Annotated in this window: 46 protein-coding genes and 1 other RNA gene (1 of these 47 only partly in view); 11 read left to right on the top strand and 36 right to left on the bottom strand. The window is 33.8% G+C overall.

What is annotated here, in order from left to right; genetic code table 11:
* Positions 1–155: 155 nt before the first annotated feature.
* Both rnpB and truD read right to left on the bottom strand, forming a co-directional pair.
* Positions 156–483: RNase P RNA component class A (gene rnpB / locus Q0X52_RS02445), an RNA gene on the bottom strand.
* Positions 484–503: 20 nt separating this feature from the next.
* Positions 504–1,592, bottom strand: coding sequence for a tRNA pseudouridine(13) synthase TruD (gene truD / locus Q0X52_RS02440; RefSeq protein ID WP_297574414.1), 1,089 nt, complete (start codon positions 1,590–1,592; stop codon positions 504–506).
* A gap of 113 nt (positions 1,593–1,705) precedes the next feature.
* Here truD and Q0X52_RS02435 point away from each other — a divergent pair, with 113 nt between their 5' ends.
* Positions 1,706–2,743 (top strand): hypothetical protein, encoded by a 1,038-nt coding sequence (locus Q0X52_RS02435; RefSeq protein WP_297574412.1) that lies wholly within the window; start codon positions 1,706–1,708, stop codon positions 2,741–2,743.
* Here Q0X52_RS02435 and Q0X52_RS02430 read toward each other — a convergent pair whose 3' ends face one another.
* The 5 genes from Q0X52_RS02430 to Q0X52_RS02410 all read right to left on the bottom strand — a co-directional run bounded on the left by Q0X52_RS02430 (position 2,744) and on the right by Q0X52_RS02410 (position 8,414).
* Complete coding sequence (locus Q0X52_RS02430; protein WP_297574409.1) at positions 2,744–3,808, bottom strand: diguanylate cyclase; 1,065 nt, start codon at positions 3,806–3,808, stop codon at positions 2,744–2,746.
* A 10-nt stretch (positions 3,809–3,818) separates the two neighbouring features.
* Positions 3,819–5,558 (bottom strand): Na+/H+ antiporter NhaC family protein, encoded by a 1,740-nt coding sequence (locus Q0X52_RS02425; RefSeq protein ID WP_297574406.1) that lies wholly within the window; start codon positions 5,556–5,558, stop codon positions 3,819–3,821.
* Between the two features lie 92 nt (positions 5,559–5,650).
* On the bottom strand, positions 5,651–6,988 hold the full coding sequence (gene radA, locus Q0X52_RS02420; protein WP_297574404.1) for a DNA repair protein RadA: 1,338 nt from the start codon (positions 6,986–6,988) through the stop codon (positions 5,651–5,653).
* A 2-nt stretch (positions 6,989–6,990) separates the two neighbouring features.
* A complete protein-coding gene (ftsY, locus tag Q0X52_RS02415) occupies positions 6,991–7,857 on the bottom strand; it encodes a signal recognition particle-docking protein FtsY (RefSeq protein WP_297574401.1) in 867 nt (288 codons plus the stop codon).
* The gene (locus Q0X52_RS02410) at positions 7,857–8,414 is read right to left on the bottom strand and encodes a TlpA disulfide reductase family protein (RefSeq protein WP_297574398.1); all 558 of its coding nucleotides are present in this window, start codon (positions 8,412–8,414) and stop codon (positions 7,857–7,859) included. Before Q0X52_RS02410 ends, ftsY begins: the two co-directional genes overlap by 1 nt.
* 79 nt (positions 8,415–8,493) lie before the next feature.
* Here Q0X52_RS02410 and Q0X52_RS02405 point away from each other — a divergent pair, with 79 nt between their 5' ends.
* From Q0X52_RS02405 to Q0X52_RS02375, 7 genes are all read left to right on the top strand, one after another.
* On the top strand, positions 8,494–9,111 hold the full coding sequence (locus Q0X52_RS02405; protein WP_297574395.1) for a 5-formyltetrahydrofolate cyclo-ligase: 618 nt from the start codon (positions 8,494–8,496) through the stop codon (positions 9,109–9,111).
* On the top strand, positions 9,044–10,597 hold the full coding sequence (gene rny / locus Q0X52_RS02400) for a ribonuclease Y (protein ID WP_297574392.1): 1,554 nt from the start codon (positions 9,044–9,046) through the stop codon (positions 10,595–10,597). Before Q0X52_RS02405 ends, rny begins: the two co-directional genes overlap by 68 nt.
* Positions 10,598–10,605: 8 nt before the next feature.
* A complete protein-coding gene (locus Q0X52_RS02395) occupies positions 10,606–11,193 on the top strand; it encodes a lipid-binding SYLF domain-containing protein (RefSeq protein ID WP_297574389.1) in 588 nt (195 codons plus the stop codon).
* 1 nt (position 11,194) lies between these two features.
* Complete coding sequence (locus tag Q0X52_RS02390) at positions 11,195–11,767, top strand: DedA family protein (protein WP_297574386.1); 573 nt, start codon at positions 11,195–11,197, stop codon at positions 11,765–11,767.
* Complete coding sequence (locus Q0X52_RS02385; RefSeq protein ID WP_297574385.1) at positions 11,760–13,175, top strand: DUF945 family protein; 1,416 nt, start codon at positions 11,760–11,762, stop codon at positions 13,173–13,175. Before Q0X52_RS02390 ends, Q0X52_RS02385 begins: the two co-directional genes overlap by 8 nt.
* Positions 13,176–13,287: 112 nt before the next feature.
* A complete protein-coding gene (locus Q0X52_RS02380; RefSeq protein ID WP_297574383.1) occupies positions 13,288–14,904 on the top strand; it encodes a HAMP domain-containing sensor histidine kinase in 1,617 nt (538 codons plus the stop codon).
* Positions 14,897–15,583 carry a response regulator gene (locus tag Q0X52_RS02375; protein ID WP_297574381.1) on the top strand — a complete coding sequence of 229 codons (687 nt, stop codon included), beginning with the start codon at positions 14,897–14,899 and terminating at the stop codon, positions 15,581–15,583. The genes Q0X52_RS02380 and Q0X52_RS02375 overlap by 8 nt, the downstream gene beginning before the upstream one ends.
* Positions 15,584–15,620: 37 nt before the next feature.
* On the opposite strand, the gene msrB is transcribed toward Q0X52_RS02375, so the two are convergent.
* Positions 15,621–16,616, bottom strand: coding sequence for a peptide-methionine (R)-S-oxide reductase MsrB (msrB, locus tag Q0X52_RS02370; protein WP_297574379.1), 996 nt, complete (start codon positions 16,614–16,616; stop codon positions 15,621–15,623).
* A gap of 154 nt (positions 16,617–16,770) precedes the next feature.
* Between msrB and Q0X52_RS02365 the strand changes: the two genes are divergently transcribed.
* Entirely contained in the window at positions 16,771–17,181 is a 411-nt protein-coding gene (locus tag Q0X52_RS02365) for a tetratricopeptide repeat protein (RefSeq protein ID WP_297574377.1), read from the top strand.
* Between the two features lie 42 nt (positions 17,182–17,223).
* On the opposite strand, the gene Q0X52_RS02360 is transcribed toward Q0X52_RS02365, so the two are convergent.
* The 16 genes from Q0X52_RS02360 to Q0X52_RS02285 all read right to left on the bottom strand — a co-directional run bounded on the left by Q0X52_RS02360 (position 17,224) and on the right by Q0X52_RS02285 (position 33,707).
* Positions 17,224–19,071 carry an aryl-sulfate sulfotransferase gene (locus Q0X52_RS02360; protein ID WP_297574375.1) on the bottom strand — a complete coding sequence of 616 codons (1,848 nt, stop codon included), beginning with the start codon at positions 19,069–19,071 and terminating at the stop codon, positions 17,224–17,226.
* Between the two features lie 93 nt (positions 19,072–19,164).
* Positions 19,165–21,009 carry an aryl-sulfate sulfotransferase gene (locus Q0X52_RS02355; protein WP_269491943.1) on the bottom strand — a complete coding sequence of 615 codons (1,845 nt, stop codon included), beginning with the start codon at positions 21,007–21,009 and terminating at the stop codon, positions 19,165–19,167.
* 104 nt (positions 21,010–21,113) lie between these two features.
* Complete coding sequence (locus tag Q0X52_RS02350) at positions 21,114–22,961, bottom strand: aryl-sulfate sulfotransferase (protein WP_269487673.1); 1,848 nt, start codon at positions 22,959–22,961, stop codon at positions 21,114–21,116.
* Between the two features lie 20 nt (positions 22,962–22,981).
* The gene (gene dsbI / locus Q0X52_RS02345) at positions 22,982–23,638 is read right to left on the bottom strand and encodes a protein-disulfide oxidoreductase DsbI (protein WP_297574364.1); all 657 of its coding nucleotides are present in this window, start codon (positions 23,636–23,638) and stop codon (positions 22,982–22,984) included.
* 15 nt (positions 23,639–23,653) lie between these two features.
* The gene (locus Q0X52_RS02340) at positions 23,654–24,346 is read right to left on the bottom strand and encodes a thiol:disulfide interchange protein DsbA/DsbL (RefSeq protein ID WP_297574362.1); all 693 of its coding nucleotides are present in this window, start codon (positions 24,344–24,346) and stop codon (positions 23,654–23,656) included.
* Positions 24,347–24,730: 384 nt separating this feature from the next.
* A complete protein-coding gene (ppa, locus tag Q0X52_RS02335; protein ID WP_297574360.1) occupies positions 24,731–25,249 on the bottom strand; it encodes an inorganic diphosphatase in 519 nt (172 codons plus the stop codon).
* A 1-nt stretch (position 25,250) separates the two neighbouring features.
* Entirely contained in the window at positions 25,251–25,604 is a 354-nt protein-coding gene (locus Q0X52_RS02330; protein WP_297574358.1) for a YgiW/YdeI family stress tolerance OB fold protein, read from the bottom strand.
* A 106-nt stretch (positions 25,605–25,710) separates the two neighbouring features.
* Complete coding sequence (locus Q0X52_RS02325; RefSeq protein WP_297574355.1) at positions 25,711–26,214, bottom strand: flavodoxin family protein; 504 nt, start codon at positions 26,212–26,214, stop codon at positions 25,711–25,713.
* On the bottom strand, positions 26,211–27,464 hold the full coding sequence (locus Q0X52_RS02320) for a radical SAM protein (protein ID WP_297574352.1): 1,254 nt from the start codon (positions 27,462–27,464) through the stop codon (positions 26,211–26,213). Before Q0X52_RS02320 ends, Q0X52_RS02325 begins: the two co-directional genes overlap by 4 nt.
* Positions 27,465–27,467: 3 nt before the next feature.
* Complete coding sequence (locus Q0X52_RS02315) at positions 27,468–28,130, bottom strand: energy transducer TonB (RefSeq protein ID WP_297574349.1); 663 nt, start codon at positions 28,128–28,130, stop codon at positions 27,468–27,470.
* Positions 28,127–28,924 (bottom strand): ABC transporter substrate-binding protein, encoded by a 798-nt coding sequence (locus Q0X52_RS02310; RefSeq protein ID WP_297574346.1) that lies wholly within the window; start codon positions 28,922–28,924, stop codon positions 28,127–28,129. The genes Q0X52_RS02315 and Q0X52_RS02310 overlap by 4 nt, the downstream gene beginning before the upstream one ends.
* Positions 28,925–28,933: 9 nt before the next feature.
* Positions 28,934–29,695: an ABC transporter ATP-binding protein gene (locus Q0X52_RS02305; protein WP_297574343.1), complete on the bottom strand. Its 762-nt coding sequence runs from the start codon at positions 29,693–29,695 to the stop codon at positions 28,934–28,936.
* A complete protein-coding gene (locus tag Q0X52_RS02300) occupies positions 29,695–30,669 on the bottom strand; it encodes an iron ABC transporter permease (RefSeq protein ID WP_297574342.1) in 975 nt (324 codons plus the stop codon). The genes Q0X52_RS02305 and Q0X52_RS02300 overlap by 1 nt, the downstream gene beginning before the upstream one ends.
* Entirely contained in the window at positions 30,659–32,674 is a 2,016-nt protein-coding gene (locus Q0X52_RS02295) for a TonB-dependent receptor (RefSeq protein WP_297574340.1), read from the bottom strand. The genes Q0X52_RS02300 and Q0X52_RS02295 overlap by 11 nt, the downstream gene beginning before the upstream one ends.
* 11 nt (positions 32,675–32,685) lie before the next feature.
* Positions 32,686–33,096, bottom strand: coding sequence for a biopolymer transporter ExbD (locus Q0X52_RS02290; protein WP_156847521.1), 411 nt, complete (start codon positions 33,094–33,096; stop codon positions 32,686–32,688).
* A complete protein-coding gene (locus tag Q0X52_RS02285) occupies positions 33,093–33,707 on the bottom strand; it encodes a MotA/TolQ/ExbB proton channel family protein (protein ID WP_018712548.1) in 615 nt (204 codons plus the stop codon). Before Q0X52_RS02285 ends, Q0X52_RS02290 begins: the two co-directional genes overlap by 4 nt.
* A gap of 181 nt (positions 33,708–33,888) precedes the next feature.
* Between Q0X52_RS02285 and hutX the strand changes: the two genes are divergently transcribed.
* Complete coding sequence (hutX, locus tag Q0X52_RS02280) at positions 33,889–34,383, top strand: heme utilization cystosolic carrier protein HutX (protein ID WP_297574332.1); 495 nt, start codon at positions 33,889–33,891, stop codon at positions 34,381–34,383.
* Positions 34,384–34,404: 21 nt separating this feature from the next.
* Here hutX and Q0X52_RS02275 read toward each other — a convergent pair whose 3' ends face one another.
* From Q0X52_RS02275 to Q0X52_RS02240, 8 genes are all read right to left on the bottom strand, one after another.
* Positions 34,405–35,964 (bottom strand): ATP-binding cassette domain-containing protein, encoded by a 1,560-nt coding sequence (locus tag Q0X52_RS02275; RefSeq protein WP_297574329.1) that lies wholly within the window; start codon positions 35,962–35,964, stop codon positions 34,405–34,407.
* An 8-nt stretch (positions 35,965–35,972) separates the two neighbouring features.
* Positions 35,973–36,839 carry an energy transducer TonB gene (locus Q0X52_RS02270; RefSeq protein ID WP_297574327.1) on the bottom strand — a complete coding sequence of 289 codons (867 nt, stop codon included), beginning with the start codon at positions 36,837–36,839 and terminating at the stop codon, positions 35,973–35,975.
* A gap of 4 nt (positions 36,840–36,843) precedes the next feature.
* Positions 36,844–37,248, bottom strand: a complete 405-nt coding sequence (locus Q0X52_RS02265) for a biopolymer transporter ExbD (RefSeq protein WP_297574324.1) — start codon at positions 37,246–37,248, stop codon at positions 36,844–36,846.
* Positions 37,245–38,159 carry a MotA/TolQ/ExbB proton channel family protein gene (locus Q0X52_RS02260; RefSeq protein ID WP_297574317.1) on the bottom strand — a complete coding sequence of 305 codons (915 nt, stop codon included), beginning with the start codon at positions 38,157–38,159 and terminating at the stop codon, positions 37,245–37,247. Before Q0X52_RS02260 ends, Q0X52_RS02265 begins: the two co-directional genes overlap by 4 nt.
* A gap of 127 nt (positions 38,160–38,286) precedes the next feature.
* Positions 38,287–38,439 (bottom strand): hypothetical protein, encoded by a 153-nt coding sequence (locus tag Q0X52_RS02255; RefSeq protein ID WP_297574314.1) that lies wholly within the window; start codon positions 38,437–38,439, stop codon positions 38,287–38,289.
* Positions 38,436–39,287, bottom strand: a complete 852-nt coding sequence (locus tag Q0X52_RS02250) for a ChaN family lipoprotein (RefSeq protein WP_297574309.1) — start codon at positions 39,285–39,287, stop codon at positions 38,436–38,438. Before Q0X52_RS02250 ends, Q0X52_RS02255 begins: the two co-directional genes overlap by 4 nt.
* A 9-nt stretch (positions 39,288–39,296) precedes the next feature.
* Entirely contained in the window at positions 39,297–39,443 is a 147-nt protein-coding gene (locus Q0X52_RS02245) for a hypothetical protein (protein ID WP_297574307.1), read from the bottom strand.
* Between the two features lie 31 nt (positions 39,444–39,474).
* Positions 39,475–41,448, bottom strand: coding sequence for a TonB-dependent receptor plug domain-containing protein (locus Q0X52_RS02240; RefSeq protein WP_297574305.1), 1,974 nt, complete (start codon positions 41,446–41,448; stop codon positions 39,475–39,477).
* Between the two features lie 294 nt (positions 41,449–41,742).
* Here Q0X52_RS02240 and Q0X52_RS02235 point away from each other — a divergent pair, with 294 nt between their 5' ends.
* Complete coding sequence (locus tag Q0X52_RS02235; RefSeq protein WP_297574301.1) at positions 41,743–44,469, top strand: TonB-dependent receptor; 2,727 nt, start codon at positions 41,743–41,745, stop codon at positions 44,467–44,469.
* A gap of 252 nt (positions 44,470–44,721) precedes the next feature.
* Here the strand turns inward: Q0X52_RS02235 and Q0X52_RS02230 are convergent, their stop codons facing one another.
* The 4 genes from Q0X52_RS02230 to Q0X52_RS02215 form a co-directional block, all read right to left on the bottom strand.
* Positions 44,722–45,327 carry an ABC transporter ATP-binding protein gene (locus tag Q0X52_RS02230; protein WP_101637456.1) on the bottom strand — a complete coding sequence of 202 codons (606 nt, stop codon included), beginning with the start codon at positions 45,325–45,327 and terminating at the stop codon, positions 44,722–44,724.
* A complete protein-coding gene (locus Q0X52_RS02225) occupies positions 45,327–46,949 on the bottom strand; it encodes an iron ABC transporter permease (protein WP_297574296.1) in 1,623 nt (540 codons plus the stop codon). The genes Q0X52_RS02230 and Q0X52_RS02225 overlap by 1 nt, the downstream gene beginning before the upstream one ends.
* Positions 46,940–47,944 carry a Fe(3+) ABC transporter substrate-binding protein gene (locus Q0X52_RS02220; RefSeq protein ID WP_101637458.1) on the bottom strand — a complete coding sequence of 335 codons (1,005 nt, stop codon included), beginning with the start codon at positions 47,942–47,944 and terminating at the stop codon, positions 46,940–46,942. Before Q0X52_RS02220 ends, Q0X52_RS02225 begins: the two co-directional genes overlap by 10 nt.
* A 269-nt stretch (positions 47,945–48,213) precedes the next feature.
* A protein-coding gene (locus tag Q0X52_RS02215; RefSeq protein ID WP_297574291.1) for a substrate-binding domain-containing protein crosses the window boundary here: on the bottom strand, positions 48,214–48,473 show its final stretch. It continues 562 nt past the right edge of the window; 260 of the gene's 822 nt are visible here — the last part of the coding sequence; the start codon falls outside the window, past its right edge — the gene reads right to left on this strand; its stop codon occupies positions 48,214–48,216.

The following is a 48,473-nucleotide window of genomic DNA, read 5'->3' as shown; positions in this document are numbered from 1 at the left end:
TTTAAGTGCTTTTCAAATTTAAGTGCTTTTCAAATTTAAGTGCTTTTCAAATTTAAGTGCTTTTCAAATTTACTTTTATTTTTACTTTTACTGAAATTTAGACTCTATATTTTGTTGTATTGTTGAAATTTAACCATTTAAAGCATCTGAAATTTAAAAGCGGTGCAACTATAAGCCGAGTTCTGTTTTTCAAGCGATTATTTATCTAAGCTAAATTTCACAAAATAGCTCAAGCAAAGGGTTTATTATAAGACCTGACCATCCCTTTTTGCTGCAGATTGGGTTTACAAAGCTGTCTTTGTTCTTACCAAAAACACTGGTGCGCTCTTACCACACCGTTTCACCATCGCTAAATAGCAGTTTGCTTTCTGTTGTACTATCCCTTAGGTTACCCTAGCCATCTGTTAGATGGAATCTTGTCTTATTGCAGCTCGGACTTTCCTCAAAAACAAAATATGTTCTTGCAACCGCTCATTGCACCGTTTGTGATTGTAACATAAATTTTAAAATATCTCGCTGTGTAAAATCTCAGATAAAACAGTAGTAGCATAAGAGCCTTTTTGCAGGATAAAACTCATCATAAACCACGCCCTGTCTTCATCATAGCTATATTTTAACTCTTTTAAAAATGACCAAGCAACTCTTCTTGTGCCATCACTTCCAATTTCGCTACAGCTCTCATCAAAGCAGCTCTCTTCCAAAGTTTTTGCAAAGCCGCTACTTTCTTGCATCTTTTTGCCATAAATTGGTCCAAGACTTGAGATATCTCTTTGCCCAAACCTAACACACTCAGCTTCCAAATTTTCGCATAAAAAGCTCATTCCCCTTGGATAGTGACCAAGAACTTCACCTTTAAGTAGTCGATAAAAATTTGGTTGATTTTTGATCTCTTTTGCCTCATCTTTGCTAAGTTGATAAATTTTTGCAAGTTCATCTACACTAAACTCATCTGCAAACTTGCTAAGTTTTACTCTACTGCTTAACCATTTGTTAAAATAAAAGCTTTGAAGAGATGAGATAAGTAGCTTTTCTAACTGCCTGTTTTTGGGCTTAAACTCGCCTTTTAACATAAGTCTTGCCTTTTGGATGTTGTCAAATTTACCAAATCTTTGATAGCCAAAATAGTTAGCATAGCCCATCTTATCTATCCTATCTAACACTTCTTGAAGCTTTTTGGCATCAACTTTACTCACCTTTTTTAGCCGTATAAAAAAACTATTGCCACTCAAATGACCAACTTTTAGTTTATTTTTGTGTAAAAAAGTTTCATTTATCTTTATCTTTTCATGGCTAAATTTCACAAGCTCTTTTTCATAAATTTTAGGAAGCGAGAGATATTGCATCGTAAAGCCATCTTTGTCTTTGAGTCCCGCATAACCAATCTCTCTTTTATCAATATTTAGAAATTTTGCTATCTCTTTTATCGCCTCTATGGTGGTTGTATCTTTTTTTTGGATATGTATGATTAGATGTTCGCCACTACCGCTAAACTCATAAAGTGGCAACTCTCTTACAACAAAATCATCTGAATTTTTACTAAAATAGACATTTATCGCTGCGTGATCTAGCGCATAAAGTTTTTCTAACTCCATAATAATCCTTATTTGTTACTAAAAAAGCTCTATTTTATTAAATTTAGGTTTAAACAGCGCTTGAAAAATTTTCTAAGTAATTTTAATGTATAATCAAACAAAAAAGGATAAAAATGTTAGAGATAAGACTCTTTAGATTTGATATCAAAATCGATCTTCTAAGCTATCACAAACCATACTTCTACTCAAATTTAAACTTTTCTTCACTAAAAGAGCTGTTAGATGACATCAAAAAAAACGACCCCTATTTTGAATTTGAAGGTGTGGAGTTTGTCATGATAAATGGCTATCTAACTTCGCTAGAAGAGAGTTTAGAAGAGGTTGTTGGGCGCTTTGGCAAAGAGCTTGTTATCTCTTCGTTGCAAGATAAAAGAGCGATAAAAGATCTAAAGATAGATAGCGATGATTTTATGAGAGCCTTTTTGCCATTTGAGGAGTTTAGGGGCGAAATTGATGTTTATAAAAAACTTATGCCTCTTTTTTATAATAGTCCAATTTATAAATTCAAAGATGATTTTATAGGCAATAGTGCCTTTGTCTTTACAAAACATCTGCTTGATAAAGGTCTAAATTTGAGTGATGAGTTAAGAGAACTTATAAAAAATGAGCTTGGCTACTATGTGGCTGGACTGGAGTTTAGAGACTATTTTGGGCTAAGTAGAAGCGTGGAGTTTTTGCAGGGCTATTTTGGCAAAGAGGTTGCAAAAGATGAGCCTTTTGAGGATAGCAATTTATACATTGAGAGTTTTGATAAGAATAAATTTATAAATAATTTTGCCAAATTTAATATCGCAATTTATGACGATTTGGCTGTTGAAAAACTTGTTAGAAAGATAGACGCTAAGGTGGTTTGCTTTGAAAATCAAGCTCTTGAGATACCAAAAAGTATCCAAGAGTGCGACAAAACACTAGCTTTGCAGATGGCTGGAGCAGTTTTGTTTGACGCCTTTGATAGTGGGGCTGACTTTTTACTCATCAACAATAGACGGATATTTGATCTTTTAAACGACAACATGGCTCAAATTCTAAAGTTGGCAGGCAGGCAGATAGATGGCTTTTACCTACTAACGTTTAGTGAGTTTTTGTTATTAGCAGAAAACAAAACGCCAAAAAGCCTTAAAAATCACAGCTTAGAGATTTTGTTAGTCTAGCTAAATATAGATATTGCTGCTATTTTTATCAACTTCCATAGCTTTTGCACGCTCATCAAGAGCTATCATAATCTCCCTTGGCTCTGTTATGTTGGCACAATTTACAACTATAGTGTTGATAGTATTTTTATCTTTGCTAGTTAATAAGTTTAGCTCGCTATTTTCTTCAACTTTGGCAATTAGTCTATTGATAGCGTTGATAACTCCAGCCTGGCTTGGACTAACGCAGATAAGCAAAAACTCACCAGCATTTAGTGCAAAAATTCTATCATCGCTTCTTAAATTTAGCTGGAAAATATCGGCAATTTTTGCAAGAGAGTCTTTGGCAGTGCTTATGCCATGACTGCTTAAAAGCTCTTTATACTCATCAAATTTGATCATAACAGCATATAACATCTCTTTTTTTGTCTTCTCTAGCATAGTTTTTGCATATTTAAGTGCTTCGCCTCTATTTTTAAGCCCTGTTATTGGATCGATAGAGAAAGAGTCACGATACTTATCTTTAAGATAGTTAAGCTCCTCATCTCTTTTTATGAGAAGGCTCTCAAGATAGTCATTTTTTGACCTTAACTCTCTGCTTTTATCAAAAACAACATCAATCATTGAGTTGATAACTCTAACTAAAGAGAGCTCTTTAAAGTTATCTTTGGCTTTTATATAGGCATCTTTTGGCGAGAGTTGCTCGTTTTTGATGAGCTTTACCTGCTCAAACAAAAGTGTAGTTCTTTTGATGATGTGAGTATCTAGCCAGTAAATTAAAAAATTCAAAAGCTCCACAGAGTTAAAAAGCTCTTCACTACTCTCTTGACAAAGCCTACTTAACTCATTTAAAAAGCCATCTTGAGCCTTTTTAAACTCATCTTTAAACTCATCACAAATTTGAGAATTATCCAAAAAAATCTTCTCTTGTGAGAATTGATGAGCGCTATACTGAGCTATCTTTCTATAGAAAGTTTGTGTATCAAAAAAAGTAAGAGTATTGTTTGCTATCTTTTCTCCAAGTGCATTGACAATAGCTATAAACTTGTCATTGTTTAACTTTAAAATATCATAATCAACTACCATAATTCACCTTTTAATCAACTTTTTTACCAAAAACCCTAAGCATTAAGGCACTCATACCAACTCCAAATAGCAATGTAACCCAGATATTAAGCCCAAGAGTTACAGGAATATAGCCAAAAAATAGACTTATAACGCAAATACTAAGCGCATATGGTATCTGAGTTTGGACGTGAGAGATGTGATTGCAACCACTTCCCATAGATGAAAGTATCGTTGTATCTGAGATTGGGCTACAGTGATCTCCAAAAATCGCACCTGTCAAAACTCCTGAAATACAAATTACCATAAAACAATGAAGCTCATCTGGAGTTACAAATTTACCTGAATTTACTCCAACAGCAACAGCCAAAGGAATGACTAGTGGCATAAGTATTCCCATAGTTCCATAACTAGTGCCTGTTGAAAATGAGATGATAGAGGCAAGTATGAAGATGAGCGCTGGCAAAATGATATATGAGATTGTATTTGAAAAAACTTCTACTAGATAAACCGATGTGCCAAGCTCTTTTATGGTGCTTGAAAGTGTCCATGCAGAGACCAAAATAATAACAGTAACTATCATGATACGCCATCCATGAGTCCAGATAACTATCGCCTCTCTAACCTTAAATATCTTTTTATAAACTCCAAGGATAATGGCAACTATTGCAGAGGCAAGTGCTGCTTGAAATAACACTATAGAGGCATCTGCTGCTCCAAAAGTCTCTCTTAGAGCAAAAAACGAAAGTGGCTCTTTGTTGATTATCGCTACTATATCTGGATCAAGCTCTGCAAGACCACTATAATAAAAGCCTATAAATGAGCCAATTATCAAGACAAAAAGCGGAACTAAGGCATTTATTGCCTCTGGTTTTACTGACTCTTTTGGCTCTAAAAGCTTATCCTCCAAGTTGGCTATCTCGCTTTCGGCCTCTTGTGTGTAAAATCTCTTGCCCTCTCTTGCAAGTTTTTCGGCCTTATACATTGGCCCAAACTCACGCCCCATAAAAATAGTCATAATTACAAAAAGCAGCATAAAGATATTGTAAAATCTATATGGAATTGTCTCTAAAAATATCCCAAAAGCATTGACATTTTGAGGATCAAGTGATAAAAATTGATAGTAGTCATTAGGAATAAGTCCATAACCACTTTTGATAACTGAAATCTCTAGTCCTATCCATGTAGAGATGATAGCAATACCTGTAATTGGCGCTGCTGTTGAGTCCATGATAAAGGCAAGTTTTTCTCGGCTAACTCTAAATTTATCAATAACAGGTCTCATGATTGGACCAACTATAAGTGAGTTTGCATAGTCATCAAAAAAGATTATAAGTCCCATAATCCACGTTGAAAACTGAGAACTTTTGTATGATTTTGCCTTTTTACTAAGCCACTGAGCTATAGCTTTTGTGCCGCCAGATTTGGTTATGAGTGCGACAACGCCACCTATACAAAGCACTTGCAAAACTATTCCAGCATTTCCAGGATCGCCCAAAGAGTTGACCGCTTTTTTGATAAATCCTGCAAAACCAGATACAAAGGCGCTATACCAGTTGTTTGTAGTAAGTGCCAACATATAACTACCTGTAAATGCTCCTATGAAAAGTGACAAAATAACATCTTTAGTTAAAAAAGCAAGTCCGATTGCGACAACCGGCGGTAAAAGAGTCAATAACCCAAAGGTTTTTGCATTCATCTGAGCAACCGTTGGATCGCCAGCAGCAATTGCAAAAACGGGAAGAAAAAGTATAAATAGTAGTCTTTTCAATTGATTCCTTTTTATAAAATTGTTTAATTATTGCCTAATTTAGCTTAAATTTTCTATAGTTTTGATAAAAATGGCAAATAGAAATTTAAACACTACATCCACTCAATTATTTGTGAAATTTCACTTGCCAAAAAAAGCTTGATATCTGTCTTTATTGATGGTTTTGATGGAATGATGGCGTTTTTAAATTTCTGCATATTTGCCTCTTTTATGCGAGCGTCAATATTGAAAATATCGCGTATCTCTCCATTTAGACTAACTTCGCCTATAAAGACACTATCTTTGCTAACAGGACGATTTTTAAAACTTGAAATTATGGCAGCAACTACCGCCAAATCAGCCGCCGTCTCTGTAATCTTAACTCCACCAATAACATTTACAAAAACATCAAAACCGCTTAAATTTAGCCCAATTTTTCGCTCTAGCAAAGCCAAAATCATATCAAGTCTGTTTCTATCATAGCCAGTTGAGCTTCTCTTTGGATAGCTACTTTGCGAAACCAAAGCCTGTATCTCTATGCTAAGCGCCCTACTTCCCTCCATGATGACAGTTATAGCACTTCCGCTTACAGCAACACCTCTAGTAAAAAATTTATTCCCAATGTCATTTGCGCTAATGAGGCCCCTTTTTGTCATCTCAAAGATACCAACTTCGCTTGTAGAGCCGAAGCGATTTTTAAAACTTCTCAAAACTCTTAGCTCTTTGCTACTATCTCCCTCAAAATAGAGCACAACATCAACCATATGCTCCAAGATCCTAGGACCAGCGATGGAGCCCTCTTTTGTGATGTGACCTATGATAAAGATGGTAATATTTTGACTTTTTGCAAGACGCATAAGCTCAAATGTTATCTCTCTTACCTGCGTTACTGTGCCAGGACTTGAGTTTATCTCATCTGAGTAGATAGTTTGGATAGAGTCAATGACTACAAATTTATACTCACTCTTTGCAATCTCAGCTTGAATATTTTGAAATAAAATCTCAGTTAAAATAAATAAATTCTTCTCTTTTGCCTCTATCCTATCGGCTCTTAGCTTGATCTGGCTCTTGCTCTCTTCTCCACTTACATAAAGCACCTTTGCATCTTTGGATAGATTTGAAGCTATCTTTAAAAGTAGAGTTGATTTGCCAATACCAGGACTTCCACCAATAAGTATCAAAGAGCCCTCAACTACTCCGCCGCCAAGAACTATATCAAGCTCTTTATCTTGCGTTGTTGTGCGTCTTATCTCTTCTATTTTTATCTCATCAATGCTTTGTGCAAGGGCTGGTTTACTAACTTCACTTTTTACACTCTTTATAAACTCCATCTGCTCTTTATTTAGCTTTATGTAGCTATCCCAAGCTCCACAATCTGGGCATTTACCAAGCCATTTACTCTGTTGGTTGCCACAGTGCTGACACTCATAAACAACTTTTTCTTTTGCCATCTTTATCCAAATATCGCATCAACTATTGTGCTTACAAAGGCTTTTGCATCAAACTCTATCAAGTCATCCATTCCCTCGCCAACTCCAACATAAAGTATTGGAAGCTCCAGCTCTCTTGCCACTCCAAAAAGCACTCCACCTTTTGGTGTGCCATCTAACTTGGTGATTATTACTCCATCTAAATTTACCATCTTATGAAATGCTTTTGCTTGTGAAAATGCATTGTTGCCCTGTGTGCCATCAAGTATCAATATCTTTCTATGTGGTGCACCGCTCATCGCTTTGTCGCAGACTCTGATGATTTTTGATAGCTCATTTGCCAAATTTTGCTGATTTTGAAGTCTACCCGCTGTATCTATCAAAAGATTGTCTATCCCTCTTGCTCTTGCTGCACTTATCGCGTCATATGCAACTGCTGATGGATCGTGCCCTTGGTCTGTAGCGATTATGTCGATATCTAGCCTAAAAGCCCACTGCCTAAGCTGTTCTATAGCTCCTGCTCTAAAGGTATCACAAGCTCCAAGTAGCACCTTTTTAGACTGATCTTTATATAAATTTGCAAGTTTTGCAATGGTTGTAGTTTTGCCTGCACCATTTACGCCCAATATAAGCTCCACAAAGGGCTTTTTATCATCAATTTTTGCTCTATCATAGATAAAATAAGAGTTCATAACTCTAGTTAGATCCTCTCTATCTACAATATCTCGTGGTGGAAGATAGTAGATGATCTCCTCAACTATCTCATAATCCACATCCGCCTCCAAAAGCATCTCTTCTAAAAGCTCTTTTGTAACTGGCTCATGCTTTATGTTGGCACCTTTTATGACTTCAACTGTCCTATCTAGCCCTCTTTTAAAAAAACTCAACATCAAAAATACCTCAATAACTCTTTTTCTAACATCTCTTGCGGAATAACTCCAAGATAAGAAGCTCTTCTCTTGCCACTCTTATCGAAAAATACCATATATGGAATATTTTCTATCTCGCCCATAGTTCTTAGTAAAAATTTGTTTTGTTCGCCTCTACTTATAGGATAGGCAATACTATTTTTCTCAATAAATTTTGCACTTTTATTATCATCAATATCATCAAGCATTACACCTATTATTTGCAAATCATCTTGAAATTTAAAGCTTATATTATTTAAGATTGGAGTTTCAACCAAACAGGCTTTGCACTTAGTTGTAAAAAAGACAAAAAGTGTTGCAAAATCGCTCTCAATGCTGTAGTCATCTCTGTTTTTTTGAAGATTTAAAATAGTTCCGTCGCTCAATGTAAGAAAAAATGGTCTTTCCAAGTTCTCGCTAAGCATTGCCTCACTTTCTATCGTAGAGCTATTGTCTTCTTTGGTTTTTTTCTCTTTTTTATCACAAGCTGTCACAAAAAAAAGCAGTAGAAGTGTTATAATGATGTAGCTATATCTCATAGGCTTTGTAACGCTCTCCTTAAGTAAAATTCCAAAGATTATACAAAGATATAGTTAAAAATTAGCTAACAGGTGCAACGTGGATAAAGATAGTTTTAGAAAAATAGCAAAAAAAAGACTACTAAAAGAGAGTAAAATTTTTGCAAAATCAAAATCAAATAAAATTTTTGATGAGTTAAATTTCATTATCAAAAAAAGTGGTGCTAAAAATATCTTGATCTACCTGCCTCTTAAATTTGAGCCAAACAGCTACTATTTGATAAACAAACTAAAAAATAGAGCCAATTTTTATCTTCCATTTATGCAAGATGTTAATCTTAAGTTGGTAAAATTAAAAAGACCTTTTGAGAAAGCAAAATTTGGTGTGATGCAACCACCAGATCAAAATGAGCAAAAAAAGAGGATTGATATGGCTATTATTCCGGTTGTTGGAGTTGATGGAACTATGGCAAGAGTTGGACATGGAAAGGGGTATTATGACCGCTTTTTTAGCAAACTAAACTATAGACCTTTGATAGTTTTTGTCCAAACAACAGCATTAATTTCAAAGCAAATTATTGCACAAAAACATGATATTAAAGGCGACTTTTACATAACTCCTACTAAAAAATATATTATAAGAGGAAAAAATGATAGAAATTTTTATAGGACTTGGGGCGGCGGTTTTAGGCGCAGGAGTTGGTTATCTTATCAATAAAAAAATCAACGATGCAAACTACTCTGTCTTTTTGGAGCAGGCAAAGGCAAAGGCAAAGGCTATTGAATTTGAAGCTGAAGGTATCTTAAAAGACGCTAAGATTTCAGTGCAAGAGGCTGAGTTTGAAGCCAAAAAAAGATATGAAGACAAGGGCATAGTACTCCAAAGAGAGTATGACACCAAATTTGACAACATCACAAAAAAAGAGAAGGCTCTACTTTTGGATAGAGAGGATTTAAAAGCCAACCAGCTCTCTTTTGAAAAGGATAAAAAAAGAGTTGAGGGGCTCTATCAAGAGAGCTTAAATTTAAAAAAGTTATATGAAAAAAAGCTAGAAGAGTCACTTCAAATTTTAGAGCATGCAGCAGGACTAACACAGGCAGAAGCCAAACAAGAGGTCCTACAAAAGGTCGAAGAAAAGGCTCGTGGCGATATAGCTCATATTGTGCGTAAATACGAAGAAGAGGCAAAAAGAGAGGCTAAAAAAAGAGCAAATATGATTTTGGCAATTGCAACTTCAAGATATGCAGGTGAGTTTGCAGCTGAAAGACTTATAAATGTTGTAAATATCAAAAATGACGATCTTAAAGGGCGAATTATAGGCAAAGAGGGAAGAAACATAAAGACGCTTGAGATGGTGCTTGGAGTTGATATTATCATTGATGATACGCCAAATGCCATAATTTTAAGCTCTTTTAATCTCTACAGAAGAGCCATTGCAACTCGTGTTATAGAGCTTCTTATAGAAGATGGAAGAATCCAACCAGCAAGAATTGAAGAGATTTATAAAAAAGTTTATGATGAGTTTGAGGCAAGTATTTTAGAAGAGGGAGAGAACATTCTTATGGATCTTGGCATAAGAAATATGCATCCAGAGATAGTAAAACTCATAGGAAGACTTAAGTTTAGAGCTAGTTATGGACAAAATGCTCTTGCTCATAGCCTTGAAGTAACACATCTTGCAGGTATCATAGCAGCAGATCTTGGCGGAGATGAGACACTTGCCAAAAGAGCAGGTATTTTACACGATATAGGAAAGGCTTTAACTCACGAATATGAGGGAAGTCACGTAGATCTTGGAGCTGAAATTTGCAAAAGATACAAAGAACATCCAGTTGTCATCAACGCCATCTACGCACATCATGGTCAAGAGGAGATAAAAAGCATTGAGTGCGCTGCAGTTTGTGCAGCTGATGCTCTTAGTGCTGCAAGACCGGGCGCTAGACGAGAGGTGCTTGAAGCATTTTTAAGAAGAGTAAGCGATATCGAAGAGATTGCCATGAGTAAGCAAGGTATCAAATCAGCATATGCAATAAACTCCGGCAAAGAGATAAGAGTTATTGCAAATGCCAAACTAATAAACGATGATGAGGCAGTTTTGGTGGCAAAAGAGATAGCCGAAGAGATTCAAAACAAGGTTCAATATCCAGGCGAGATAAAGGTCAATGTCATCCGTGAAACTAGAGCTGTGGATTATGCAAAGTAGGAGAGATGATGAGCAGAGTTTTTAAATTTATAGTGATTTTGTCAGTTGGCTTTGGCACCATTTTTGCAAATGATGAACTCTTTTTATCAAGCGCAAAGGCCTATCTTGGCACTATGAAAGAGTATAACGGCGCTAGCAATCTAGCAAACAAAGCCAAAGCAGTTCTTATCTTTCCAAGTGTAAAAAAAGTAGGTTTTATAGTGGGCGGTATGAAAGGTAACGGTATCGCTCTTATCAACAATAACGGCAAATTTAGCCCATATGAAGCCTCCATAAGTAATGGAAGCATTGGACTTCAGATAGGATATGAAGATAATGCTATGGTGCTTTTTATCATGAGTGAGAAACTTCTAAGCGATATCAAAAAGTCAAAGCTAACTTTAGGTGGCGATGTAACAGCCTCAGCTGGCAAAGCAAGTGCAAATATCGGCGTGCTTGATGCCTTTAGCAAAGATGTCTATGTCTTTGTGGATAAGGGTGGGCTTTTTGCAGGAGTTAGCCTTGGTGGCGTCGTTTTAGAACTCAATCAAAACAAACCACTCTCTAGCCAAAATCCATTTTATAAAACATTGATAGATATCATAAATCAGAACTAATATGCACGATACCTTAACCAATCTCTCAACATACGGATATCTATTTTTGTTTTTTTACTCCTTTGGTGGCGGCTTTGTAGCGCTTGTTGCGGCTGGAGTTTTAAGCTATATGAATGAGATGAACATAGTCATAGTAATTACCATAGCAACCATATCAAACGCCATAGGAAGCAGCGTGCTTTTCTATCTAAGTCGTTATAACAAAGATCAGATAATGCCCTATTTAAGAAGACAGAGGAGAAATTTAGCTCTTGCAAATTTGCTTATCAAAAAGCATGGCAACAAGATGATTTTTATCCAAAAATATATCTATGGCATAAAAACACTCATACCAATGGCAATCGGCTTTACAAAATATCCATTTAAAAAGTTTCTCTTTTTAAATTTCATAGCGTCGTTTATTTGGGCGCTACTCTTTGGACTTGGAAGCTTTTTTGTAGGAGAGTTTTTTATAAATGCCTATGAAGTCTTTGCCAAAAAACCATATCTTGCGCCGCTTTTTATCGTCCTACTCATCGGCTCAATATATCTATATTTCAAAATAAATACCAAAAAAAGGAAAAAAGATGTTTAAAAAGATTTCGATATTTTTAGCAGTAGTTTTAATAGCACTCTTTGCCACTTACAAAGTGGTCGGCAACAGCATAGAAAAAGAGGTCACCGCCTATTTTGCGTCAAGTGCCATATTTGATGTAAAAAAACAGGACTTTCACAAAGGCTTTATGCACTCAAACGGAACAACAACTCTTCTTATAACAAAAGATAAGATGATGGATTTTGTAAAAGAGTTATATCTATATTTAGACTACGGAAACGACGAACTATATAAAGAATTAAGTGACAATAAGTTTTTAAACAATGATTTGGAAGTTGTTGTAAATTACAACTTAGAGCACTCTCCTTTAAATTTATCATCAGGAGTGAAATTTAAAGGCCACATTACCATCACATCACAGCCTCATCTTGAGATTGCAAAGAGTCTTTTTTCTACAAATGAGATAGTTACCTTTGAGGGAAGCGGGTTATTGGACGAGATAGATCAAAAAATAAAGCTAAAAGATCTCATCTTTCCTATGCAGCAAGGAGCACTTAGGTTAAGCACAAAAGGGCTTACATTTGAGTCACAAACAACTTCAAAAGCTACCAAATCACTCAAAATTAAGGCTGATGATATCTCGCTCATCTCGCCGCTAGTTATGGTTATAACTAAAAATTTCAACTATGATGTTGAGTGTGAGAATGGAGTGCCATTTGAAAGAACTAAACATTATTATGAATTTTTGCTAAATGATAATGTAGAAGAGAAGCTCTCTATCGACTCTTTTGGCATTGTTGGTTTTGACAACAATCCAGATGGCAACATTGACTACTTCAACATGATAGGTATCAAGACAAAAAGCAACTATTCATTTAAAAATGGCATTGGCAACCAAAATGCCTCTGCGACCATAGAGAGTATGCTTATCAATCTATTTGGCACCGACCCACTTATCTTAAAAGACTTTGATATAAAGTCAAATATGATTTTTACACCAGATAACTACATAAAATTTATGAAATTATTTATGGAAACAACTCCTGAGATGAGTGAGAATTTTGATGAGATGATGGACTATATCGCAGCAAATATACCGCAAATTTTCTCAAAAGATAGAGTTATATTTAACATAGATCAGTTTAAATTTAAGCTTGCAGATGACAAAGAGCTAAATATAGTTCTAAACTACTCATTTAATAAGGACAAAAAAGAATTTAGCACTTTTGATGAGAAAACACTTATCTCTTTGAGTGATTTTTACACAAAAATAGAGTTAAACTCAACTCTTGAAGAGCTTGCAAAAAAGCACAAATACGATAGTCTAGCCTATTTGTTTAATGACTTTTTTATCCAGACAAAGAACAAGTCAGTTTTAACTATCAAACTAGATAGCAATGCAAATGTGCTAGTAAACGATGAAGTGATTGGGAACTTGCTTAACTAACTGCTTAAACACGGGTCAAAAGATTTGCTCTTTGATTTTTAATAACACAGAGCCAACTTTTGGCTGCTGTGTGTAGATAAAAATTTAAGAGTTTTATAGCTAAGGTAAATTTGTGTTTTCTAGATCAAATTTGAAGTTTTATCTGCTTTTTACTGCAATGGGAGTTGTCTATTTTGCAATAACAATAGTAAGTTTTAACAAAATAAATGGTCAATTTAGCGATTTTAGTGAAAAATTTACCACTGCCATAGGAATGGAGGTCTCAAATTCCATCTTAACATGGATAAATTTTCAGCGGGAAAGAGTTTCAAAACAGGCAGAATTCTTAAAAAACAATCCCGAAATTTTGAAAAATGATGATGAACTTTTAAAATATCTTCAAAACTCATACTTTAATGACACCATTTTTGATATGTTTCAAATATACACAAAAAATGATGATTTTATCTACACAAGCGATGGCAAAAAACATAAGATAAATGATAAAGAGATAGCGAACAAACTTTGGTTTTGGGAATCATCTTCTAGCAAAAACTCTACCATAACCACAGTCTCAAAGCATGGGGTTTTGGGAGTAAAAGCTATAAATATCTGTGTTAGAGTAAAAGAAAATACCGTTTTTTGTGGAGTTATCAATGCAGAACTTATCTTAAAAAAGACAAAAACATATACTAACCCAAACATACAAACTCTCTTTTTGATAGATAAATTTGGCAACATCAACACAGATAGCATAGAGATAGACGAGAGTGTCATAAGCAACTTTTTGCGCCTAAAAGAGCAGCACAGAGATAATTTTAGAGTTAGGGATATTAGATTTTTTAAGATAGAAAATTTGAATTGGTATGTTGGCGTTGGGATAAATCAAAGCGATATCATAAAGGAAAACTTTGAAGTTTTGGTAAAAAATGCAAATTTGATTTTTATTAGTTTTGCCATTTTGGCGCTTGTTGGAAACTTGATCTATACCAACAAAATAAACAGACTCAAAGAAAAACAGAGAGATCTTGACATAATCATACAAAATCAAATCAAATCGACCGAAACTGGTCATCTAGTTGCAGATATCTCTCATCAGTTAAAAACTCCGCTAAATGCTATATCACTTGTGCTTAGTAGCACAATTTTGCTAAAAAACGAAAAGCGTTTAAGTAGCGATGAGCTGGATGAAAACTTAAATTTAGCCCTAAAATCAGTCACTTTGATGAGCGAAACTATCGATACTATCAAGGATTTTTATAGATATAGCGACGATATAAAAGAATTTGACATCAAAGAGTCCATCAACAACACTCTTACTATTTTAAGCACAAACTTAAAGAGTTCAAATGTCAATGTGGATTTTATCTGTGATGAGGAAATCCGTGTCAAAAATAGAAAAAACTACCTACAACAGGTCTTTTTAGTGCTTATTCAAAACTCCAAAGATGCCCTACTTAGCAGATATAAAAATGCTCCAAAAAGTAGAATCATAAAGATAGTTGTAAAAGAGCTTGATGAGTTTGTAAGTATCGTAGTAAGCGATATGGGCGGTGGAATAAGCAAGAAGTTGAGCCAAAAAATCTTTTCAAAGATAAAGGTCAGTTCAAAAAAAGATGGGAGCGGAATTGGACTTTATTTTGCTAAAAATATCGCGATAAATAAGCTAGGCGGGGATTTGAAACTTATAAATTTAAGAGCTCCTACAAGCTTTGAGCTGCTAATAAAAAAAGAGATGCAATATGAGTAGATTTAGTATTTTGAAAAAGATTGATATTTTGTTAGTTGAAGATGACGAGATAGCCCTACTTAGCCTTAAAAAGTCATTAAGAATTTATGTAAATAGCGTAAGAACGGCAAAAGATGGGCTTGAGGGGCTAAAGGAGTTTAAGAAAAATAAAACCGATGTCGTTGTGACAGATATACATATGCCAAATTTAAATGGTCTTGAGATGATGGAGGAGATCATCAAAATAAAGCCAAATCAGATGTTTTTCATCATCACTTCATACGATACAGATGAGAATTTATTTAAAAGCATAAAGAGCGGAGCGACATTTTTTCTTAAAAAACCGATAGTTGTCGAGGAGCTTTTAAATGCACTCATTATAAATTTACTAAAAATTCCAGACAAAAAGATAGTATTGAGCGAGCAGATCACAGCAGACTTAGCTAGTGAAACTATCTATTTGAATGGCAGTGCGTTTTATCTAAGCCTTAATGAACATAGACTTTTGTGGCTTTTTATTTACAATCTTGGGCAAATTGTGAGCTACGATATGATAAATGAGTATATTTATGATGGCAAATATATGCAAAACTCCTCCATTCACACCGCTATAATGCGACTCAAAAAGAGCCTACCAACTCTAGATATCATAAATGTCACTTCAGTTGGATATGTTTTAAAAGCATTAGATGAAGTTTAGTCTTGATAGAGCCAAAGGTTAAATTTAGGCTATAAAATTACTCCACAAATTTAATATAATCTTTATACCCTTTCTCCTCCATCTCTTTAAGTGGGATAAACTCCAAAGCAGCACCATTTATACAATATCTTAGCCCACCTTTGCTTTTTGGTCCGTCATTAAAAACGTGTCCCAAGTGAGAGTTTGCAAATTTTGATCTTACTTCAGTTCTTATCATGCCATGTGAAAAGTCTTTTTTTTCATTAATTTTGCCAATTGGTTTTGAGAAGCTTGGCCACCCACATCCTGCATTGAATTTATCAGATGAGCTAAAAAGTGGCTCTTTGCTTACGATATCAACATAAATTCCTTTTTCGTAAAAATCATCATATTTGCTTGAAAATGGCATTTCAGTGGCATTTTCTTGTGTTACTTGATATGAAATTTCACTTAAATTTTTTCTTATTTCATCATCATTTGGTTTATTGTAAATCTTTTCTAGTGGAGTTTTTGCCAAACTCAAATCAATATGACAATATCCGTTTGGGTTTTTCTCTAAATATTTTTGATGATAATTCTCAGCTAAAGTATAGTTTCTAAGTGGCTCTACTTCAACAACAATTGGTTTTTCATAAAATTTAGAAATTTCTTTTATAAATGAAATCGCTTCATTGCCACTTTCTACATCAACATAGTAAATTCCACTTCTATACTGTGTGCCAACATCGTTTCCTTGTCTGTTTAGTGAAGTCGGGTCTATCACTCTTATAAAATGTCTTAAAATTTCATTTAAACTAATTTTATTTTTATCATAAATCAGGTGAAGCGTCTCAGCATGCATTGTTTTATGAAGTTCTTTATAACTTGTGCTCGCACTTTTTCCATTTGCATAACCAACATCGGTTTTTATAACTCCATTAATTTTGTCAAAATACCCCTGCATTCCCCAAAAGCACCCACCGGCTAAATAAATTTCACTATTGTTAGTATTTTTATTCATATCCACACTCCATAAAAAATTTGTTAAAAAGATAAAGATTAAAACTTTTTTCATTTTGTTTCCTTTTATTTCTTGTGAAAATGGTATCAAATTTTTAATTAATATTTAAAAATATAAAATTAAAATTTTTATCTTTTATTTTTAAATTGTTTATAATTTGATTTAATATAAAAAGCTAAAATCATATAATTTTTTATTAGGAAAGTTTATGAGAAAAGTTATTTTATGTTTGATTTTGGTTTTTAGTGTGGGATTTGGCTTGGATTTTGACAAAGCACTTGATGGCTGCATTGTAAAAAGCGATGAAAAATCATGTCTAAACTTATCATCTTATTTGGAAAAAGAGTGCGAGAACGGAAGTGAGGCAAAATGTTTTTTATTTGCTGATATGCTCCAAAGAGGGCTTGGCGTGGAAAAGGATGTTGTAAGAGCATTTGAGATTTTTAATAAAGGTTGTGAAAATAATGTAAGTGAGAGTTGTTATGAGGCTTCGGTTCATTATTTGGAGGGAAAAGGCACTTCGCATAGTTTTGAAGGATCAACTGTAACGCTTTTAAAGGCTTGTGATCTGGGTAGTAAAAGAGCGTGCCAAATTTTAACTTATCTACCACAAGAGTAGTTTAAATTTGAGTGCAAATTTGCACTTGCACTCATTTAAATTTTAGTTTTCAAATGCTTTTTTAAGACTAATTGGCATTGCTTGATAGCCAGAAATTCCTTTTAGCTGTATTTCAAATGATGGCTCTTTTGCGCCCCACTTAAATTCCATCAAATAAGGATTTGGCAAGCTCTCAAAAGCACCTGTTTGTAGGTTGAAATTTGTTCCAGCAGTCGCACTATAAACAACAACACTATCTTTATCGGCGTGATATTCTGTTAGGCTAGTAACTGGGCTATACCAAGAGTTGCCACGATTTTTACCATATTCCCAAACTTGCTCAACAGTCATCTTCTTTTGGTTTATTTTGTAGATTACTGCGCGGCTATATTTCATCGATGGAAGTGCAGGTTGCTCCATACCACGGCTGTCTCCGTTGTCAAAAGCTGTTACATATAAGATATCACCTTTACTTTTTGCATCAATTTTAAATGCAGTGTGTTGCGTCCAAGTGTAGTCAAAGCCACCTTTATCACTCTCATATCCTGGGCATTTTGAGCCACTTTCTCCACAACTTATCTTGTTACCTTTGCTATCGATTGGTTGTAGTAAAAATGGTTTAAATTTATCGCTCCACCCTTCAGGTGAGCCTAAAATCCACTTAACCTTTTTATCTCTTCCTATCTTAATAATAGCGCTTTGATGGCGACTTGAAAGTATGATGCTATCATCCTCTGCATCATGATCTACTGAGTTTACATGCGCCCAGTTTCTACCAGGACCACTTCCTACGATATCGCCAAATTTATCACTTTCATCCATTTTTGCTAAATCTTCGCTGCTTAAAGTTTTTCCTGCCATACTTGCGTCGATATTTAGGCAAACTGCACCTTGATCAAGCACTTTCATATTTACATCTCTGTAAGGATCTAATATATTATATAGCTTCCACTCGTCCAAAACTACTCCATTTTCATCTACCTCTATGACAACATCTCGCACGGTGCGGACATTTTTGCCATCAAGTCGCTTTTGATTTGAGCTTGCAACTCTTAAAAAGTAGTTTCCATTTGGGCTATTGTCTAGTGAGTGTGAAAAGTCGTTATAGCCTATTGGTAGCTGTCTATTGAAAATCTTTCTACCCATTAGGTCATACTTAGCATATCTCTGTCCATATCCCCAAGTTAAGGCTCCATCATCATTTTGCTTAAAGCCCATCATAACACCTGCGTTATAGATGGATTTAAGATCATAAATCGGCTCAGCAAACATATACCATCTAATCTCGCCCTTTGTATCTATAACGAAATTTTGAGGATAGAAATTCCACTCTAGCGCTCCACCAACTGGGTTATTCCAAACAACTTGTGTGCCTTTGCCAGATTTTTGGATGTTTCCTGTTAAGAAGTAAAGTCTATCACTAAATTCTTTATCTGCTGCTTTATGTACTACTGCTTCTGTAAAAAATGCACCATCTTGTATTTTGATTCCGGCAGGTTCTGCATATATTGGCGCGGTATATATCTCATAAGTTTCTTTTAGTTTATCAGCCTTATCGCCCAAAATCCTTGTATATTCGACCTCGACTTTGTTTTTATAGTCAGGATAAAGACCAAATATAGGAATTCCGCCGTGAGTTAAAATTTGCTTATTGCTAACGCTATATTTTATCTCTTGACCACCTTTTTTAGGAACTATCCTGACTTTTACATCTTTTAGATCATAACCGCCATTTCTAATAATTGCAGTAAGAGGCGCAATATCATATGGATTTACAATAACTTCGCCGATTTGCCCTTGAATTAGATAATCAACCTTTGCCCCGCTTGGTCCGCCAATTGCAAATGAAGCCGTGGCTCCAACGCCTAAAAGCATACCAGCCACTAAGACTGAACTAAGAATTTTCTTCATATTCTCTCCTATTTTGAAATTTAGATAGAAATCTCACCATTTGAGACTTTTGTCTAAATTTAGAAAAAAGCCCTTAAATTTAAGGGCTAAAAACTACTTAAAAGCTTTTTGTAAATTTATAGGAATAGCTTGATATCCATTTGTATCAAAAATCTGGATTTCAACTGATGGTTCTTTTGCTAGATAATCAAATTCCAAAAGAGTTGGATTTGGAAGTGAGGCAAAAGCACCTGTGCTAAAATCAAACGCTCCACCAGCTGTTGCCGAATACATTAAAATAGAATCTTTATCAGCGTGATATTCTGTAATTGATGTAACCGGAGAGTAGAAGTCATGACCTCTATTTTTACCATACTCCCAAACTTGCTCAACAGTCATCTTCTTTTGATCTACTTTGTAAATTACTCCACGGCTATATTTCATTGATGGAAGTGCTGGTTGTTCCATGCCTCTACCATCGCCATTGTCAAAAGCTGTTACATATAAGATATCGCCTTTGCTTTTTGCATCTATTTTAAATGCAGTATGTTGTGTCCAAGTGTAGTCAAATCCACCTTTTTCGTTTAGATATCCTGGACATTTTGAACCGTTAGCTTCACAAACTATTTTATTTCCTTTATTATCTACTGGAGTTAAAAGCTTATCTTTAAATTTATCACTCCACCCCTCAGGTGAGCCTAAAATCCACTTTACCTGTTTATCTCTTCCTATCTTAATAATAGCGCTTTGATGGCGGCTTGAAAGGATAATACTATCATCTTCTGCGTCGTGATCTACTGAGTTTACATGCGCCCAGTTTCTACCAGCTCCACTTCCTATGATATCTCCAAATTTATCATTGTCATCAAGTTTTGCCAAATCCTCATCGCTTAGAGTTTGACCTGCTAAATTCGCATCTATGTTTAGGCAAACTGCACCTTGATCAAGAGTTTTAAAAACAACATCTCTATAAGGATCTAGTATCTCATACAATCTCCAATCATCAACAACATCACCAGTTGTTGGATCTACTTCGATAATAACATCTCTAACAGTGCGGACATTTTTGCCATCAAGTCTTTTTGTATTTGAGCTACCAACTCTTAAGAAGTAGTTTCCTTTTGGTGATACATCAAATGAGTGTGAAAAATCATTATATCCAAGTGGAAGTTGACGGTTAAAGCTCTCTTTTCCCATTAAATCATATTTAGCATATCTTTGTCCGTATCCAAAAGTAAGCTGACCATCAGGGTTTTGTTTAAAGCCCATCATAACGCCTGCTCCATAAACCTTATCAAAGTCATATATTGGATTTGCAAAGATATACCATCTTACATCTCCTGCTGTATCGATGATGAAATTTTGAGGATAAAAGTTCCACTCTATTGCTCCACCCATTGGGTTGTTCCATACAACTCTAGTGCCTTGTCCACTTTTGTTTGTTACGTGATTGATTAGATAAAGTCTATCTTTGTATTTATCGGCTACTTTTTTAACTTCGATTTTGCTAAACATTGAGCCTTTTTGATCTGGTGTGCCAGATACTTCTGTGTATATTGGTGCTGCATAAATGTGATAAGTCTCTTTTATCTTTTCTTGTTTAGAGCCGTGAATTTTAGTATATTCTACATTTATCGTGTTGTAATAATCAGGATAAAGTCCCCAAATAGGAATTCCACCATATCCCTTTGCTTTTGCATCACTTACTTGATAGCTAAGTGTTTGTCCATTTTCTTTTGGGGCTATGGTTACTTTGATATCTTTTAATTCATAACCACCATTTCTAATAATTGCTGTAAGTGGGGCGATTTTATAAGGATTTACTATAACTTCACCTATTTTTCCAGGATTTGGATAATCTGTTTTTGGACCACTTGGACCACCCATTGCCATAGAGGTCGTGACTCCAATGCCTAAAAGCATTCCAGCAACTAAGGCTGAACTAAGAATTTTTTTCATTTTCTCTCCTTTTTAAATTTAGATAGAAATCTCAAATTTGAAACTTTTATCTAGATTTATAAAGAGAGATAAATTTAGGGAGAAAAATTCCCCCTAAATTTTAATTATTTGCTTAATGCCTTTTCAATGCTAAATGGCCATGCTTGATAACCCATTGCATTTGTCATAATGATTTCAATACCAGGCTCTTTTGCACCCCATTCAAACTCGTTAATATGTGGGCTTGGAAGACCTGTTGGATTTCCTGTTGCGATGTCAAACTGCATTCCAGCAACTGCTGAATAAACCATAACTGAGTTTTTGTCAGCTTGGTACTCTGTTAAGCTTGTAACTGAGCTATACCAATCAAATCCTCTATCTTTTCCATATTCCCAAACTTGCTCAACTGTCTTTTTCTTTTGATCTATTTTATAAATTACTGAGCGTGAGTATTTCATAGTTGGAAGTGCAGGTTGTTCCATACCACGACTATCTCCGTTATCAAACGCACTTACATAAATGATATCGCCTTTGCTTTTCTCATCAATTTTAAATGCAGTATGTTGTGTCCAAGTGTAGTCAAAGCCACCTTTATCGCTTTCATATCCAGGACATTTTGCACCATCATCACCGCAAGAAATTTTATTACCCTTGCTGTCAACTGGAGTTAAAAGCTTATCTTTAAATTTATCTTTCCAGCCAACTGGGTTTCCTAAAATCCATTTAACTTGTTTGTCTCTACCTATCTTGATAATTGCATTTTGGTGACGTGATGAGATGATGATACTATCATCTTCGGCATCGTGATCAACTGAGTTTACGTGTGCCCAGTTTCTTCCTGGTCCGCTTCCTACAATATCGCCAAATTTATCATTGTCATCAAGCTTTGCTAGCTCTTCATCACTTAGTGTATGACCACCAGCTTTTGCATCGATATTTAGACAAACTGCACCTTGATCAAGCACTTTTAGGACATTGTCTCTATATGGATCAAGAATTTCATAAAGTTTCCAATCATCAACAACTTGACCGTTTTGATCAACTTCAACTATAACATCTCTTACAGTTCGAACATTTTTGCCATCATTTCTTTTTAGGTTTGCATTAGCAACTCTTAAGAAGTAGTGACCATTTGGGCTATCATCCATTGAGTGTGAAAAATCAATATATCCAGCAGGAAGTTCTCTGTTAAAGATCTCTCTTCCCATAATGTCATATTTTGCATATCTTTGACCATAACCCCAAGTTATATCACCATCATCATTTTGTTTAAAGCCCATCATAACGCCAGCGTGGAATGCTGATTTTAGATTATAAATTTTACTTGGCTCCATATACCATCTAATTTCACCTTTTGTATCAAGGATAAAGATTTGAGGAGTATAGTTCCACTCTAATGCTCCACCTGTTGGGTTATTCCATACAACCTTTGTGCCTTTTCCAGTCTTTGGTTGAAAGTTATTCACAAAATAAAGCCTATCTTTGAATTTCTCAGTTGCAGGTTTTGTAACTTTGATCTCATCAAAAAATACACCCTTTTGACCTCTCATACCGCTAACATCACCAAAAACAGGAGCGGTATAAATTTTATAATCTTCTTTTATCTTCTCATCGGCACCTTTATATGTTCTTGTGTATTCAACTTCAACTGTATTTACATAATCAGGATAAAGCCCAAAAACAGGAATTCCACCATGAGTTTTAAGCTCACCATCTGCTACTTTATATTTAATTTCTTGACCATCTTTTTTTGGCACGATTCTAACTGTTACATCTTTTATTGTATATCCGCCATTTTTAATAACAGCTGTTAGTGGAGCTATATCGTAAGGATTTACAACTAACTCACCAATTTTTCCTTGAACTACATAATCAGTCTTGGCACCACTTGCTCCACCAATTGCAAATGAAGTTGTCACTCCAACTGAGACAAGCATACCAGCAACTAAAACCGAACTAAGAATTTTTTTCATTCTCTCTCCTTAAAATAAAATCAATTAGCTTTTTTTACTTTTTTTATAACAAAGCAAACAAGCATAGCAACAAGTATTGCAAGCGCAACAACATAGGCTAAAAGCGTGCATTGTGCCATATTGCCAAAATGTGATGCTGGCCACAAATACCAACCATCAGAGTAAAAATCTATAAAGAATTTTTGAATGCCACTCAGAGTTGCGTCCATTGGCACTATTGGGTTGTCATATCCACAATCTCCTGTTGGCTGAAACCAATCAGGAGCCCATTTGTGTAGTGGTAAGTTAAATGGAAAAGTAGGATCTGTTGAGCAACCTTGCACTCCAAAAGGATCATCGCCATGAACTGCTTTGTGAATGTTATCTAGCTTTACGCTATACATTACACCGATTATACCACCATAAAAAGCTAGAACATAGGCTACAAGCTTTAGTATTAAATTTTTAGGATTTATCAAAGCGACAAGCCCACCAAGTGCCATAACAAGCATAGAAAATCTAATATAAACGCACTGCTCGCAAGGCAACATATAGATATAGTTTTGGAAAAAACTATGTGCCAAGATAACAAGACCTGCCATTGCAATAGTCAATATAAGCCATGGCGCCCTGCTATCTTGCCAATCAGCGATAGTATTTATCGGTGATGATTTCAATCTGCTAAAAAAACAACTCATAATAACCTCTATCTCTTAGTTGAGTTTTGATAGCTCGTTGATGGTCTCTGCCATACTATCGATGCCTCTTATAGACTTAGTGATGATTAGGTATTTACCATTTACAACAAATGCTGGAACACCTTGAATCTTAGCAACCATATAAGCATCGCCTGTGTTATCTACGCCCCATCTATTAACAAGCTCTTTTACCTTTGGATCTTCTTTGGCTTTGTTATACTCATCCATGCTCATGCCAACAGCGTCCAAACCTACTTTAAGAAATGCGTCTAAATTTGCCTTGACACTAGCATCTGCTCCCCATCTCTCTTTTTTGTTATGATATGCATCATAAAGAGCAAATTTTGCCTTTTTAAATTTAGAATTATCACTCAAAAGATCAACTCCAGCATTCTCATCAAGAACAATCATAGTAGCTAACAACTCACTTCCATAGATACCAAAAACACCTTTTGTAGAGAGGTGATAAGGCATAAATTTCATATTTGGAACTTTTTTCATCACAGGAACTACAACTGACTTGTCATATTTGTAGCAAAATGGGCAATCATAGCTAAATACTTTAATAACGGTGCCTTGGGCATTTGCAATTGGTTTTTCCAAAACTTGATAGTCTTTTCCTTCAACTACTGCAGCACTAGCGCTTACACCAAAAACCAAAGTAATAACTGCAACTGATTTTGCAACACTTTTAATGAAATTTCTCATATTTTTTCTCCTTTAAATTAAGAATAAGGAAGTTTATCACAACACTCTATCAAAAAGCTAACAGCTAACTTAAATTTAAATTAAATTTGAAAATTCTCTTTGAAGAGCCTAAATTTAGGCATTTAATTTGAAAAAAATTTGATATTTTCTGCAAAATTTCTTTAAAAATACATTTTAATATCAAATATCACAATCAAACATTTACTTTTATTAAGATATTTTATCTAAAAATAAAGATAGAGAACTTTAAATTTCAATAGGCAAAAGAGAGCTAAATTTGAGTTGCTAAATTTGAATTTTTGGGCGGGGCTTAAAGATGAAATTTAAAGATAGATGAAATAATCCAAAGATAAAACAGGTCTATCTTTGGATTGTCTATAAAAACTATTTGTATCTCTCTATGGCACTTTGCAACATCTCCGCTGCTTTTTGTGCGCTTTCAAAATTTTTAACCTTTACCCATTTGTTAGGCTCAAGCAACTTATAAGTTTCAAAGAAGTTTTTTATCTTGTTTAGTGTAGCTTTTGGTAGGTCGTCGATGGACTTTATATCATCAAATCTAGGATCTATCTTGCTAACTGGAACTGCCAAAAGTTTCTCATCAACTCCCGCTTCATCTTCCATAGCCAAAACGCCAATAAGTCTGCAAGGGATAACAGAGCCTGCTTGAAGTGGATATTCGTTTAGCACCAAAATATCTATCGGATCGCCATCTTCTGCCAAAGTATTTGGCACAAAACCATAATTTGCAGGATAAAAAACAGATGAGTAAAGCACCCTATCAACAAAAACAGCGCCACTCTCTTTGTCTATCTCGTATTTGATGTTTGAACCATATGGAATCTCAATAACAGCATTTATCTTGTCTGGATTTGAACCAAATTTAATCTTACTTACATTCATTTTATTTTACCAACCTTAATTTTTTTACATCTATTTCATTTTTCTTAAATTTATTGTCATCAACTTCGCCATAAATTTCTAAAAGTGTCTTTTCATCGGCACTCACACCGCCCCACTTATCGTCGTCGATCTCTATTATTATACTATCGCCATTTAGATCCCTAAACTCATATTTTTCATCGCCTAAGGACTTTTTAATATAGCCTTTGATTGAGACTTTTTCATCATCTTTGGCAGCCAAAGCCTCTTTTACTGAGCTTATAGCTTCGCTTTTTGACGGGGACTTTGAACTAACGAAGCCACCTGCGAAGATAAAAGTTGATGCAAAGAGCATTGCAAATACTATTTTTCTCATATCCCTCCTTTAACTTGTAATGATAAGTTAGTATTATATCACTCATTTATTTACAATTTTGCAAATGGCTCTTTTTATCTAAAAATCACTCTACTTTTTGCTAAATTTATAAACTCTCAAAGGCCAAAACAGCGTTTTTTATGTCATTTTCATCTGGATGTGAGGCCGCTCTTTTCCATCTTGCTTTTCTTTCAGGAGTTATTAAATGTATGGCTTTATCGCCCATTTTTTCAGCCATTTTTTTCATCTGTTCGATTACCTTTGGATCGATTGCTCCTTGGCAGCAAAAAGTTGCTTTTACATTGTTGCCTAGCTTTATAAAATAATCAATCGCTTTTTTCTCGCAATCTTTTGCATGATCGCCATCTGGCTCGGCACCCAAAGTAAAGAATACACCCATTGTCTTGTTTTTGATATTTTTTACTACATTTTCAGCCTTTGGCACAAAAAAACCTCTATCTACATAAAATCCAAATATAACACACTCATAATTGTCCAAATCAAACTCTTCATCTATGCTTTTTAGATCAGCATTTTTGCTTTTTGCAATTGCAGTGGCAACTTTTTTTGTGTTGCCAGTTAGTGAATGGTATAAAACTAATGTTTTCATAAATTTTCTCCCTCAATCTCTTTTAAATGTTTTTGTAAAAAATACTCTTTTGTCAAATTCAAGCTCTCTTCAGCGATACTATTTCCCCAAAAAATTCCAGCTATATTAAATATCAAAAAACCCTCTTCTATTTTTAACAACTTTTCACTTTCACAAGTTTTAAAAAACTTATAAATTTCATCAAAAGTTTTGTCGTCTAAAAAACTTTTTACTCTTGCGATGTCGATTTTATCGTATTGAAACAAATTTGAAAATAGATCATACTCTTTTTGAGCAGCTGTTTTTTTCGATATCATTTTCATCTCTTGGCTCATAGAAAAAATCCCAAAATTTCCAAGCCCTCCGCCAGCCCCAACTCCAATTGGCAATATATCAACACCTTCGTGAGAAAGCTTTATATATAGATATCTATCGCGATTTTTTCGTGCAACTTTTGTATATTCTAAAAGCTCATAATCACTATCATCAAGCATACTTTCTAAAAAGAGCTTATGAAGCTTAAAGTCAGTTTTTAAATCATAATAATTTGGATCGTTCTCTTTCAAAAAAGCCGAGCCTTCGTGAAATTGAAGTGAGTAAAAACTTGTACTATCAATCTTTAGCTCCTTTAAAATCCTAGCATCTTCTAAAATCTCATCCTCGCTTTGGTTTGGATAGTTGTAGATGATATCAGTGCAAACAAAGCCATTAAACTCATCTTTTATCAAGCCTAGCTTCTCCAACGCTTTGCTTTTGTCGCCAACTCTATTTAGGAGTTTTCTACCCTTGTTTGAAAATGTCTGAATACCAATGCTATAGCGATTGACTCCTAGACTTTGCATTAAATTTATCTTGTTTTTATTTAGATTGTGAAGTGTTGTCTCAAAGCTAAACTCAGCCTCTTTTGCGATGTTGAAACTCTCATTAATCGCCTTTAAAACTTTCTCTAAATTTGATAAACTTAAAGTTGTCGGTGTCCCGCCGCCAAAGTAAATGCTACTAAAAACTTTTTCTTTGATATAGGGAAATTTGGCATAATACTTAATATTTTTTACCAAAAAATCGCTATATTCATCAAGTTTTCCCTCTAGTTTTTTTCTATTTAAGTTACAAAACGAACAGATATTGTCGCAAAATGGTATGTGAAAATAGATAATGCCATTTTTATCCAGTGGTTTTGTATTTAAAAAATCCTCAAATTCCTTTGGATTTGCCATTGTTGGTCTTGTTAGGTTTTGTCTATGATGACCTTTAACTCGCTCTTTAAACATTTACTACCTTTTCATTCTAAAAATATATGGCTTGGTAATATCGCAACCAATGCTATTTTTATCAATTATTTCAATCTGAAGCTCTTTTGTAAGCTCTATAGCAGCCTCTTTAAAAATTTTATCGCCAGTTGAGCTTAAAATCTTCACACTGCCGTCTTTTAAAAGTCTAAATTTCACTTCAGCCCTAAAATCTCCCCTTAGCCGCAACATTCTTGCTTTTTTAGGCAACTCATACTCTTTTTTTTCATTTACAATCTTAAATCCAACATTTTCTTTACAAAAGCCCCTACTCTCTAAATTTGAGCTCTTTTGCAAGTTTTGAGTTGGCGGTATGCTACTTTTTTTAGCCTTTTTAACCCTTTTTTCTTTTACTATTTTTGGCTCTTTTGGAGCTTCTATCTTTTTTACAACCTCTTGCGGCTCTTTTATCTCTTCTATAACTTCCTTTGGCTCCTCTATCAAAGGCTCTTTTAACTCTTCTATATCAACCTCGCTCTCTTTTATCTCATCATCTATCAAAGTACTCTCTTCACTCTTAGAGACAAAATCTAAACTAAGCTTGATACTAATTGGATCATCTTTTGCATATGTGCTAATTGAGGCTGATGGCAGCGGCACAAGCAGGATGAGCGCATTAAAAAGCAAAGAGAGTAAAAAGTATCTCATTTTATAAATTCTTCATAGAGCCTTTTTATCTCATCTACCAATCTTGGGCTTCCTCTAAGCAATGATGAGGAGCCAACTATGATAATTTTGTTATTTTTGGCTGCAGCTGTGTGCTTTAAGACTGGGTTTTGTTTTAAAAACTCATCTACACTCAAATTGCCAACAACAACCATAAAATCAGGATCTTGCTCTATCAAAAACTCATTTGTAACAATTGGTGTTTTTCCATCAAGTTTATCTGCTAAATTTATCAAATTTAATGACTTAAAGATGTCACTTGGCAAGGTCTCTTTTCCAAATGACATTAAATTTGAAGAAGAGTAGAAAAATATAGCTTTTTTGCCCTTTAATTTAGATGTGTTAAATTTTGAAATTTGGCTTTTAAAGTTATCTATTAGCTTCTTTGCCTCATCTTCTTTTTTGCAAAACTCACCAACGATTTTGATATTATCAAAAATTGCATTGATGGAATTTGCCTGAGTATCTTTATAGTTTATTTTAAATCTTTTTAAGTCATCTAAAATTTCGCCTGAGTGAAAATTTGTAATTACGATCTCTGGATCAAGCTCAATAATACGCTCTAAATTTGGCTTTACATAAGTTCCAACGCTTGGAAGATTTGCTGTTTTTTCTTCAGGCCAAATTTTACTTTGCTGGGTTTTTGCAATGGCTGTTATTTTATCCTCGCAATTTAAGAGATAAAATATCTCAACAACAGCTGGATCTAAAATAATAGCTCCCTTTGCAAAAAGCAGACTAACACTTAAAAAACTAATACTTAAAAACTTTTTCATCTCTTCTCCTTAAATAGCAACCACAACGGGTCTGTTTTCATGCTCTAATATTTCACATTTTAAAGAGTAAATTTCATTTAATATCTCTTTTGTAAAAAGCTCTTTAGCAGTGCCATTATAAGCCACTTTGCCATCTTTTAAAAACATTATTTTGTCGCAAAATAGTGAAGCTAAATTTAGATCGTGAAGTACAACAACACAGGCAATATTTTGCTTTTTGACAATGGCTTTACAAATCTTTAAAATATTTACAGCATAGTTTAGATCAAGTGCCGAGGTTGGTTCATCAAGAAGCAACATTTCAGGCTTTCCAACCAAAGCTCTTGCTAAAATCACTCTTTGAAACTCGCCACCACTTAACGTAAAAGCAATTCTTTTTTTGAAATTTTCCAAATTTAAAAGCTTCATTATCTCATCAACTGCCTCTAAATCTTTTTTCTCATAACCATAAAATGAGCTTTTTAGATGTGAGTATCTTCCCATTAAGATGATATCTTCAACTAAAAGTGGCATTGAGATTTGACTTTTTTGTGGAACAAAGCCCAAAATTTGGCTAAGTTCTTTTTGGGAATACTCTTTTAAACTTTTCTCCTTTAGAGTTATAATCCCACTTTTTGGCTTATAAATCTTTAAGATATTTTTCAAAAGAGTACTTTTTCCACAGCCATTTGGCCCTAAAATTCCTATAAATTCGCCTCTTTTTGCAGTTAAATTTAGCCCTTTTAAAATCTCTTTTTTATAAAAAGAAAACTCCAAATTTTTAACTTCCATTATCTACCACCTTTTAAAGCCAAAAATAGGAAAAATGGAGCACCAAAAAAGGCGGTAATTACGCCTATTGGTATCTCTGTTGGGGCAAGTAGAGTTTTTCCAAGCATATCGCAAAATAGTAAAAAAAGCCCACCAATGAGTGCTGAAAATGGAAGTATGACGGCGTTATTTGAAGTTTGAAAAAGCATTCTTATGATATGCGGGATAATAAGTCCTACAAAGCCAATCATTCCTGTAAATGAGATGCTAAAACTAACTGCAAGAGCTGAGATGATAAGCAATCTTTTTTTGATATTATCAACATCAACGCCTAAGCTTTTTGCCTCTTCGTCGCCACTTAAAAGGATATTTAACTCATATCTTTTTGAATGAAAATAGATAAAAGTAAAGATCAAAGGTGGCGTCAAAAGTGCGATTTTGCTCCACGAAGCACCACCCAAATATCCCATCATCCAAGCAACTATCTTAAAACTCTCTTCTCCTATCATATAAGTTGCAAAAGAGGTAAAAGCACCCAAAAAAGATGAAAATGCAATACCAACTATCAAAAGTGTTGCGATATTTCTTGCTTTTGTGTAAATTTTAAAGATAAGTAGGGATAAAATTGCCGATGAGATAAATGCAAAGATAGCATAATAAATATCGCTCATTCTAAAAAGATAGGCTATGACAGCTCCAAAAGTTGCAGAGGCTGCAATTCCTATGATGTAGGGATCTGCTACTGGATTTAAAAAGATATTTTGCGTTACAACACCACTTGTTGCAAGTAAGATGCCTATTAAAAATGCCATTAAAATTCTTGGAAATCTAATCTCTAAAAGAATAATCTCCTTGCTTTTTGACAGATCTCCATTAAAATAGGCAAAAATATCCTTAAGTCCAATATCAGCTCCTCCTATACAAGCTGATATGATGGCAACTAAAAAGCTAATTGCCATCAATACCAAAAGATATTTTTTATGACTAGAAGTCATACTTAAACTCCGTATAATAAGTTCTGCCATCGCCTACAGAATAAATTTTATAGTTTCCCTTTCCAGAGACTGAGTTATAAAATTCTTTATCAAAAAGATTGTTAATTCCAGCTGTTAGACTAAAGCCTTTGTATTTAAATCTTGCACCAATATCTGTTAAGCTGTATGATGAGATTTTCTCGTAGCTGCTATTTTTTTGGCTACCATAAAAGGTGGTATCGCTAAAAATATTTACATTGTTAGTTATCTCAAAATCAACCCCAAGAGTAAATTTATATTTTGGAACATTTGGCACAACTTCGCCAACTTTTATCCACCTGTTTTTACCTGCATCTTTAACCTCTGTGCTAGTGTAGGCAAAGCTCTCTTGTAGCTTTAACTTATCAGCTATCAAGCTTTGTTCTAGACCAATCTCCAAGCCCCATTTTTCAGTCTTTCCGATGTTGTATTGCTTCCACTGCTCGCCCATGCCTACCATATCGGTTGTTATCTCATCTTTGCTTTTTGTATAAAAAGCTGTTGCTTGAAAAAACTGCTCCAAAACCAAATCTCTCACACCAACTTCATAGGTTATAAATTTCTCTGATTTGATATTGCTTGGATAGTATCCCTTTACCCTGTCTTTATTTTGCATTTTGTTTGCTGATGGACTAGTAAAGCCTCTTTCAAATTTAAAATAGACCTTTCCTGTATCCGAATAGGCAAAACTAGGGGTTATTTCAAAAGCATGGTTGTTTTCACTCTTTTCTAGATCAAGAGTAGCCACCTTAAATGGTGTCGTAGGAAATGCAGGAAGAGGAGCCATTTTTGTGCGAGTATCTTTTGTGATTTTGTAGCTTGCATGGTCAAATCTATAGCCAGTAGTTAGAGAAAAGTTATCTGTCATCTCAAATAAATTTTGTATGAAAAATGAATTTGTGATTTTTTTGGTAGAGCCTTTTGAAGTGCTTACATAACGCATTGGTGGCGTTCCTGGTCGCCCTGGTATCATATAGTCAAAATGCCCATCATTTATGCCTTTGTTGTAAATAAAGTCATAACCAAATATTAAATTTCCACTCTCATAGTTATACTTTACCTTATTTCTAGCACCAATTTTTTTATCTTCAAAACCAGAAACACTACCTTTTGGTTGAAACTTGGTTTTTTGGTAGAAAGGAGTTGTATTAAACTGCCAGCTGTCGTTAAATTTAATGCCATAGTCTAAATTTAAATTTGTCATTTTTATATCTGTCGTAGAGTATGAACCATCAGTTGCTCTTCTGTTTTTATCAAGCTCTTTTTTACTTACTCCACCAGCTACTGTTTGATCGCCGCTATAGTGAGAAAAATCAAGACTTAAGTTTTGGTTGTCGCCTAGTTGATAATCCAACCCAAAACTGCCATATGCACCATTGCTTTTTTCGCCATATCTATAGCCGTTGCTCTTATCTTTTAAAACACTAGCCCTTAAAAATAGCCTATCAGTTGCCATTGCACCGATATTGAACCTAGCATTTATCGAACCTCCACTTTGATATCTTGATGCTATATTGGCATAGAAATCTTGCCTTGTTTTTTTGGTAATTATATTGATAATTCCACCTTGTGTGCCACTTCCATAAAGCACAGATCCACCACCTGGAAGAATCTCAATACGCTCAATATCATCTACATTAATAGCATCAAAAGGCATAGAGGTATGAGATGAATCAGTCATATTCATCGCCACGCCATTTATCATGATTTGGACATTGGTATTTGCCTTTTCGCCTTGACCACGCATATCGATAACATCGCCAAAGGCTTTTTTAGACATATAGATACTTGGAGTATTTTTAAACAGATCTCTTAGGCTTTTATAACCTCTCTTTTGGATATCATCTTTTGTGATAACATTAACATTTCTTACCTCATTTGCCAAAGTGTCCTCAAAACCCGTTGTAGAGATGATACTTGTCTCAAGCCTTGTATCTGCAAAAAGTAAAGATTGCAAAACAATACTATAAACTAAAACTTTACGCATAATGCTCCTTTTTAAAATTTTTCTATATCTAAATTTAAATTTTTGATTTTATTTTCTTTTAAGATTGACATTAAATTTACTATCTTTCCATAGTCAAGTTTGCTATCAGCACTTAGATGAACTGCTTTGAATGTGTTTAAATTTAGCTCACCTATCTCTTTTGATAGATCATCTAAATTTGAGCTAAATAGGACTTTATTATCAGTTTTTATAGTGATTTTTTCATTTAAATCATAAAAAATTACAACATTTACATCGCTATTTTTATTAAAAGAGGTTTTGCTTTTTGGCAAATTTATATCCAAGCTTTCAGTTTGCTTAAAAGTGGTCGTAATCATAAAAAATATAAGCAAAATAAATATTATGTCTATTAAATTTATTATGGAGATGCTATAAAAATTGCGTCTTCTTACTCTTCTCATCTAAGGCCTTCAAACTTTTTTAAGAGCAAAAACTCTATCTTTTCCAAGTTTTCCATAATTGAGTCATTTTTATTTATAAAATAGACGTGAAAAACCAAAGCTGGTATTGCAACCAAAAGCCCAAAAGCTGTTGTATAGAGCGCTTCAGAAATTCCGCCTGCAACCAAGGTTGGATCACCTGCAGCACTTAGCGCGCCAAAAGACTTTATCATTCCAACAATTGTGCCAAGTAGCCCAAGTTGTGGCGATGCACTTATGCAGATACCTAAAATCCAGTTGTTTTTTTCAAGTTTTGAAATTTCATCATCAATCATAGTTTTGATTAGAAATTCATACTCGCTTTTTGATATGTTTTTGTTGGTTAGATAGAAGTTAGAAGCTGCACAAACTACTTTTGCCAGTGGATTTTTATAGTTTTGATAAATTTCACCTATTTTCTCAAAAGTTTGGTTGTTTAAGTTTTTGGTGATATCTAACTTAAATTTAGAACCCAAATCCCTCAATCTCACAAAATATAAAAATAGTTTTTCTAAAACTGCAGCAAGAGATAGGACAGCAAGAAAAAAGATAGGCCACATAAAGATGCCGCCAACTTGCATATAATAAAACATATAAAACAAACCTTATTGATAAAGTATATAATAATCAAAGCTGATTATATAAATTTACGGCTTAAATTATGATAAATAAAATCATAATTATTAAAATATTTTTCGCTTTTATTTACCTATTTAACTATTTTTTTAATTATAATATCCAGTATCATCTATTTTAGACTAAAGGAGAAGATAAATGAGAAATTTAGAACAAGAGGTTAAAGCTCTATTTGAGAATGAAAATATGAGTGTTATTGAGGCGGCGATGAAGCTAAAAGTAAGTGAATATGAGATTTTGAAATTTAGAGGAAAAGAGGAGTTCAAAGAGATTTGCGGCTCAAATTTAGAGGCAATTTTGGCTGAGATTGCAACTTGGGGCGAAGTTATGTTTTGTAAAAATACACCTGAGTTTATAATCGAGTTCAAGTCTAAAATAAATCCACCCAAAAAAGCAAGAGGATATCTAAATTTCAGCGGTGCGATGGGATATCTTGGCGGACATTTAAAAGAAGATAGCGTCAAAAAGATAGGTTTTGTATCCACTAAATTTATGGGAGTTTTGGGTCATAGCGTTCATTTTTACAATGAGAAAAATGAAACTATTTTTAAGTTTTATCTAAGTAGAGACGAGAAAAGAGAGCTAAAAGAAGAGCAAGTTGAAAAGTTTTTAAGATTGAAAAATAAGTTTTAAAAACTTTGGTGGGCGTGGCACTCATTTTATTTGAAGTGCCTTTCCATCGCTCATTTTGTAAATTTCATCTGCAAATTTAAAATATCTATCATCGTGACTTATAGCAAAAATACCAACTCCCTTATTTTTTAAAAATGGCAAAATTTCTTTATAAAAATACTCTCTAAACTCAGGATCTTGATCTGCACCAAACTCATCAAGCATTAAAAAATCTTTCTCTAAGGCCAAAACTTCAAGCAAAGCAAGACGCTTTTTTTGCCCTGTTGAGAGGTTGAAGCTACTAAATTTAAAGCTATTTTTTTCCAAATTTAAGTTAAATTTATCTTTAAGTTTTAGTTTCTCAAGCCAAAAGTCAATAAAACTCTCATCGCAATTAAGTATCTCGCCAAATAAAAAAAAGTCGCTAAAAACAACTGCTATGCTGTTTTGAAAAGCTCTTAAGTCTTCATCGCATAACCTTTTTTCATCTATCCAAATCTCGCCTCTTTGTGGAGTTAAAAGTCCGCACAATATCGAAAATAGAGTGGATTTGCCAGAGCCATTTTTACCTACTAAAAAGATGATTTTATCTTTTTTGATTGTTAAGCTTAGACCATTTAAAATTTTCTTATCCAAATAGGCAAAATCAATATCTTTTAAAAATAGCCTACTCCATTTCATCGCAGTTTGGTTGCCAAATGACTCTTTTATCTCATCAAATTTAAGCTCTTTTATCTTTTTTATGGAGATAAGCGCAACCAAAATAGAAGGTATCGATGAGACAGCCATCATAAAAGGCGCTCTTAAAAACATCATAGAAAGGCTTATGGTAGTTGCTGTTTTGAAGTCTGAAACTCCCAAACCAAGCGATAAAAACATGATAAAACCAATCCCAAAAAGCATCATTACATTTAAAAAATTACTTGATAGGTTGCCATAAATTTCTGCTTTTATGTTGGCGTTTTTTTGAGAAGTTGCCTCTTGAAAAAAGGTGGCCAAAAAGCTATCTTCTCTCTTTTTACTTATGCGAAGTTCCCTAAAACCGCCTAAAAGCGTCTCATAACTTTTATATAAATCATCATCAAATTTTCTTGAAGAAGCGTAGCTAGTCCTTGCTTTGCCTATAAAAATATAAGTTAAGACAAATATCAAGCCAAACCACAAAAATACGAATAAAAACATCTCTTTTGATAGATAATAAAAATAAGCTAGCGACAAAATGACCAAAACAAATCCCTGAACTGCGTCACTTAGACGCATAAAACCATTTGAAATGCTGCCAATATCTTTGGAAAGTGAGGCTAAAATTTTGGGCTTATTTTCATCAAAAATCATCTTTGTATTTAAGACTTTGAGCACAAATTTAACCCTTAATTCATAAATAATGATATTGTTTATCTTAGTTATAACTACTCTTATAAAAAATGTTGCAATGAAAAAAAAGAGTATAAGAGCTGCAAAAAAGAGCATTATTTTTAAATTTGGCTCTGTTAAATTTAAGATGAATTTGTTGATATATGCCAAAATTGCGATATTTAGCCCACCAAAAATAAGCGAGAGAACAAAAATGATACTAAATTTATAAATGTAGTTTTTTATCAAAATTTACCCTATCTTAAAGACTTTTTATACTTTTTTATGTCGTATTCTATTGGCATTCTTAAAATTATACTCTTTTTTCCACCCATTGTGCTTTTTGGCGGTTTTGGAAGAGGTGAAGAGAGTTTTAGTAGCTCCACTGCTGCTCTATTTAGCTCTTCAAATTTGGATTTTTTTGCTATCTTTACCGCGATAACTTTTCCATTTGCATCCATCTCTACAGAGAGCAAAACTCTTCCCTCTTGTGAGTTTGCAAGAGAAAAGAGTGGATATTTTTTCCTTTTGTTTAGATGAGCATTGACCAAGCCTTGCCAACTAGCAGTTTTACCATTGCCACTTCCTGGTGATGGTGATGATACTTTTTTACCACTTCCTTTAACTGGAACGCTTGAATGGCTACCTTTGGCTATGGAATTTACCTCTCCACTTATGTGAGAGATGGGCTTATTTTTGTCAAGCTCTCTTCTTTTTTTCTCCTTTTTTACACTCTTTTTTAGCTTATTTTTTTGCACTTTTTTAGCTATTTTTGGTGAAATTTTTTGGGCTTTTGCAATCTCTATCTCGCTTGGTATCTCCAAATCACTAATCGAGTTTGATATCTTTTCATCTTTTATAGGCTCTGTTATATCGCTCTTTGCCTCATCTATATCTGGTGATGCCTCATAATTTTGCATAGCTTTTATCTGATCTATACTAATCTCTTCAATCTTTCCAACTGGCAAATCAGAAACTATCATAACAGACTCAAAATCCCCTATATCGCCTATCTGTCCGCCGCTTAAACTTGGCTTATAAGGACTATACAAAAAGACAAATAGCACCGATGCGTGTAAAAAGAGCGAGCCGATAATGCCAGTGATGAGATTGCTATTTTGCATAGTATTAATTATCTAACTTTGATGAGAGCGCGATTTTGGAATATCCAAGTGTTTTTATGTTGTTTATGGCACCTATTAGCACTTCGTATTCTACGCTTTTATCGACATAAAAATAGATCACTTCGTCAAAATTTCCACCTGTCTTGGCAAATAAAATCTCCTTTAGGCTCTCCAAATTTATAGCTTCATCATCTAAAAATAGCTTATTTTCCCTATCAATCGATAAAATTAGTGGCTTTTTCTCTTTGTCTTGTTTTAGGTTTTGGCTTGATTTTGGAAGCTCAACCTTGACAGAGGTTGTCATAAGTGGCGTTACAACCATAAAAACAATTAGCAAAACCAACATTACATCGATAAATGGTGTTACATTTATCTCATTTAGCTCTTTTTGAATATCGTGCTTAATCATTTTTTATCCAAAGTTCTATCGGCGATGAGATAGATGGCAGTTGCAATCTCATCAATTTCATTTGCAAATTTGGCTGTTTTTCTTGTGATATAGTTATAAAAAAGCACAGCAGGAATTGCAGCAGCCAGTCCAAAAGCAGTGGCAAAAAGTGCCTCTGCGATACCTGGAGCTACCACGTCAAGTCCTGTGTCGTTGGAGTTTGCAATGCCAATAAATGAGTTCATTATCCCCCAAACAGTGCCAAAAAGTCCAATAAATGGAGCCGATGAGCCAATGCTTGCCAAAGCTATAGTCAAATTTCTAGCTTGAGAGATAGTTGAGTTTATCTTTATTTCAAAGCAGGCTCTAATCCTTTCTTTTGCACCATCCAAACCAAATGACTTTGTTATTTCGCTAGTGGCTTCGTTTTTAAAGAGCGTCATAAAACTTTTGCCACTTAAATTTGGTAAATCATCTAAAAAAACAGCGTCTTTTATATGGGCAAAATCGGACTTTATAATCTTTTGATAGGCTCTAAACTCAAAGATTTTTGCTAAAAAGATCGCCCAAGTAACAAAAGAAAAAATAACTAAAATATAAATAACAAATTTAACAACAAAATCGGCATTTTCATAAAGCCCATAAAGTGTAAAATCTACGCTTTTGATGGCTAAATCCGGAGCCTCTATACTCTGCAAACTATCGTTTTCATCTGTTTTTGGACTTAAATTTGACTCTGCTATATTGCTCTTAGCTGTTATGTTAGCTTCAACTATTGCCTTATTTGTGTCGTTTGCTTCATAACTAACATTTGTGCTGTTAGCTTCATTGCTGCTTAAGTTGCCCTCAATAGCCAAATTTGAGCCACCAATAGACTCATTTGCAAGACAAATTCCAACAACAATAAAAAAGCTAAAAAATATTTTTTTCATAAATCTCCTTAAAATATATACTCAACACTTCCAATGAATGTCCGCCCTCTTGCTTTATTGTCAAAAAGATGTACCTCATTCCAATTTTTATCATAAGTGAGCTGATTGGTTGTGTCATTAAATGCATTTAGCACATCCATATAATACCTGGCGTTACAAAGCTTTTATCATCGCTTTTTATCTCTTTTGCCGATACTTCAAGCGTATCAAAATCTATCTCTTTGCTTTGCACACTTAAGCACAGCACAAAGCCAAATAAAAATAGACCTTTTTTACTCATTTTTTCTCCCTGTTTAATTTATGAAATTTAATCAAATAATCTTGCTCTTTTTGGCTCTTGTCATCAACCTCTTCTTGCCAATATCCAAGACCAACAGAGATCATTTTTTTATTTTCGTTAAAGTCAAGTATGTGAAGTGGAACGCCAATTGTTTTATCAGTGTGATTTCGTCCAGCTATCAAAATGGCTAAATTTGAGCTATGAACTAGTTTATCGGCCATTCTTCGGTCTTTGAATTGTTGAATTTCAACCATTTTAGAGATAGTTTCGTTATCGTCATCGCTAAATTTATGAGAAACTTTTATAATATCAAAAAGGCTATCTTTTACCTTTTTTGCAGTAGAGTAGCTCCCATTTAAAGGCATTGCGCCCTTATAAATCGTAGCTATCTCATCATTTGTTATGTTGCCAGCAATTAGCTCCATATCGCTATAAAAAACACTCTCAACAATATCTTTATAGAAGTTATAATTCCATCTTTTATCCCAATCTATCGCCTTTTTCAAAGCTTTTGGCTTGATAGATTGGATGTTTTGTTTGGCTTTGTCTATTGAGTCTTGCCTATCTACACTAAGCATTTCAAAAACTACACTTAAATTTCTAAATTTATGAAGATCGTTTATGATTTTGTTTTGCATAAAGTGATGATATTTGTTGATGTGGTTTTCGCCAAGCATCACAATATCGCTTTTACTAAGTTTTGCGATAAACTCATCATAACTTATCGTCTTATTATCGTCCAAATTTACGATACTAAAATCACTATATGAAGCTGGAACATCTAATTGTTTGTTTACACATCCGCCAAATAAAACTAGCAACAAACTTAACAAAAATATTTTTTTCAAAAAAACTCCTTAAAATTTATAGACAATAGAGGCTATAAAACTTCGCCCTCTTGCTTTGTTGTCAAAAAGTGTAATATCGTTAGCTCCAACTTGCGATTCATTTGAGTTTAAGGTGTAGAGTGCGTCCATGTAGTTTTTGTCGGTCAAATTTTGCACTTCAAATTTAACTCTTAAATTGTCATTTGGCTCATAAATGGCATATAAATCGATAATTGTTGGCAGTTTTTGACTCAGCTGAGAAATATGGTGGATTGGTGTTAAAATCAGTTCTTGGATCTACTCTTTTTGCTCTGCCAGTGTATTTTATACTTGAGCCAAAAGTTAATTTTTCATCAAACAATCTTGTACCAATATCAAGCGTCGCATAGCTTCTTGGAAGCTCACTAAACTGCGTCTGTCCACCACCCATTCCCAAATGTCCTGCTATCTTTTGTGAGTCAGAGATCGGAAATTTTAGAGCTTTTTGATATGAGTAGCTTAAATTTGTATAAAAATACCCCACATCATAACTTGTCTCAACTTCAAATCCTTCAAATTTGGCTTTTGCATTATCTCTTGCAAAAAACATACCGCCAAGCAAAATAGCTCTATCATAGATGTAATTATCCATATTGAGTTTATAATAAATAATTTTTAGTCCAAAAGTATCATCATCTGCCAAAAGCCCGTGCATAAAAGAGTTAAATCCTACTTGAAAAGTCTTTGCACTCTCTGGCTTTAAGTTAGTATTGATGTTTGTATCATAAGCTCCACTTGTAAAGACCTCTTGAACATTTAAAGCTCTTGTTGCCTTTGTATAGCCGACAAATGGTATAAAATAGTTACTTAAATGCAAAGATGCTAAAAAAGAGTAGTTGAAATTTGTATCTTTCAAGGTTAAATTTCCCGCCTCTTTTGGATAGCAAAGATAGTTTTCATCAGAACACTTCCCTTTTTGTCCGCTTAGCTTAAACTTTTGTAAATTCAAATTTGCATCAAGGCTAAAATTATCATATAAAAAATAGTTATTAAGGTAGTAGTTATAAATCTTTTGTTGACCTTCTGGGATAAGACCAAATTCCGTTGTAAAAGTCTTCCAATCCTTATCATTTGTAATTCTTTGATAGTCATTATCCAAAAAACTCATTCCAAATTTGGCTTCATAGTATAAATTATTCAAAATATTAAACTTGGCTATATTGTTGATATCAAAGCTAAAAGCCCTGTTTTGCGACTCCATCATTCCCTCTTTATCTAAGACAAACCACCCAAGAGATGCGCCTTTATCAAAGTCTTGAGTGGATTTTTGATATGCAGTTATTAAGCCAATATCAATTAAATTGTTTTGCTTAAAGTTGTAGTTTAGTTGATAAGAGTCACTATTAATTTTTCTCTTTGCTAGATGGTTGTCATAATTTCTATATGAAAAAATCGCCCTATTTTTCTCGCCCTCAAACTCAAGTTTAAAAAGCCTGTTTTTAGGACTTTGTCTCATCATCTTTTCATCATTTAGCTGTTTTTTATCTCCACCGCCAACCTTATAATTTTGCTCTATTTTCTTGCCACTATACCCAAACAAAGTGCCAAATTTAAAGCCATTTTCAAACTCATATTTTCCAGCAAAACTCCCCATATAGCTTGGTCCAATTTTGTTGCTTCCATATGAATATTTACCTAAAAAGCCAAAATTCTTGCCAATTCTTACAATATCATCAACGCCAATTGTCCTAAAATCCACACTTCCTGCTGTGCCAAAATTTGCCCCACTAAATGTGCCTTTTTCAATTTCAAGCCCAACTAGAAAATTTTGATCAATCAACGCTCCGTGAGCTGAAGTCCCAATGTTTGTCGCAAAGCTATGAACTCCCGCACTTTGGTCGCTTGATGAGCCAAAATAGGTCTGAGTTACTCCATCTATCATAGTATTTACCCTACCAAATCCAGTTTGAGAGCGAATATTTACTGAAATTCCACCATTTGCCTCATCAACTTGTGTATAAGTCCCACTCATACTTCTTACCACACTATCAATATCTTTGGTTGATTTGGCTCCTATCTCATCGCCTTTTGTAGTAATGGCACCAGGCGTTAAATAACCCTTTTTGTCCTCATCTATCTTTTTGGCAGTGACTTCTATGGCAGAAAAGTCCAGTTCTTTAGCATTTAAATGCAGACTAAACATTAGAAAAACTGATATTAAGATTTTGTCATTAAGCAAATTTATTTTTTTAGTATATATGGCTACAACCTTTTATTTATTTGATTTAAAATAATTTTGAAAATTATTATAATAGTCTAAAACTTAAATTAGACTTTATAATTATAATTATAAATATTATCGTTTTTAAGATTAGTTCTATTTTTATAATTTGATCTGATAAATTTTTCTGCTTATTATAATCTTGATATTTATAATCATTTATTAAGAAAAGATTGGTTATATTTCTTGCCGTTAATATTTTATTTAGGATATGCGATGCAAAAAAAGATAGCTATAGCAGCAATTTTGGCAGTTGTAGTAACAATTTCCCTTGGAAATGAGGCTGATATTTCATTTGATGATATTACCATAACTGGACAACAGCAAATTTATCACGGTAAAAGTGAGCTTAAAACCTACACAAAAGCTGGCTCTTACTCATATGTAGATCAAACCCATATTCAAAGATTTCGCGGTAGTTCGGTTGGAGATTTTTTAAGTGGAATTCCAGGAGTTTTTGTTACAAACAAAAGAAACAGCGGTGCAATAACAGTTAACATTAGAGGTTTGCAAAATGAAAATAGAGTTCCTGTGATAATTGATGGAGCTTTTAGATCTACACCTTCTTGGCAAGGATATGCAGGATCTAGCACTAGGACTTATCTTGATCCGGATTTGTTATCTAGCGTCGAAGTGCAAAAAGGTGTAAGCTTTGGAGCTGATGGCGTTGGTGCAACTGGCGGAGTCATAAGAATGAAAACTATTGGTTGGGAAGATATTATACCTGATGATAAAGACTGGGGGTTTAGAATTGCAGGTGGCATAATGTCTAATACAAACAAAAAACCACCACTTTATACAAGAGGAGGATATCGCACAAAGTGGGTTGACAAGTGTAAAGATGAAGATGATGATGAGTGCAAGGCTTTTTTAAAAGATCATCCCCAAACATACGACACACCAGCAAGATATCAAAATGGAAATTTATTTCAAAATTTGGGAAAAAGCTGGAATGGAAGCTTGGCATTTGCAAAAAAATGGGAAAATGCAGATATAGTTTTGGGATATGCTAGAAAATATCAAGGAAACTACTTTGCAGGAAAGCATGGCTCAGCACCTAAAATCGTAGGAACGCAGAGCTCACAAAGATTTATCAATGGCAAGCCAAATCCAAATTTTAATGAGTTTTTACCAACAGAGATAGAAGATCTATCAAAATATGAAAAATACTACTCATCAAGACTGAAAAAATATACTATAGCTCCACAATCATACGACATAATATCTAAAAAACTTGTTTTTGATAAAAATAATTATACATATTATAGAGCTGGAGAAGAGGTCTTAAATACCTTTCAAGAAAACAAGTCATATTTAGCTAAATTAAATTTATATAACGATTTTCACACATTTAACTTTGCTTATAGCAGATATGAGTCAAATTTTGGCGAGCTTATGCCATCTCAAACTAGCATTAGAAGTGACGGAGCTTTGCAAGGCGAAGGCGGTGAAGTTATAGTTGACTCTTTTAGCACAGGATATAGATATAACCCTCAAAATCCTTATGTAGATCTGAAATTTAACACATTTTATACCAAAAATGACACATCATTGTATATGCCATTTATTGAAGATTTGATTGATTTGGATGAAAATTCTATGCACTCTAAATCAGACTCTAGATATGCATCTTTTCTAATCTCTAAGCAACTTGGCTTTAGCTTACAAAATACAAGCACAATTGAACTAATCAATCAGCCTTTAATGCTTAATTATGGAGTTTCTTATTTTTATGAAAGATTTACTCCGCCAAGCGATACAACAGATCGTCTTATAAAAAAGAATTATCCAAATATAAATAGTCCATTTGAATTGGCTAAAAAGGTTGCTAAAAAACTAAATATTGACCCAAATGATATTGTCTTACAAAATAATTCAGCTGTTGGAAAACTTTATGAAAGAGATGCAAGAAGAGATGAAATAAGTGCCTTTTTATGGGCAAAATATCCTTTTTTAGAGTGGTTGGAGGCTGATTTTGGTCTTAGATATATAAACGCAAGAATAAAAGATAACAATCCTCTAGAACAGTGTATAAATGGAGCTTGCTATGTGCGTAAAAATGGCGTATTAGTCTATAGTCCAACTAAAATTTACACCCCAGACATAAAAACAAATGCAATAAGCCCTGCTTTCATGCTAACCTTTAAGCCAAATGATAATGCAAATTTATATATAAAATATGCAAAAGCTGTGAGAAATCCAAGCCTTTTTCAAGCCACAAAGGGTTTTGGACAGCAAAATCAAGGCGAAAAAATTACGACTTTAAAACCAGAAGAGCACTTTGACTTTGAGGTTGGAGGAAACTTTTTATTTGAAAATTTAGGTGATTTTGATAATGTTTTAGGCTTGAAGCTTGCATTTTATAACAATTACACAAAAAACTATTTAACTCGCTCAAACATTATTGGAAGCAGCTTCCAACAAACTACAAATATAGAAAGTGCGCTGTTTAGAGGCCTAGAGAGTTCACTTTACTTTGACAATGGTGGATTTTATTCAAATTTAGGAGTAAATCAAATCTTACAAACAGAATTTTGCCAAAAAGATGAAAATCTACAACCTGGTGAGCAAAAATGCTATAAAGGTGGAATTGGTGGGTCAAATTTATCAAACGCAGTCCCTCCAAAAACGACACTCTATGCCAATGTTGGAACAAGACTTTTTAAAAAACAACTTGACATAGGCGCAAGATATAGCTACACAAGCAAAAGATTTGTCTCTATATGGCAGCCAACAGATACACCAATTGGAGAGACAAACAGTGCTGAATGGGACGCTTATTCTATAGTAGATATCTATGCAAAACATAACACAACTAAAAATTTAACAATCCTAGCGACAATTGACAACTTGACAAATAGATACTATTTAGACGCTAACAACATGGGTTTAACACCAGCTCCTGGAAGAACGTTTCATCTAAATTTGGACTATAAATTTTAATCTTTAAATTTAACCTATGTTTAAAATAGACATAGGTTAAATTGATTAAAACAGCAAAAAAAGTTGCAGTAAAAACAGGAATTTTCTCATCAAATAGCTATATACCACACTTTTTTCTTATTTTTTACATTATGCATAAGATTTATCGAATATTTTTAGAAAGATTATTTATAACTACACTTTTATAAATATCTGGTTTTAAATGATTGTATTTTCCATCAATATGAATGTAGATTTTAAAAGCTACTGCCTTTATTTAAGCATAAAGCTTTCATCTGCAAAGTTTTTAACATCATCTAGGTCGTGAGTAACTAAAATCGAAGTTATCTCAAGGCTATCTAAAATTTCTTTTATATCGGTTCTTATTTTTGTCCTTAAGCCTGCATCAAGAGCGCTAAATGGCTCATCAAGAAGTAAAAGTTTAGGTTTTATTGCTAACGCCCTTGCAAGTGCTACTCTTTGTTGTTGACCACCACTTAAAGCATGGGGATAAAGATCTCTATATTCACTCATTCTAATCAGCTCAAGCATCTCATCAACTCTTTTTTTATCATTTTTTATGCCAAAGCCTATATTTTGCCAAACCTTAAGATGTGGAAAAAGCGCATAGTCTTGAAAAAGATAGCCTATATTTCTTTTGTTTGGTGGTAAAAAAGTGATATTTTGACCATCTAGCCAGATCTCTCCACTATCTAAATTCTCAAAGCCACTAATTAGCCTTAAAATCGTGCTTTTACCACTTCCACTTTCGCCAAGTATTGCTAGACGTTTTCCTTTTTGCAAAGAAAAGTTTAAATTTGAGATTAGGTTTTGATCTTTTTTATATGAAAAAGAGATATTTTTTAGCTCTAAAAACACTATTTGTCCTTTAGTTTATTTAAAATTACCAGCAAAACTAAACTTATGCCAACAACCACAATAGCAGGAGCCGCACTTAAAGCTAGCTGCTCATCACTTGCATATCTATCCATTTCAAAAGCTAGAGTTTTTAAATTTGGCGGAGTCAAAAGCGAACTTAATGGAAGTTCTTTGATTATCTCGATAAAAACAAGTATAAATGAGCTTAAAATAGCTGGTTTTATCATTGGCAAATCTACCAAAAAAAATGTTTTTAGTTTTCCTTTTCCAAGGCTTAAAGAAGCTTCATAATATTTTTTTCCTTGTTGGTTGAGACTATTTTGAACTCCCATATATCCTAAAGACAAAAACCTAATCATATAAGCAAAGACCAAAACCAAGGGACTTAACGTTAAAAAAAGAGTTGCTTTCACATCTAAAAGCCGATATAGCCACTGCATTGACTTGTCAATATTTATAAATATAGCAAGCATTGAGATACCTACAACTGAGCCTGGAATGCTATAGCCAATATTTGCAAATGAAGTTGCTATCTCTTTGATCTTACCATCTTTTAGTCTCAAAGATTCGTTGATAAACAGAGAAAAAACTACTATCAGCATGGCTGAAAATGTTGTAAGTAAAATTGTATTTTTGCTTAAGCTAAAAAGCGAAATTAAATTTATATCGCTATAACTTTGATAAAGCCAGATAAAAATGTGAAGAAGTGGCAAAAACAAAGCTACAAATAAAAATAAAAAAATTAGACAAACAACAGCAATTTCACTCTTTTTACTTAATTTTTTAGCTCTTATCTTTTGTCTTTTTGTAACAGTTATGGAATATGGTTTTTGCAGTAACTTTTGAACTATTATGATAAAAAAGACTAAAAAAAGCAAAATCGAAGCAAGTTTTATAGCTGCATTTAAGTCGCCATACCCAACCCAAGCCTTATAAATTCCTGTGCTAAATACATGAAGTCCAAAATAGTTTGGCACTCCATAAGCGTTCAAACACTCCATCAAACAAAGCGTCATGCCGCTTATAATTGCAGGTTTGCTAAGAGGCAAGATGACTTTAAAAAAGGTTTTTACTTGAGTGCAACCTAAATTTTGCGATGCTTCTATATAGTTTTGCGGAAACCTTTTTAAAAATCCTCTTAAGATGATATAGACATATGGATAAAAAGCCAGTGTTAGCACAAAAATAGCACCGTAAATATTCATAATGTCAAAATGGGCTCTTATACCAAAATTTTGCCTTAAAAAAGTTACTAACCAGCCAGAATAGCTGAAAAAATCAACATAAATATACCCAAAAAGATAGCTAGGGATTGCAAATGGCAAAATAAGGGTAAATTTGAAGAAATTTTTAAATTTATACTCATAAAATGTCTCAAAATAGGCTAAAAAAGTTCCTATAATGCCTGTAAAAATTCCTGTAAAAAAAAGTATTATAAAGCTGTTTTTTATGTAAAATTTAAGCTGTGTTTTAAATAAAAATTCAGTCGATTCGTTTGTTTGGTTAAAGATCCCAAAAAATATATAGATAATTGGAAATATTACAAGAGCCAAACAGACAAAAGTAAAAATAAGAGGTGTATCACACCTCTTAAAGCGCTTCATCATACGCACTATTTCCACATTACCTCATCAGCTATCATTTGAGCTTTTGTGAGGTTTTTGCCTATTTCATCAAAATCAATCTTGCTTTTCTTAAACTCTCCCCATGATTTTACGATATCAGCAGGCTCTGCTTTTGGGTTGGCTGGAAACTCAAAATTTGTCTTAGCAAAAATTTCTTGTGCTTTTGGAGTTGTTAAAAACTCTATAAACTTAACTGCATTATCTTTGTTTTTAGCATATTTTGTAACACCAGCGCCGCTTAAATTGATGTGAGTTCCTCCATCGTTTTGGTTTGGAAAAAATACCTTTAAATCTCTAGCAACCTCTTGCTCTACTGGATCTTTTGAAACAGACATTCTACCCATATAGTAACTATTCATTATAGCCACACTTCCAACACCTGAAACTATGGCTTTTGCCTGATCTCTGTCATTTCCTTTTGGAGCTCTTGCAAAATTTGTAACCAAGCCTTTTGCCCACTCTTTTGTCTTTGCCTCGCCATCTTTTGCTATCAAAAAGGCTATTAGGTGTTTGTTATATGATGATGTTGATGAGCGAGTTAAAATTTTACCTTTAAATTTATCACCGCTTAACGCTTCATAGGTTGAGAGCTCTTTTTTGTCTATCTTCTTTGGATCATAAACCAAAACTCTAGCACGATATGTGACACCTACCCAGTTTTTATCTTTGTCCATCAAATCTAGCGGTATATTTTCATCTACAATTTTTGAGTTTATTGGCTGTAAAAGTCCTTTTTGCTTTACATTGTAAAGATCGCCAACACCAACTGTCATAAAAACATCAGCTATTGTATCCTTGCCCTCAAGCTCAAGTTTTTGAGTAATAGACTCTATCTTGTCTTGTATGACATTTACTTTGATGCCTGTCTCTTTAGTAAAAGCATCAAAAACCATCTTATCTGAGTCGTAATGTCTTGAAGAGTAGACATTTACAACAGAGTCTGCAAACAAAGAGCTTGCAACAATTAAAGCCGAAAAAATAATCTTTCTCATCTTTTTCCTTTATATAATGATATTTATTATTATAATTTATAATGGTAAATAAAAAATAATTTATAAATAGAATTTGGTGGTTTATTTTTTCTTTTTTACCATAAAGATAATAAATATCTGCAGAAATTTATTATTAAAAAATAGTTTTGATATTCAATAAAATTTGAATTATTTAAAATATTTTTTATACCAAATTTCTTTTTTAGTTCTATTAAATCAATAATAAAATAAATTAAATTTATATGAATTTATAATAAAATAGCTTGATTTTAGTCAAAATAGCTTAATTTATCATATTTTGGATCGTAGTTTTGTTTTGTAAATTTAATAAATTTTTCAATGTTTTCTTTTTTTGAACTATCTTTTTTATATATAAAGTAACTATAATTTTGCAAAGGATAGTTATCATCTTTTGGATGAGAAATTGTACCTTTATATTGTAAATAAGCTGAGTTTAAATTTTGTGTATAGTAGTAACTAGTGTATCCAATAGAATAAGGAGTTTGTTTTATAAAAAGAGCTAAATCTT

Origin of the sequence: uncultured Campylobacter sp. (genome assembly GCF_947255105.1) — a bacterium.
GTDB lineage: Bacteria > Campylobacterota > Campylobacteria > Campylobacterales > Campylobacteraceae > Campylobacter_B.
This window is presented reverse-complemented; position numbering and strand designations above follow the sequence as displayed.

Coding starts and splice junctions, on each gene's coding strand:
- Q0X52_RS02375 (WP_297574381.1), top strand. CDS start 14,897: ATGAGTAGATTTAGTATTTTGAAAAAGATTGATATTTTGTTAGTTGAA.
- msrB (WP_297574379.1), bottom strand. CDS start 16,616: ATGAAAAAAGTTTTAATCTTTATCTTTTTAACAAATTTTTTATGGAGT.
- Q0X52_RS02325 (WP_297574355.1), bottom strand. CDS start 26,214: ATGAAAACATTAGTTTTATACCATTCACTAACTGGCAACACAAAAAAA.
- Q0X52_RS02300 (WP_297574342.1), bottom strand. CDS start 30,669: ATGACTTCTAGTCATAAAAAATATCTTTTGGTATTGATGGCAATTAGC.
- truD (WP_297574414.1), bottom strand. CDS start 1,592: ATGGAGTTAGAAAAACTTTATGCGCTAGATCACGCAGCGATAAATGTC.
- Q0X52_RS02385 (WP_297574385.1), top strand. CDS start 11,760: ATGTTTAAAAAGATTTCGATATTTTTAGCAGTAGTTTTAATAGCACTC.
- Q0X52_RS02360 (WP_297574375.1), bottom strand. CDS start 19,071: ATGAAGAAAATTCTTAGTTCAGTCTTAGTGGCTGGTATGCTTTTAGGC.
- Q0X52_RS02255 (WP_297574314.1), bottom strand. CDS start 38,439: ATGAGTAAAAAAGGTCTATTTTTATTTGGCTTTGTGCTGTGCTTAAGT.
- ftsY (WP_297574401.1), bottom strand. CDS start 7,857: ATGTTGAGTTTTTTTAAAAGAGGGCTAGATAGGACAGTTGAAGTCATA.
- Q0X52_RS02390 (WP_297574386.1), top strand. CDS start 11,195: ATGCACGATACCTTAACCAATCTCTCAACATACGGATATCTATTTTTG.
- Q0X52_RS02330 (WP_297574358.1), bottom strand. CDS start 25,604: ATGAGAAAAATAGTATTTGCAATGCTCTTTGCATCAACTTTTATCTTC.
- Q0X52_RS02340 (WP_297574362.1), bottom strand. CDS start 24,346: ATGAGAAATTTCATTAAAAGTGTTGCAAAATCAGTTGCAGTTATTACT.
- Q0X52_RS02240 (WP_297574305.1), bottom strand. CDS start 41,448: ATGTTTAGTCTGCATTTAAATGCTAAAGAACTGGACTTTTCTGCCATA.
- rny (WP_297574392.1), top strand. CDS start 9,044: ATGATAGAAATTTTTATAGGACTTGGGGCGGCGGTTTTAGGCGCAGGA.
- Q0X52_RS02285 (WP_018712548.1), bottom strand. CDS start 33,707: ATGTTTTATTATATGCAAGTTGGCGGCATCTTTATGTGGCCTATCTTT.
- hutX (WP_297574332.1), top strand. CDS start 33,889: ATGAGAAATTTAGAACAAGAGGTTAAAGCTCTATTTGAGAATGAAAAT.
- Q0X52_RS02365 (WP_297574377.1), top strand. CDS start 16,771: ATGAGAAAAGTTATTTTATGTTTGATTTTGGTTTTTAGTGTGGGATTT.
- dsbI (WP_297574364.1), bottom strand. CDS start 23,638: ATGAGTTGTTTTTTTAGCAGATTGAAATCATCACCGATAAATACTATC.
- Q0X52_RS02410 (WP_297574398.1), bottom strand. CDS start 8,414: ATGAGATATAGCTACATCATTATAACACTTCTACTGCTTTTTTTTGTG.
- Q0X52_RS02355 (WP_269491943.1), bottom strand. CDS start 21,009: ATGAAAAAAATTCTTAGTTCAGCCTTAGTTGCTGGAATGCTTTTAGGC.
- Q0X52_RS02220 (WP_101637458.1), bottom strand. CDS start 47,944: ATGAGAAAGATTATTTTTTCGGCTTTAATTGTTGCAAGCTCTTTGTTT.
- ppa (WP_297574360.1), bottom strand. CDS start 25,249: ATGAATGTAAGTAAGATTAAATTTGGTTCAAATCCAGACAAGATAAAT.
- Q0X52_RS02320 (WP_297574352.1), bottom strand. CDS start 27,464: ATGTTTAAAGAGCGAGTTAAAGGTCATCATAGACAAAACCTAACAAGA.
- Q0X52_RS02430 (WP_297574409.1), bottom strand. CDS start 3,808: ATGGTAGTTGATTATGATATTTTAAAGTTAAACAATGACAAGTTTATA.
- Q0X52_RS02305 (WP_297574343.1), bottom strand. CDS start 29,695: ATGGAAGTTAAAAATTTGGAGTTTTCTTTTTATAAAAAAGAGATTTTA.
- Q0X52_RS02290 (WP_156847521.1), bottom strand. CDS start 33,096: ATGAGAAGAGTAAGAAGACGCAATTTTTATAGCATCTCCATAATAAAT.
- Q0X52_RS02395 (WP_297574389.1), top strand. CDS start 10,606: ATGAGCAGAGTTTTTAAATTTATAGTGATTTTGTCAGTTGGCTTTGGC.
- Q0X52_RS02260 (WP_297574317.1), bottom strand. CDS start 38,159: ATGAAAAAAATATTTTTTAGCTTTTTTATTGTTGTTGGAATTTGTCTT.
- Q0X52_RS02310 (WP_297574346.1), bottom strand. CDS start 28,924: ATGAAAAAGTTTTTAAGTATTAGTTTTTTAAGTGTTAGTCTGCTTTTT.
- Q0X52_RS02315 (WP_297574349.1), bottom strand. CDS start 28,130: ATGAGATACTTTTTACTCTCTTTGCTTTTTAATGCGCTCATCCTGCTT.
- Q0X52_RS02295 (WP_297574340.1), bottom strand. CDS start 32,674: ATGCGTAAAGTTTTAGTTTATAGTATTGTTTTGCAATCTTTACTTTTT.
- Q0X52_RS02235 (WP_297574301.1), top strand. CDS start 41,743: ATGCAAAAAAAGATAGCTATAGCAGCAATTTTGGCAGTTGTAGTAACA.
- Q0X52_RS02265 (WP_297574324.1), bottom strand. CDS start 37,248: ATGATTAAGCACGATATTCAAAAAGAGCTAAATGAGATAAATGTAACA.
- radA (WP_297574404.1), bottom strand. CDS start 6,988: ATGGCAAAAGAAAAAGTTGTTTATGAGTGTCAGCACTGTGGCAACCAA.
- Q0X52_RS02435 (WP_297574412.1), top strand. CDS start 1,706: ATGTTAGAGATAAGACTCTTTAGATTTGATATCAAAATCGATCTTCTA.
- Q0X52_RS02350 (WP_269487673.1), bottom strand. CDS start 22,961: ATGAAAAAAATTCTTAGTTCGGTTTTAGTTGCTGGTATGCTTGTCTCA.
- Q0X52_RS02270 (WP_297574327.1), bottom strand. CDS start 36,839: ATGCAAAATAGCAATCTCATCACTGGCATTATCGGCTCGCTCTTTTTA.